Raw genomic sequence first — 54,649 nt, forward strand, 5'->3', positions numbered from 1 at the left:
TAAACCATCGAAATGAGGGGTCCCTTTTAGACGCCGATCACCCCGCTAACGGGGTCCTTTTTGCACGCCGATCCACAATTACAGGACCAGTATCGGCTTGAAACGCCGCACATGATCGACTCGATCGTCGAGAATGAGATCGTCTTGCTCGACCCAGCTATGCGCCGAGAAGGGATGCAACTGCACACCAAAGACTAGCCTCGCATCATGGCCGCGCTGCTGCGCGTGGCGGTAGAGCGCCAGTGCCCGGATCAGGCAATTATCGACTGGGAGATAGTAGCGACGCGACGCTTCATAGGCAGCGCACAGGCGCCGCATGCCGGGCGCGTACGATCCAGGGACAACACGCAGTGGCGTTGCTTCCCTAAGCCGACGCAGGGTAGTCGGCAAACCCTGCCGCCTCAATGTGCGACGCATTGCCGCCAAACGGACAATAATTTCAGGAATCTGGGCCGCCGTGCGTGGGGCGCCATACTCTTCGTCGAATATGCTGCGCCCAGCTTGTACATGCTGGCAGGGTTTGAGTGGCCGGGCGCCTTCACCGTGGCCTATGATCCCAACAGCGCGCAGCGGCGCTATCTCCTGTTCCGTAACGCCCGCGTCGGAGGACTTCAGGAGCTTTTGAAGACTGTCGCGCGCAGGCCCTGTCAGACTGAAATAGCGATCCGCCTCATAATCCATGAAGATGAGGTGATGCTGGATTTCACAGAATGTCAGTCCGGGGCGAAGCGACAAGGCCATGACGGCGCCTTTCCGATAACCGGTGCGCGGGAGCACCGCGCACCGGCAGTGGTGTCAGTCGTCGGAAAGGCCGACCGGGTTCTGCAGCCCGATCTCGTCACCCTGGCCAAGGCCCGGGCCCTTCGTCTCGACGCTGATTGCGCCAAGGTCGATCATATCGTCGTTGCGACGTTCGACAGTGTTTTCCATCACACGTTCCTCTTCGATAGACCGCGATCCATTTCGCGGCACCGACAAGGATGTGCCCAGCGATCGACTATAAGAATTTTATAATCCGATTATAATCGCGACCGACCTTCGATCCCCACGCATAATGGACCTCTGAGCAAATGCTAACAGGGAGAAGGCAGCCTATTTCCGACGCGGGACGCGACCGTGCTGTGAGACATGAGTTGGGATCATGCGCCGCCGTCTTTAGCAAAGCCTGGACATACACGACAGCGACCCGGTCACGCCCGCTCTGCCGGCGGCATTGATCCAAATCTATCCCGACATTTCTGCAATCGCAAATTCTGCCGTCTGTAGGAGGTGCCGCGAGGGTTCGTTTTTCCCCCATTTCTGGGGATTTTCAGCATGAGTGAACCGCGAAACATTGGGTTTGTCTGAAGAACCAATGCGGCGAGGGCTGGAGCATGATCGAAATCCGTCACCTCCATTATGTCATAGCGACGGCGGAGCTTGGGAGTTTTAGCCAAGCGGCCGAGTCGCTGCGCATCAAGCAATCTACGTTGAGCCAACGGATCCGCCATCTCGAGCAGCGGCTTGGCACCGACCTGTTCGAGCGCTCGACCCGCGGCACCCGACTGACACGCGCGGGAGACCATTTCATATCGGGCGCGCGCCGGCTCGTGGCTGATCTCGACAGCCTTCATCGCAACACCATCATCTTTGGACAAGGGCGCCGCGGTGCCCTGAAGCTGGGCTTTTCAGGAGCAGTGCCCAGTAGCGCGGTCCAGTCTCTCATGCTGGAATTCAGCAAACGCCATGCAGACATCCAGCTATCTGCTGCGGTCTGTGACAGACAAGCGCTTGTGCGCGACTTCGAGCGCGGCCAACTCGACGCCATCATCGTTGCAGGCCATCTGGCCCCGCCGGGCGCGGCCTATCACGCTATTGGCAGCAGCCGGCTTTTTGCCGTCATGGTCCGCGACAACCCTCTGGCATTGCGTGCGCCGCTCTTCTGGTCGGATCTGCGCGACCTTACCCTTCTACTTGCGGACAGCGCGCGCGGGGACGATCTGCTCTCCCAAGTTGCGGGACGTCTTACCCTGGCCCAATCGCAGGCTGGTCTGGATCGCGCGGCGATCGTCCGTAGCCCGCTGAATTTGAATGGGCTCTACCAACTGATTGATGCAGGCTGTTTCACAATCGTGCAGGAGGGCGCGTTCGCTCGCTTGCCCCCGCATCTCGTCGCCTTGCCCATCCACGAGCCCCATGGCCATGCGCGCATCGATTTTGGCCTCTGCTGGCGCGAAGACGCTAGCAATCCTGCACTTGCCCCTTTGCTTGGGACCATCATGACGGTTGCCGAGAAGCCTTACCGCTGCGATGCCTTGCAAAGGCGCGGTCCCCTGCCATGAACCGTTCCAACATGGGGCCGATGAGGCGTTCGGGAGAAACCTGCGCTTCCCCCGTTTCAGTGGCCAACGCCGCAGCATAGCGCACTAGGTCGCGATGGACATTGGCAGGCAATTCCAGACTGATCTTGACGGGCTTGTCGTCCGCCAGCGATCCCAGGCGCAGCTTGGCCATCACCGATTGCCCAGAGGGGGAAGGATAAGGTCGCGTGTGATCATCACGCGCAGCGGATGGCCTGGCCGGATAGTCAAGGTTGGAGCTATCGCTACTTGACGCTGTATGATCTGTTGCCCGGCCTGATTGAAGCTGTCCTGCGACCCGCGGCGCAGCGCCCGGATGATGTCATTATCGCTATCGGCCGCCAATTCCGTGCCAAGGCCCAAAAGAGTCGAGATCATGGCAGCGCGCGCAACGCCACCCCAATGATTGTTTACGCTGTCCTGCAAGCCCGAAAAGCCGCTGGTATCGGCAGCAGGTTGACGCTCGAGCATCATCGAACGCCCGTCAGGCATGATGAGGCGCGTCCATGCCATCAAAAGCCGCGACTGACCGGCATCGATTTGCGAATCATAGTCCCCGATCAACCTTGCGCCCTGCGGAATGAGCAGGATGCGCCCCGTCGGGCTGTCATAGACATTCTGCGTGACCTGGGCGCTGATCTGACCGGGCAGGTCGGATCGGATGCCAGTGATCAAGGCGGCGGGTATGATGCTGCCGGCCTGCAGGATGTTAGCGGACGCCACGGGTTCGACGGTCGATGAGGCGAGCGAGCGCGTGTCCATGGTGCCCGTCATGAAAGCACGTTTGGCCGCGCTACCCGATGCCGTCATTGCCGATGGGGCGGCAAGGTCCGGCCCGAACGCTGGCGCGGCGGTCGGCGACCCCGTGGCGACATGCTCCGGCGCGCCGCCCGTCGATTGGGCACTCCCCTGTCCTGTAAACAACTGGCTTGCCTGCGCAGCGTCCCGTTCCTGACGCGCCTTTTGCCGCGCTGCGACGGCCGGATCGATGGCCTGGCGATCGGATGGATAGCCTTGCCGGGAATCTTGGCTGTCGTTGCCGCCCTGTTGTGCAGCAAGGATCGGCCGTCCCAGGTCGCCCGGCAATGGCGGTCCCAATTGCGGGACCTGGCTGTAGTCCTTGGGCACTGATCCCAGCCCGTCGGCCTTTGCCCGGCCCTCGGTCGCGTAGACTTCCTGGCCGACCGGTTTCTCCGGCGGCTGTAGCGCATAGATGAGAGCGCCCCCGATGCTCAGTCCTGCAATCACGCCCATTCCGGCCAATGTCTTGCGCGACAGGCGCATTACCGTTGGCGCATCGCCTCCCAACTTGAACGGCGACACAGACGACGGCGCGGGCGCAGCCGAACTATCCTGCTCGTTACGGTCGCTCATGGTCGGTTCCCCTCCCGCTTGCGATCGATCCGTGTCAGACGCACCCGCTGCGCCGTCTTCTTGTCCCCCATGCGCAACTCGGCTGCGCTGAAGAGTCGGTCGATGATGATGAAACGGTCCTGCACCCGATAATTGACGAGCTCGGCATTGCCGCCACTCCCCAGGATGAAGACTGGCGGCATTTCGCCCTGCGCGACGCTTGCGGGAAACTCGATGAAGACCTGGCTACCGTCGTCGAACGCGCGCAGTGGTCGCCAGCTCGGCTTGTCCCCATCGATCGCGTAGCCGAAATCGAGCGAGGCGATGTTGATGCCCGCGGCAATCGGCGTCTTTACGGCGATAGCGGCGTTGCGCTGCCGCAGCGCTAACAGTTCATCCTGAGGGTAGGACCAGGATACCGACGCCATATAGGTGGTCGGGGTGGCGCGCAGTTCGAGATGATAGGTCCGCCGATCGGTGTTGATCACCAGGTTGGTCAGGAGATCGGGCCGGGTCGGCTTTGCCAGGATGTGGACGCGTTGCGTCTCACCCGTACCGCTGAGCGTATCGCCGATAATCCATCGCACGGTATCACCCGCAGCGACGGGCCCCGCGCCGACAAGCGTTTCTCCAGGCTGAAGGGCGATGTCCGTCACCTGTCCGGGTGCCGTGTAGACCTGATAAAGAGCGCCTTCCGCCCAGGGATATTGCTGCATGGCGTTGATGAAACCATTGCGCGCGGGCTCTATGCGGGCTGCGGCATTGGCAGCGACGATCCGGGTTTTGGGATCGGCAAGCCCCGGGGCGGGAGCTATGGGCGGCACCGGCTTGAGTTGCCCCGGCAACGGCAGCGGCTTTGCGACAGTTACTATCTCGACCTGTTTCTCAGGTTCCGCAATGCGCACTGCAGGCGTCTGCGTTGCCCCATACAGGGCTGGGCGCGTCGCTGCGCAGGCCGTGGTCGTGTTTACGGAAATCAGCAAAGCCGCAATTGCGGCCCCGGAACGATGAACGTGCATCATTGGGAAAGCTCCTTCGACCAGTTGATGGCGTTGACAAACAGGCCGAGCGGGTTCTTGCGCAGGGCATCGGGCGCGGAGGGTGGCTGGATCACGACCGTCACGATGGCCGACCACCGGCTTGTCTCAGCCAGTGCACCATCCTGGTATCGCCGCTCGGCCCAGGAAACGCGAAAGCTGCTGTCCGACGACCGGATCACGCTCGATATATCGACCGCAACCTGCGTCTTGCCGACAAGCGCGAACGGGTCATTCGCCCGCGCATAATCATTGAGGACCATGGCGCCGCGATCCGTGGCGAAGTCATAGGCGCGCAGCCATGCCTGGCGCAGGACGATCGGATCGGCCGGGATGCTGCGAACCTGCTCGACGAAGCGCGCAAGATGGAAGGCGATTTGCGGATCGGTCGGACGGTATCCCGCATCGGCGGGGCCGACGGCCTGTGCTTCGCCGAACTTGTCCACCTGCACGACCCAGGGCACGATCGAGCCGCGCGCCGATTGCCAGATCAAGCCGGCGGCAAGACCACCAGATAGCATCAGCGTGCCGAAAAAGGCGAGACGCCAACTGCGCGCCTGAACGCGCGCCGAGCCGATGCGATCGTCCCAAGCCTGGGCAGCGCGCTGGTAAGGCGTGACCGGCTCCGGGGTCTGGCCGTACCGGATGGATGGTCGTTTGAACATGATCAGTCCCTTCCGCTAAGATCGATCGACGCGCCGCCACCACCGCTGTCGCCGCCGCGCAATGTGTGGGCGGCGGTCGAAACCCCGTGGGCGATCGTCTGCCGCTGGCGCATTGCCGTCGCCCATTTGGGCGGCCCGGACGTAGCTTCAGCGCCACCACTGTTCGTCGATGCGCCCGATTTTCCGGCTTCGAAGCTTTGTTTCATTGCATCTGCAGCGCGGCGGAGTGGGGACGTGGCGGCAGAGCCGGCCGCTCTTCCCAACGCACCGATCCCGCCCGCAACGGCGTCTCCCCCGCTCTTGCCCGCTGCACCGGCGCTATAGGTGGCGCTGGTCGATCCGGCCGCACGGGCAGCGGCGCTCGATGCGCTCGCTACGGCCCCCCCGACAGCGCCGGCCGCGAGCCGTGCGCCTGCGGCCCCGCCGGCCAGGGTGGCGCCGGCTGCAATCGCCGTACCCGCCGCTGCGCCTGCACCAAGCTGCGGACCTCCGGTGACGATGCCATTGGCGATGCCGGGGCCGAATATGCCCAGACCAAGCAACGCCAATGAGGCGAGCGCAATCGACATGGCCTGTTCCGCAGTCGGTGCTGTTCCACCCAGCGCATTGATGAACTGGTCGAACAGTCCTGTGCCGATGCCGGTGATGACGGCGAGAACCAGAATCTTGATGCCGCTCGATACGATATGGCCAAGCACCCGCTCCGCCATGAATGCCGTCCGCCCAAAAAAGGCGAAGGGCAGCAGGACGAACCCGGCCAGCGTCACCAGCTTGAACTCGATCAGCGTGATGAACAGCTGTACGGCAAGGATGAAGAAGGCGAGGATTACGATCATCCAGGCCAGCAGCAGCACGGCAATCTGGACGAAATTGGCGAAAAACGAGGTGAATCCCATCATCTCGGACGCGGAGGTGAGAAGCGGTTCGCCTGCATCAAGCCCAACCGCGGCAACGCTACCCGGCTTCATGAACTCGGTGAGGCCGATGCTGGCGCCGCTGGCCTTGAGGCCGAGCCCGGCAAAGGACTGGAACAGAATCTGCGAGAGCGAGGAGAAGTTGCCGATGATGAAGGCGAAGAAGCCGATATAGAGCGTCTTCTTGACCAGGCGTTGCAGGACATCCTCATCGGCACCCCATGCCCAGAACAGCCCGGCAAGTGTCACGTCGATTGCGATCAGCGTGGTCGAGAGAAACCCGACCTCCCCGCCAAGAAGCCCAAAACCGGAATCGATATAGGCCGTGAAGGTCGCGAGGAACCCGTCGATGACACCGACATCATTCATGTCCGGTACGCTCCTGCCAATCGGATCGGGCGCTGCCGCCATCATCTCTGCCGAAGAAGCGGCGTCGCTCGGCTTCCCAGGCCGCTTCGCAAGTTGGATTCTGTGCCTTGGCGTGCCGACAGCGAATAAGGTCGGCCGCGCGATGCTCGTTCGACCCCGGCATCGGCGGTATCTGTTCAGTGGGCGTGTTTCTCTGCTGGTGCATGACCGTGAGCACTGCAACCGTCAGCATGCCACCGCCGGCGAGGCCTGCCAGTGCCAGGCGTCCGCTCCGCATCCTATTGGCCCGATCGCGCCATGAAGCGCTGGAATCGAACGCGGCCCTCCGCCTCCGCAGTAGCGGCGCGGGCCGCCTCGATGGTCTGTGCGCGGCCCTGCGCCGCGAGCATAGCGGTGATATCGGCCAGTTGCTGGGACTGGAGCGCGACAAGCTGGTTCCCGGCCTGGGCAGCTTGCAACGCACCCGATGCCGACTGGCTGGCTGAAACAAGATCGTCCATTGAGGTTCGGGTGCCGTCGATGTTGCCGACCACCCCGGCCTGGACCTTTAACGCATCCTCGAACGCATCGACGCTGGTGGACCAACGGTCCCGTGCGCCGGCGACCAGATCGGCGTCTGAACTCGACAGCGCTATATCGCCATATTTGGTGGAGAAGGCCTGCTCGATCTGGGTCACGTCATAGGCCAGGCGCTGTGCTTGCCCCAGCAGCCGCTGGGTCTGCTGCACCTGCTGCTGGAGCCCCTGAAGGCTGCTGAACGGCAAACTGGCGAGGTTTTTCGTGTCGTTGAGAAGCGAGGCCGCCTCGTTCTGCAACGACCGGATCTGGTTGTTGATCTGCTGCAAGGCGCGCGCCGCCTGCATCACATTGGAGGCATAGTTGGTGGGGTCATAGACGACCAGTGCCTGTGCCGGTGTCATGGCCAATGCGAGCGCAGCAGCGCACAGGCCAAGCGGGCGAACGATGAAGCGCGATGTCATGAACTTTGCTCCTTTGGCTCTTGCGTGGAAAGCAGGTCGGCCGCCCAGTCGTGGCCGCATGCGCGCAGCCAGGCCGCTGCGAACTGTTCCTCGCCCGGTTGGCTCAGTATGTGGTCGATCTTCAACTGGTCGGACTTGGAAGACGCGGCGGTGAAGGCGAGCGCCACCTCCTTTAGCCCTAAATCCATCAGGCGATTGCCGCGCCGTGACTGGACATAATAATCGCGCTTTGGCGTCGCCCGCGCCAATATCTCGATCTGCCGCGCATTGAGCCCGAACCGGGCATAGATGGCGCTGATCTGCGGTTCGGTCGCCCGCTCATTGGCCAGGAAGATCCGGGTCGGGCAGCTTTCGATGATGGCTGGCGCAATGGCGCTGGTTTCAATGTCGGCCAGGCTCTGCGTCGCAAAGATCACGCTCGCATTCTTCTTGCGCAGCGTCTTGAGCCATTCGCGCAATTGCGCGGCAAAGGTCGGGCTGTCGAGCACCAGCCAGCCCTCGTCGATGATGACGAGGCTTGGCGATCCATCAAGCCTGTTCTCGATCCGGTGGAAAAGATAGGCCAACAACGGAGCGGCTGCGGCGCAGCCCATCAGTCCTTCGGTTTCGAATATCTGAACATGGGCATCGCCCAGTTGCTCTGCCTCGGCATCGAGCAGGCGACCCCAGGCGCCGCCCACGCAATAGGGCTGCAGCGCCTGTTTGAGGGCCTGGGATTGCAGCAGCACCGCAAGACCCGTCAGCGTCCGTTCGTCGGGCCTCGCGCTGGCGAGCGATCGGAGCGCCGCCCACACATGGTCCTTGGCCTGGGGATCAAGCGTAATCCCCTCCGCCTCCAGGATCGAACCGACCCATTGCGCCGCCCAAGCCTGTTCGGCCGGATCATCGATCCTTGCAAGAGGCTGGAGTGATACAGCCGCATTCTCGACGTGAAGCCCGGTCCCCAGATCCTGCCATTCACCGCCCATCGCCAGCGCTGCGGCGCGCATGCTGGCGCCAAAGTCGAAGGCGAAAATCTGTGCGCCCGGATAGCGGCGAAACTGCATCGCCATCAGGGCGAGCAGAACTGATTTGCCCGCGCCTGTCGGCCCCACCACCAGCGTGTGCCCGACATCGCCGACATGCAACGAGAAGCGGAAAGGCGTCGATCCTTCGGTTTTGGCATGGAATAGCGGCGGACCATCGAGATGCGCATCGCCCGGCGGTCCAGACCAGACGGCCGACAGCGGCATCATATGCGCCAAGTTGAGCGTGCTGATCGGCGGCTGCCGGACATTGGCGTAGACATGGCCCGGCAGCGATCCGAGCCAGGCCTCAACAGCGTTAAGCCCTTCGGTCGTGCAGGTGAAATCCCGGCCCTGAACGACTTTCTCGACAAGGCGCAGTTTCTCGGCGGCGATTGCAGGGTTTGTGTCCCACACCGTCACTGTGGCGGTCACATAGGCCTGGCCGATCATGTCCGAGCCCAGTTCCTGCAAGGCCAGATCGGCGTCTGCAGCCTTGTTGGATGCGTCCGTGTCCAGCAGGGCCGAGGCTTCGTTGGTCATCACCTCCTTGAGAATGGCCGCGACCGACTTGCGCTTGGCGAACCATTGTCGCCGGATCTTGCCGAGCAACCGGGTGGCATCGGCCTTGTCGAGCATGATCGCCCGCGTCGACCAGCGATAGGGAAAGGCCAGACGATTGAGTTCGTCGAGCAGGCCAGGATAGGTTGAGGTCGGAAAGCCGGTTACCGTCAGGCTGCGCAGATGGCTGTTGCCGAGGCGGGGTTCGAGGCCACCGACCAGTGGATCGTCCGCCAGGAGCGCATCCAGGTGCATCGGCGTTTCGGGCACGCGCACGTTCTGACGCTTGGTCGAGATCGTCGAGTGAAGATAGGTGAGCGTCGCGCCATCGTCGAGCCAGGCGATTTCCGGCAGGAATCCTTCAAGCAGCTGGACGATCCGGTGTGAGCGGTCGATAAAACCAGCGAGCAGTTCGGCTCCGTTGGACGCCGTTGTCGAACGGCCCTCGTAGAGCCATCGCTCGGCCCGGGCGCTGTCTTCCGCTGGCGGCATCCACAGCAGGGTGGCATAGTAGGCGCTGTCATAATGTGCGCCTTCTTCGTGGAATTGTTCGCGTCGTTCCCGGTCCAGCAGCCGCGAAGCCGGATCGGGAAAGACGTCGTCGGGATAATCGTTCGCTGGCACCCGCTGCGCCTCGGTGAACAAGGCCCAGCCCGAGCCGAGCCGACGCAGCGCGCTATTCAGCCGCGCGGTCGTCGCCACCAGTTCGGCGGGCGTCGCGGAATCGAGGTCCGGTCCCCGGAAACAGGCGGTGCGCTGGAACGAGCCGTCCTTGTTGAGGACGACGCCCGGCGCGACCAGAGCGGCCCAAGGCAGAAAATCGCTCAGGCTGCTCGCGGTCGAGCGATATTCGCGCAGCGACATCATGCCCGAAGCCAGGTCGGATAGCGAACATGCCGCCGGACGACATCGACGAAGTTCGGATCGTGGCGGGCGGCCCAGACACCCAGCACATGACCGATGGCCCAAAGCACAAGACCCGCGATCCACAAACGCAAGCCGAGACCGACGGCGCCTGCCAGCGTCCCGTTGACGATTGCCAGCGCGCGCGGCGCGCCGCCCAGAAGGATCGGCTCGGTGAGGGACCGATGGACCGGCACCTCAAAGCCTGGAACCTGTCCAACCCTATCCATCAGACGAGCGCTCCGCCGCCGAACGAGAAGAAGGAGAGGAAGAAGCTCGTTGCGGCAAACGCGATACTCAGACCGAATACGATCTGGATGAGCTTTCGCGCGCCGCCTGACGTATCGCCAAATGCAAGGGTCAGGCCGGTTACCGTGATGATCATCACGGCGATGATCTTGGCGACCGGCCCTTCGATCGATTCCAGGATGGACTGGAGCGGCGCTTCCCAGGGCATCGACGATCCGGCCGCATAGGCCGGGATCACGGACGCCATAGCGAAGATGCCAGCGAGCGCCAGATGACTGGCACTCCGGCGGATTGGCATGACAGGCTGGATCATCAAACGTCTCCTTGGCTGGTGAGGGAATATTCGCCCTTGGGATTGAGGCCATCGACGCGAACAAGTTCGGCCAGACGGCGGCCATGGCCGTCGCGCACAAGCACCGCGACGATGTCGATCGTCTCGGCGATCAGGGCGCGAGGAACCGTGACGACGGCTTCCTGGATGAGCTGTTCCATTCGCCGCAGTGCGCCCATGCCCGATCCCGCGTGGATGGTGCCGATCCCGCCCGGATGGCCCGTCCCCCACGCTTTGATCAGGTCGAGGGCTTCGGCCCCACGCACCTCACCGATCGGAATGCGGTCGGGCCGCAGGCGCAGGGCGGATCGCACGAGATCGGACAGCGTGGCGACGCCATCCTTGGTCCGCATCGCGATCAGGTTGGGAGATGTGCACTGGAGCTCGCGCGTATCTTCGATGAGGACGATCCTGTCGGTCGTCCTGGCGACCTCGGCCAGAAGCGCGTTGGTGAGCGTCGTCTTGCCGGTCCCTGTGCCACCGGCCACCAGGATGTTCTGGCGCGTGGCAACGGCTTGCGCCAATATGTCGGCTTGGCGCGCAGACATGATATTGGCGGCGACATAATCCGCGAGCGTGAACACAGCGACGGCGGGCTTGCGAATGGCGAATGTCGGCGATTGGACGACGGGCGGAAGAAGCCCCTCGAACCGCTCGCCGGTATCGGGAAGTTCGGCCGACACGCGAGGCGCTCCGTCATGAACCTCCGCGCCGACATGATGCGCGACCAGACGGATGATCCGCTCGCCGTCGGCGGCCGACAGGCAGGCTCCGGTATCGCTGAGGCCTTCGCCCAGCCGGTCAATCCAGATATGCCCGTCGGGATTGAGCATAATCTCGATGACGCACGCATCGTCGAGCCAGCCGATGATCGCCGAACCGAGCGCCGTGCGCAGCATACGCGAGCCGCGTGTCCTGGCTTCTGTACGGAGCGGATATATGCTCATGGATTGACCCTGCCAATCGCCGGACCGTTGGCGGTCCAGCTCAGGGGATGATCAAGAAAGCCACATTGCCTCTATCCGCAACATCGAAATCGCTTCGGCGTAGGCTGGCGCAGAAAGACAGGGAAACGGCGGTTTTACAGGAGCCATTCGATGAGGGGACGGCGCACCGCCCCCTCGACTTGAGGTTACCAATATCGGTGTCGCTGGAAGATTTCGGAAAAGGAGATCAGGCCGTCGAACAGCGCCCGGATCACGAGCGACGTTCGCTTCCGGACGCCATAGCGCTCGCGCGCGAACTTGAGATGCTGGATCACGGTTTCCTTGGAGATGCCCAATATGTCCGCAATCTCGCCGTCGGTATTGCCGCGGGCGGCCCATAGCACGCAGTCGCGTTGACGCTCCGTGATCGCGGAATCACCGGACAGGGTCGTGCGCCCGAGGAGGCGTTGCCCGCATTCGAACGCCAGCCCGCCTATCAGTTGGGCCGTCCAGATCTGATCGCGAGGCAGCGGCTCGTCGGCTCGGGTGACAAATGTACAGGATCCGCTGACTTCACCAGGGATGTGTGAGGGGATGGTAAAACCTTCGCCCAGCCCGTGGGCTTGACCGGCAGCTAGAACGGCCCGGTCGGCAGGCGTTAATGTCAGAAACCGTGGGATAGTTATCCACGCAAAGCCCAGATGCGTCCGGTGGCTGGCCCGGCGAATGGGATCTCTTGGGCCCAGGTCTCTATCGACATAATAGGCTGCCCAACCGGACGGATAATTGTGGATTTGAAGGGGAAGGGCGTGCGGCACTCTCAGATTGATATGCTCGGCCAGAGCAAAATAATCGAACCCCATCTCCCGCGCGATCTTCGCCAGGACTTCGTAGAGTATGTGTATGTTGGACGCCTCGGCTAATGCTGCGGCGAGGGCATCCAAACGTCGATATCGACCCATGATAATAGCATAATCGACCGCAAGGGCGTTCCCAACCCGCAGGTCTCGCGATTCGCCTTCCTCCTTCTGTGCGCTCCCCAGTCGTCCTCACAACGATCAGTGAAACGAGATGAGCGGACAGCTTATGGCATTTTCGCTATGTGACAATTGCGTGACGGTCATGTGGGATTGCCAACTGTGCAACCTGAGGCGTCTGCGTACATATGAACCACAGGCTCGATACACGGGTGGTCGAGGTTGGTCTGCCGCCAGCTAATCTCGGATACCAGCACATCCGTTTCGCGCCATGGCATGAGGTGCCGACACGATCACTGCTTTTCAGCCGCTGGCAAAAGTCCGACTCTTACCTCTTGTAACGCAGCAGCGAACCTTAACGCCCACCTGTTTGAATCAACGCCGAGTGCGAAATGCCAACGACAACCCGGCTACGCCAGACAACGCCAAATACCGCTACAGTTGCAAATTTGGTGGAGACAATGTGGAGACAGCGACCAATTTAAGGAGCTCTGTCTCCAACATTCTGATCGCATCATGCCCCAGAAACCATTGATTTTTCGATGATTTCTGGAGCGGGCGAAGGGATTCGAACCCTCGACCCCAACCTTGGCAAGGTTGTGCTCTACCCCTGAGCTACGCCCGCTCTGGCGGCCGGGGAACTAATCCTTCCGGCGGGTGAGGCGCGGCTCCTAACATCGGTTTTGGTGGTCGGCAAGGGGATAATTGGGAAATGCGCAAACATTCTTCCCAGCCTTGCGAAAGGGCACCTGTCGCCCACATAATGTACCAGGATTTCCGCGCGACCGCGCATGGACAGGAGAATGGCGTTGGCAACCCTTGGGCTGAGTGAAACCGAGAAGCAGGCGGTGGAGGCATTCCGCCGTGACGTGGTGGAGCCCTCCATGGGCGCGCTCGTGCTTGTCGACTTCTGGGCCGAATGGTGCGGCCCCTGCAAACAGCTGTCCCCGGTGATCGAGAAGGTCGCGGCCGATTATGCGGCAAAGGGCGTGAAGCTGGTGAAGATCAACGTGGACGAAAACGGCTTCATCGCCAGCCAGTTCCGCGTGCAGACCATCCCCACCGTCTATGCCGTGTTCCAGGGCCAGCCCGTTGCCGACCTCAGCCAGGCGCGCACCGAGGGCCAGTTGAAGCAGATGCTGGACCAGGTGCTGGCCCGCCTGCCCATCCAGTCGGACGAAAAGGCGCTGGAGCAGGAGATCGCGCCGCTGCTCGCCATGGGGGAAGAGGTGCTGGCCGGGGGCGACGCCGAACGCGCCCTGTCCATCTTCGCCCAGATCGGCGAGATGGCGCCCGAAGAACCCGAAGCCCTTGCCGGGCAGGCGCGCGCGCTGGTGGCGCTGGGGCAGCTGGACGAGGCACAGGCGTTGCTGGACGGCGTGCCCGCCGAAATCGCCGGCGATCAGGCCATCGAGCGCGCCAGGGCGGCGCTGTCGCTTGCCCATACCGCGCAGCCGGTGGCCGACCTGTCGGGGCTGGAAGCACGGCTTGCCGCCGATCCCGACGATCATGAAGCCCGATTTGCGCTGTCGGGCGGGCTGATGGCCAATGGCGATCGTCAGGGTGCCGCCGACGCGCTGCTCGACATCATCGCCCGCGACCGCGACTGGAACGAGGGCGCAGCGCGGCAGCAGTTGCTGAAACTGTTCGAAGTGGTCGGGCTGGAAGATCCGTGGGTGTCGGCGCAGCGCCGTCGCCTCTCGGCCATCCTGTTCGGCTGAGCGCGGACGGGGCGCCGCCATGATATCTCCCACGGCATCACCCTCGGCGTCGCCTGTGACATCGCAGCGCATCTCCATCTTTCCGCTGGCGGGCGCGCTGCTCTTTCCCGGCATGCCCCTGCCGCTGCATATTTTCGAGCCGCGTTACCGCGCACTGATCCGTGACGCGCTGGCGCGGGATCGCCGCATCGGCATGATCCAGCCACGCAACGACGCGCGCGTGCCCGCGCTCTATACGATCGGGTGCCTCGGCCGGATCTCGGAGTTCGAGGCATTGGACGACGGGCGCTTCAACATCGTGCTGACCGGGCTCGCCCGGTTCACCGTCCTGCGCGAGCTGGATGTCACCACCCCCTTCCGCCAGGTCGAGGCGGTGCTGCAGGATGAGGCGCCCGATGCCGACGCGCCGCTCGCCATTGCCGAGCGCGCCGCGCTGGAGCAGGAATCGCGCAGCTTTGCCGAGCGGCAGGGCTATCTGGTGGACTGGAACGCGGTGTCGCGGCTGGACGATGCCGCGCTGGTCAACGGCATTGCGCAGGTCGCCCCTTTCGATACCGCGTCCAAGCAGGTGCTGCTGGAAGCATCCTCCCTGCGCGAGCGGGCGGAACGGACGATCCAGCTGATGCAGTTCTTCGGCCGGACAGACGGCGAAAGTGGCGCGACGCTGCAATGAGCACGCCCGCCATCATCGATCCCGCACTGCTGGCCAGGCTCGTCTGCCCGGTCACGCGCACGCCGCTGCGGCTGGACGCGGACCGGCGGCTGCTGATTTCCGACGCGGCGGGCCTTGGCTTTCCGATTCGGTCCGGCGTCCCGGTGCTGGTTGCGCGCGAGGCCGTGCCGCTGGCGTAATGGCCGCGCTATTTGCCGGCTTCAGGCATCCGATAGGGGGTGAAATCGCCCAGCGCGCAACTGCCATGGTTGATGCCCGTCTGCAGATCGACGACCTGGGCGATGTCGCCCCGGCAATATTGCGAACTGAAGCTGCGGATGACCAGCGTATTGCCAAAGCTCAGCCCCGTGCAGCGCCCGATCACATTGTTGACGTAGACGAGCTTTCGGCCCGCCTCATACAGCAGCACTTCGTCGCTGATGACGCGCAGGTTGGTGGTCGGAAACCGATCGACGCAGCTTTGCTTCTCGCCGGCGACCTTGCCGGCCAGCGCCTTGTCCAGATCGGCGGTCTGGCGATCGGTCAGCTTGGGCGCCTGCGCCGTCTGCGCGGCACAGGCCGCCAGCAGCGCAAGAGGGGTCAGCCGAAGGAAGGATGTGGCACGCATGGCACTCTCCAATCTCTCATCTTTCTCCTGACGGGCCGCAGATCGCCCTGCCGGACCATGAGAATGACGGCAATATAGCATGATTGCCCTCAGGCGGCATCCTTTGCGGCGCGCAGGGCGGCCAGCGCCGCCACCGTCGGCGCCCGCATGAAGAGGTTGGTCGCCTGCTCCAGGGCGATGGTGGTCGGCACCGTCGCCTCGCCCCGGGCGCGGGCCGCATCCACGGCGGCGACGCGGGCGGCGATGGCCGCGTCGTCCGGCGCCATCGCCTGCGCGAATCGGCCGTTGCCCTGGGTATATTCATGCGCGCAATAGACCATGGTGTCGCCGGGCAGCGCGGCAAGGCGCTGCATATTGCCGAACATCTGCGCCGCCGTCCCCTCGAACAGCCGGCCGCATCCCATCGCGAACAGGGTGTCGCCCACGAAGATCACGCCGTCGCCGGGCAGATGATAGGCGATATGCCCCGCCGTATGCGCCGGCACCGCCATCACCACCGCCTCATGGCTGCCGATCCGCACGACGTCCCCTTCGCCCACCAGCCGGTCGAGCGTCGGGATCTTGCCCGCCTCCGCCGCCGGCCCGGTAACGGTGCAGCCGGTCGCGGCCTTGATCTCCCGATTGCCGCCGATATGGTCCCCATGCCAGTGGGTGTTCCAGATCTGGCCTATCGTCCAGCCGCGCGCGGCGGCAGCATCCAGCACGGGCTGCGCCACCGCCGGGTCGATGACCACCGTCTCGCCGCTGGCCGGATCGTGCATCAGCCAGATATAATTGTCGTTCAGCACGGGGATGCGGAGGATTTCGAGCGTGGCGGTCATCTGCGCTGTCCTTACCAGACGCCGGTATTGGGCATCGACACCCATGGTTCGGCCGGTTCCAGATGGCCGTCCTGCAGCAGTTCGATCGAAATATTGTCCGGCGTGCGGATGAAGGCCATGTGGCCGTCGCGCGGCGGGCGGTTGATGGTGATGCCCGCATCCATCAACTGCTGGCAGGTCTCGTAGATATTATCGACCCTGTAGGCGATGTGGCCGAAATTGCGACCACCGTCATACTCCTCCGGGTCCCAATTATGGGTCAGCTCCACCTGCGCATCCTCGTCGCCCGGCGCCGCCAGATAGACCAGGGTGAAACGGCCCTGCGCGCTGTCGAACCGCTTCTGCTCCTCCAGCCCCAGCAGGTTGAAGAACCGGATCGTCTCATCGAGGTCGGTGACGCGAATCATGGTATGGAGATATTTGGGCATGAAAGGCAAAACTCCGTTCGTCGCTCGTCAGCAACGGTTCATCTATGGGATGGCAGGATATGTGCCATGAAAATAGGGCGGGATACGCGCCGCGTGAAGAGCCGGGAGGAAAAGATATGGCGCTGGACAATCGCAACGTCGTGATGCTGGCAAGCGCGGGCCTGCTGGCCCTGGGCATGGTGGCCGGCGGCTATCTGCTGGGCGACGGGCTGACCCGCGCCAAGGCGGCGGACCGCTCCGTCACCGTCCGCGGCCTCGCCGAAAAGGATGTGACGGCGGACCTTGCCACCTGGACCATCGCCTATTCCGCCACCGGCTTCGACCTGCCCAGCGTGCGCGCGGAGATCGACGCGAACACCAAGGCGCTGCAGGCCTATTTCCGCGAACTGGGCTTCAGGCCGGAGGAGCTGCGGCCGACCGGGGCGGGCGTCAACCAGTGGATCAACAACGGCACGCCCAATATCACCATCACCCAGCGCATGGTGCTGCGCACCCGCGACATCGCCAGGGCGCAGAAGGCCGTTGCCGGGCAGTTCGACCTCGTCCGCCGCGGCGTGACGCTGCAGGAAGGCTCCGGCATGGTCTACAGCTTCACACGGCTGAACGACGTCAAGGCGCCGATGGTCGCGGAGGCGACGAAGGATGCGCGCAAATCCGCCGAGCAGTTCGCCAAGGACAGCGGCGCCGGCGTGGGCGGCATCAAGAGCGCGACGCAGGGCTATTTCTCCATCGACGCGCGCGATGGCGACCAGTCCGGCGGCGGGGGCGACACGCCCTACAAGAAGGTGCGCGTGGTCACGACCGTGGATTTCTACCTGGACTGAACGGCGACCCGTGTCCGATCCCAACCACGTTCGTCATGCTGAACGCGTTTCAGCATCCATCGTGCCCCAAGCGCCTTGAGGCACAATGGACCCTGAACCACGTTCAGGACGAAAATGGCAAGAGAGAGCGATCCGAAGCCCCTCCCCCTGCCTTCAGAAGGGCACTTCGTCGTCCAGATCATTGTCGAAGCTGGGGCTGCTGCGGCCCGCGCCACCAGGGGCGCGACCGCTGCCACCGGCAAAATCGTCATAATCGCCGCCGCCAAAGCCGCTGCTGCCGCCGGACCAGTCGCTGCCGCCAGTCCCGCCGGACGATGCCCGACCGCCACCGCCAAAACCGCCACCCTGGCCGCCACCGCCGCCCGGCGCGCCGTCCAGCATGGTCAGCACCGCGCCGGGGCCCTGCAGCACGACTTCGGTCGTGTAGCGGTCGTTCCCCGACTGGTCCTGCCATTTGCGGGTGCGCAGCTGGCCTTCGATATACACCTTGCTGCCCTTGCGCAGGAAGCGTTCGGCAACGCCGGCCAGACCTTCGGAAAAGATCGCGACGCTATGCCATTCGGTGCGCTCCTTGCGCTCGCCCGACATGCGATCCTTCCAGCTTTCCGACGTGGCGATGCGCATGTTGCAGACCTTGCCGCCATTCTGGAAGCTTTTGACCTCCGGGTCGGCTCCCAGATTGCCCACCAGAATGACCTTGTTCACCGAGCCTGCCATGATCCCTCCGAAGCGTGAAAACGGCTCTTATAGACCTGCCGCCGTTGCGGTCCAGAACGTAATCCCCGCCGCGACATAGGCGAGCGCGAAAAGATAGCCGACCATGAACATCGGCCATTTCCAGCCATTGGTTTCGCGGCGGGTGACGGCGATGGTGGAAATGCACTGCGGCGCGAAGACGAACCAGGCCAGGAAAGCCAGCGCCGTGGGCAGCGACCAGCGGCCCTTCAGCCGATCCCCGACGCTACGCTCCAGCACCGCCTCGTCGTCGCTTTCCTCGATCGAATAGACGGTGGCGAGGGCGGAAACCGCCACTTCACGCGCCGCCATCGCCGGGATCAGCGCCAGCGAGATATCGCGGTTGAAGCCCACCGGCTCCATGATGACGTTCAGGCCGCCGGCGATCCGCCCGGCGATGCTGTAGTCGATGGGCGATGTCGTGCTGCCCTGCGGCGGCTTGGGATAGCTCAGCAGCACCCACAGGATCACGGTCGAGGCGAAGATGATGGTGCCCGCGCGCTTCAGGAAGATCACCGCCCGCTGCCACAGGCCGAGCAGGATGTCGCGCACGCGCGGCCATTGATATTTCGGCATTTCCATCAGGAAGCCGCTGCTGGTGCCGCGCGTCACCGTCAGGCGCAGCACCAAAGCCGCGACCATCGCGCCGACAATGCCCAGCACATAGAGGGTGAACAGCACCAGCCCCTGCAGCCCGATGCCCGGCCCGATGGTGCGCGCCGGGATGAAGGCGCCGATGATGACGGCATAGACCGGCAGCCGCGCCGAACAGGTCATCAGCGGCGCGATCAGGATGGTCGTCAGGCGATCCTTGGGGTCCGCGATCGTCCGCGTCGCCATGATGCCCGGCACCGCGCAGGCGAAGGAGGAGAGCAGCGGAATGAAGGCCCGGCCGGACAGGCCGACCCGCGCCATCACCCCGTCCATCAGGAAGGCGGCGCGGACCATATAGCCCGTCGCCTCCAGCATCAGGATGAAGAAGAAGAGGATGAGGATCTGCGGCAGGAAGACCACCACCGATCCCACGCCGTTGATGACGCCATCCACCAGGAAGGATCGCAAGATCCCGTCGGGCAGTGCGGTGGAGACGAAATCGCTCGCCGCCTGCACCCAGCCCTCGATCATCGCGATCGGCGCCTCGGACCAGGCGAACACCGCCTGGAACATCACGAACAGCAGCGCCAGCAGGATGACGAGCCCGAAAAAGGGATGCAGCGCCACCCGGTCCACGGCGGCCGTCAGTCGGCGGGACGCGGTTTCGCGCACGATGGCGGCCCGCGCGATGCGCTGCGCCTCGCGCCGGCGCGCATCGAAATCGGCCAGCGGCACGGACGGGCGCAGCGGCCTAGCCCCGCCCTCCCCCAACAGGCTTTCCAGCGCCTCGCGCAGATGGTCGAGCCCGCGCTTACGCACCGCGACGGTCGGGATCACCGGCACGCCCAGCTCGCGCGACAAGATCGCCGCGTCCAGCTCCAGCCCGTCGCGCGTGGCCAGATCGACCATGTTGAGCGCCACCACCGTCGGCAGGCCCAGCGCGATCAGTTCCAGCGCGAACCGCAGATGATTGTCGAGATTGGAGGCATCGACCACGATCACCAGCGCGTCGGGCAGCCTTTCGCCCTGCTGGCGGCCCAGGATGACGTCGCGCGTCACCTGCTCGTCCGGGCTGGTGGGATCGAGGCTGTAGGTGCCGGGCAGGTCGACCAGCTCCACCGGCCGGCCGTCGGCCAGCGCCAGCCGGCCCGATTTGCGCTCCACCGTGACGCCGGGATAATTGCCCAGCTTCTGCCGCGCGCCGGTCAGCGCGTTGAACAATGCACTCTTACCCGCATTGGGATTGCCGACAAGGGCGACCAGCGGCGTCGCGTTCATGCCGCGATATCCCGGTCCACGGCGTGGCGCGGGCCGAAGGGCTCGGCGCCGATACGCACCGTCACCGCCGCGGCATGATGCCGCCGCATGGCGATGGTCATGCGGCCGATGCGGCAGGCGATCGGCCCCCGCCCCCATATCCCGCCATGGTGCAGCGCCTCGACGCTGGCGCCTTCGCACAGGCCGAATTCACGCAGGCGCTGGGCCTCGGCCGGTGAGAGGCTGGGCCAATCGATGGTATCGACATAGGCAGGCTGGCGAAGGGGAAGTTCGGTAAGGCGCAACACAGGGCACTCGACAACGGGTTTCGAAACCAAAACGCTGCGAGTGATTATCAATATGCATTGACAAGCGCCAGTGCGGATTTACCCTATCGTGCAGAAGCCCTCAAATGGCGGGATAACGCAGCCGCCCGACAAAGCGGGACAGGCTGAAATAGCGGTCGCTGCCGCCCGAAAGCCGGGCCTTGGCCTTTTCAAAGCGCATGACGCCGGCGATTCGCCGGGCCAGGAATGCCCGCGTCTCCGCCTGCCCCTCGCTCTCATCGTCCAGGAAGATCATCAACGTCGCGGCATAGACGCCCGCAAGGATGGTGCGCTTGCTATAGTGATTATAGTCGGTGGCGGTATCGCCGGCCAGCCGCCACATCAGGTCCGCCGCCCGCCAGCCGAGCCGCGTCGCCAGCCGGAAATTGCCCGGCAGGGCGAGGATCGACACGGCGCGGCGCAGCGCCTCCCGGTCGCGCGCCAGCAGATCGAGCCGGGCCTCCACCAGCGCGGCGATCCGGGCGCTGATCTTCATGCCCGCCAGCGCCTCGGGCGGCAGCGCTTGCGCCATGCGGCGATCGACGCTGGCAAACCATGCGTCGATCATGTCGGGCGCGCCGCCGGCAAAAGCGAGGCGCGCGATTTCGGGATCGACCCCGGCATTGCGCGCGGTCACGGCCACGGCGGCCTCGTTCCACCCGTCAAAGGCGGCATTGCTGGGCAGCAGCGGGGCAAGCGCATCGCGCAGCTCGTCCAGCGTCGGATCGGCAGGGAGCGTGGTCATGCCGGACCTTCTAGAGCGTTTCCACATCGAGCGGAAACGCTCTTTTCCCCGCAGCCATATTTTCGCGGCCCCTTTTTCGCGCGCCGGAGCACAGCAACCCGAGCATGGTAAAGCGCGCCTTGCAGGGCTGAATGGGAACGGCCCTAGGCGCGCTGCGGCAGCCGGACAAGCACCAGCGCAATGGCAATGGCGACCGCGCCGACCCCGTCGGTCAGGTTCATCGTCTCGCCGAACACCAGCCAGCCGATCAGCGATCCGACCACCGGCTGCGACAGCAGGGTGAGGCCGACCACCAGCGGGCTGAACCATGGCAGGGCGAAGATCAGCAGGCCCTGGCCCAACACCTGGCTGGATACGGCCAGGATGAGCAGCGGCGTCCAGTTCTGCGGGATGACATTTTCGCCCAGCATCATGGCAAAGACCAGCACCGGCAGCGTGCTCGCCGCCGTCGACACCGCCAGCACCGCCCAACTGCCAAGCACGCCGCGCGAACGCTGCATGACGATGATATAGCCGGTGTACATCAGGCCGGCGAACAGACAGAGCAGGTCGCCCTGCAGATAGCGGGGCGACAGTTCATAGCTGCTGCCCATCAGCAGCGCGATTCCCGCGGCGGCCAGGATGAAGGCGGCGACCTGCAGTCGCGCGGGCCGGTGGCGGAGCACCAGCATGCCCCAGAGCGGCAACAGCAGGCTGGTGGAATTGCCGAACAGCGTCGCATTGGCGACCTTCGTGCGCATGATGCCCAGATGCCAGGCCGCAAGATCGCCGGCAAAGAACAGGCCGCCCAGCACGATCATGCCCCACAAGGCGGGTTTAAGCCCCCGCAGCGCCTGCCCGCGCGAACGCATCAGCAGGAACAGCATGGGTGTCGCCAGGATCAAGCGCCAGAAACCGGAGGCGACGGGCCCCGTATCCGCCAGCCGCACCAGCAGCGGCCCGAAGGCGAGCAGCACATTGGACGCAAGCAGCGCCGGAAATGCCAGAGGGGGGGCCGCGGGCCGCCCGGAGTCCATCGCCACCGACCTGTCATCGGCGGACACATAGGGATCGGCCGATTCGATCGGCGCGGTGGCGGGGCTTGAAAGGGTCACGTCCTGCCCCTAACTGCCCCGGGAGCCATTGTCTCGTTTCAATTTGAAACCTTATATAAGGAGTGCTTATGACGAGCCTGTTCGATCCTCTTTCCCTTGGCACCCTCACCGCGCCGAACCGGGTCTTCATGGCACCGCTGACGCGCGGCCGGGGCACGCGCGATCATCTGCCCACGCCGCTGATGATCGACTATTATCGCCAGCGCGCGGGCGCGGGCCTCATCATCAGCGAGGCCATCGGCATTTCCCGGGAGGGGCTGGGCTGGCCCTTTGCCACGGGCCTGTGGAGCGACGCGCAGATGGAAGGCTGGAAGCCCGTCGTCGATGCGGTGCATGCCGCCGGCGGCCGCATCTACGCGCAGCTGTGGCATATGGGGCGGATCGTCCATCCCAGCTTTCTCGATGGCGCGCGGCCCGTGTCGTCCAGCGCCACCACGGCACCCGGCCTTGCACACACCTATGACGGCACGGTGCCCTATGCCGAGGCGCGGCCGCTGGAGATCGCCGAAATTCCGCGCCTGCTCGACGATTATGAGCTGGCGACGCGCCAGGCATTGGCGGCGGGCTTCGACGGCGTTCAGCTGCACGCGGCGAACGGCTATCTGATCGACCAGTTCCTGCGCGACGGCGCCAATCATCGCGACGATGCCTATGGCGGCCCGGTGGAACATCGCGTGCGCCTGCTCCGCGAAGTCACCGAGCGGCTGATCGCGGTGGCCGGCGCCGGCCGGACGGCGGTGCGGCTGTCGCCCAATGGCGATTCGCAAGGCGTGATCGACAGCCATCCCGAGCCGCTGTTCACCCTCGCCGCGCAGCAGCTCGACGCGCTCGGCATCGCCTTCCTCGAACTGCGCGAGCCGGGGCCGAACGGCACCTTCGGCAGCACGGACTCCCCCCGGCTCTCGCCGCTGATCCGCCAGCACTTCAAGGGACCGCTGGTGCTCAACAGCGATTATGACAAGGCACGCGCAGAGGCCGACATCGCCAGCGGGCTTGCCGATGCGATCAGCTTCGGCCGCCCCTTCCTCGCCAACCCGGATTTCGTCGCCCGGCTGGCCCGGAACGCGCCGCTCAACCAGGGCGACATGGCGACCTTCTATTCGCGGGGGCCGGAAGGCTATATCGACTATCCGGCACTGGCGGACGCTGCCTGACGCCTTTAACCTCTGGCCGTCAGCCGTTCCGCCGACGGCCGGAGAATTCCGGATAATGATGAAGACCCGCCCGGATCATGCTCCGGGCGGGGCGGGATCAGGAAAAGCGCTGGCGAATGTCCAGCATGGCGATGGCGGCCTTGGCGGCCTCGCCACCCTTGTCCTTTTCGGTCATGCGCGCACGGGTGAGCGCCTGCGCCTCGTTCTCCACGGTCAGGATGCCGTTGCCGATGGCGATGCCGTCCATGGCGAGCGCCATCAGGCCGCGCGCGCTTTCGTTCGAGACGACCTCGAAATGATAGGTCTCGCCGCGGATCACCACGCCGATGGCGACGAAACCGTCATAGCGGCCGCTCTCCGCCGCCAGCGCGATGGCGCCGGGGATCTCCAGCGCGCCGGGCACGGTCAGCACGTCATATTTATGCCCGGCATCGTCCAGCGCGGCGGACGCGCCCTCGATCAGCAGGTCGTTGAGATGGTCATAGAAGCGCGCCTCCACGATCAGAAATTTTGCCATGAAATCGCTTATCCTTCCGTAATGCTGCGCTGGCCGACGACCGCCAGGTCATAACCGTCAAGCGCCACCAGGCTGTGATGGCTGTTGGTCAGCAAGATCATGTCATGCACGCCCAGTTCCGCCAGGATCTGCGCGCCCACGCCATAATCGCGCAGTTCGTCCATTTCCTGCTCCGTCACCGGCGTGCCCCGCGTCTGCAGTTCGAACATGCGGGTGAAGGCATTGGGGGAGTGGCGGTTGAGCACCACGATGATGCCCGCGCCCTCCTCTCCGATGATCTCCATCGAACGCGACAGCATGCTGCTGCGCGGGCTCATTTCGCCGAACACATCGGCCAGCGGCGCGATCTGGTGCATGCGCACCAGCGTGGGCTGCTCGGGGTCGATCCGCCCCTTCTGCAGCACGATCTGTTCGGTGCCGGTTGCCTTGTTGAAGAAGGTGAGCGCTTTCCAGTCCCCGCCCCAGCGGCTCTGGAAGCTGACTTCGCCCATCTTCTGGACCAGATGGTCGTTGCGGCGGCGATAGGCGATGAGGTCGCGGATCGTGCCGATCTTCATCCGGTGCTTCTGGGCGAAGGGGATGAGGTCGGCGAGGCGCGCCATGGTGCCATCGTCCTTCATCACCTCGCAGATGACGCCCGAGGGGTTGAGGCCGGCAAGGCGCGCGACATCCACCGCCGCCTCGGTATGGCCGGTGCGCACCAGCACGCCGCCGGGCCGGGCGACCAGCGGAAAGACATGGCCGGGGGTCACGATGTCCGACGCGTCCTTGCTGGCGTCGATCGCGACGGAGATGGTGCGCGCACGATCCGCTGCACTGATCCCGGTCGTCACCCCCTCGCGCGCCTCGATCGAGACGGTGAAGGCGGTTTCATGCCGGGTGCCGTTGTTGCGGCTCATCAGGTTCAGGCCCAGCTGGTCGACCCGCTCCTTGGTGAGCGCCAGGCAGATGAGCCCGCGGCCATGCGTCGCCATGAAATTGATCGCGTCGGGCGTCGCCATCTGGGCGGGGATGACGAGGTCGCCCTCATTTTCCCGGTCCTCGTCATCGACCAGGATGAACATGCGGCCGTTGCGGGCTTCGTTGATGATCTCTTCCGGGCTTGCCAGCGCCGTGCCGCCTTCCCGCTTGAGCAGATAGGTTTCCAGCTTGCTCAGCGTGTCCGCCGTGGGGTTCCAGTCCGTCTCGCCCAGCTTGCGCAGCGAATTGGCGTGCAGCCCGGCGGCGCGCGCCAGGCCGGAGCGGGACAGGCCCCCTTCGGAAACGAGGGCGCGGACGGTGTCGATAAGAGCGGTCGTCATGGTAAGCTGCCTTGAACCAGCGCGGCGCAATCCCGCCGCCGCCCGCTAAATCACACTACAATGTGATAATTGCAAGAGGCAAATCACATTGCCTTGAGTTTTTCGATCCTCGCAAGATAGCGCGCAAGGATGTCGATCTCCAGGTTGAAGCGCCGGCCGACGGGCAGGCTGTCCAGCGTCGTCACCTGCGCGGTATGGGGAATGATGTTGAGGCCGAAATGGCAGCTGCGGTCGGCCCGGTCCTCGACGCTGTTCACCGTCAGCGAAATGCCGTCGACCGTGATCGACCCCTTGGCCGCCAGGCTGGCCGCCAGATCGGCCGGCGCGGAAATCGTCAGGCGCGTCGAATCGCCCTCCGGCGTTGCCGACACCAGCGTGCCGATGCCGTCGACATGGCCGGTGACGATATGGCCGCCCAGTTCGTCGCCCACCTTGAGCGCGCGTTCCAGGTTGAGCCGCCCGCCCGCGACCCACAGGCCCGGCGCGGTACGCGCCACCGTTTCGGCCGACAGGTCGACCGCGAACCAGTCCGCGCCCTTTTCCACGACCGTCAGGCAGGCGCCCGAACAGGCGATGGACGCGCCGATGGCGACGCCCCCCATGTCATAGGAACAGCCGATGACGAGGCGCAGGTCGCCGCGCTGCTCGATCGAGCGCACGGTGCCGATGTCGGTGATAATGCCGGTAAACATGCGCCGTCCTTATCCGGCGCGCAGCCGCGCGTAAACCTCCAGCCCGTCGGGGCCGAAGCGCCGCCGGTCGACCAGCCCCCAGCACCCATGCGCCTCGGCCAGGTCGCCAAGGCCGATATCGTCCACGCCCGCCCGCCCGGCACCGATGATGATCGGCGCGCGATAGAGGACCAGCCGGTCGACCAGATCCTCGCGCAGGAAGGACGCGGCGGCGCGCGCCCCGCCCTCCACCATCACGGTCGCGACACCCGGCAGGTCGGCAATGTCGCGCGGCGCGACTATCGCGCTCCACCCCTTGGGCACCGGGCCGCTGCCCAGCATGACCCGCAATGGCGCGCGATCCTCCAGCCCCGGCAACCGCACGTCGAGTCGCGGCTTGTCGGCGCGAACGGTGCCCGCACCCACCAGGATGGCGTCATGGCGCGCCCGTTCCAGATGGGTGTGGGCGCGCGCGGCGGGGCCGGTGATCCAGCGGCTCGATCCGTCCGCCATGGCGATCCGCCCGTCCAGCGACAGCGCGAGCTTCAGCGTAACGGCAGGCCGACCGACCGTCTGCCGCAGGAAAAAGCCCACCATCGCCTCCCGTGCCTCACCCGCGAGCACGCCGCTTTCCACCGTTATGCCATGTTCGGCGACATGGGCCGCACCCTGGCCGTCGGTGCGCGGATCGGGGTCGCGCGCCGCGATCACGACGCGGGCAAGGCCGGCACGCACCAGCAGGTCGGCGCAGCGGGGGCCGCGCGGCGACAGGTGGAAACAGGGCTCCAGTGTCACATAGGCGGTCGCGCCGCGCGCCAGGTCGGCGGCCTGCGCCAGCGCCTGCGCCTCGGCATGCGGCCGCCCGCCCTTTTGCGTCCAGCCGCGCCCGACGACATGGCCGTCGCGCACGATGAGGCATCCGACAGAGGGGTTGGGAGCGACCAGGCCCTGGCCACGGCGCGACAGCGCAATCGCCGCGGCCATGAAGCGCCGGTCGAGCGCCGCCTGCGCCGCCGCCATGTTCAGGGCGCGGCGCGGGTGGCGGACTCACCGCCCTGGGCGATCTCCGCCTTGGCCAGGCGCGCGTCGAGCATCGCGTTGATCTGCTTCAGCGCCTCCTTGCGCTCCGCCGCGTTGCGCGCCTCTTCCTTGCGCCATTCGATGCCGAACTGGTCGGCGACATGCTGCATTTCCTTCTGCTTCTTCTCGATCAGGGCTTCACGCCGGGCAAGATCGATCTTCTGCTGCATGATGATCGTGGCATCCGACCGGTTGGCATTCCAGTTCTCGAAATAGATGATCTTGTTCTGGCGCGGCATGGTGTTGGTGTTCGCATCCAGCACAAAGGCCCAGACGATCAGCCAGGTGAAGGCGATGGAAACCCCGAGCAGCGGCCATTTATGCGCGCGGCGCTCGGACACATAGGTCCAGAAATCGCCAAAGGCGCTCCTGGGAGAAACGGGACGGGGGAAGATGGCCATCGGCGCGATATAGCCCCGTTGGCCCGACGATGCAAAGTGGGCGCCGATATCCGGGCCGGTATCCGGGAGGATCGGGGGTGCCGATGCGCCGCCGGCGCCGACCGGCACCCCCGCCCCGCTCACGCCTGCAGGCGGAAATGCACCGTCATCGTCTTCACGCTTTCAACCGGAACGCCATCGCGCGTCGCCGGGCGGAATCGCCATGCGCGCAGGGCCTGCCGCTGCGTCGCGGCCCAGAAGGCATCGTCGCTGGCGGACACCCGCTCGATCGACACGACCCGGCCGTCCGTGCCGATGCGGACACGCACCACCACCGTCCCTTCCTGGTCCAGCCTTTGCATCGCGGGCGGATAGGGCGGCTGGAAATTCCCGGCGAAGCGCGAATCGATGCCGGCCTCCGTCAGCACCGGATCGCGGACGGGCGCAACGCCCGGGCCGGTGCCGGCCGAATCTCCCAATGGGGGCAGATCGAATTGCGCGTCGCCATTGCCGAATATTTGAGCGCCGGTGTTCACGAATATCGATTCATCGGGCGCGAACGGCCTGGGATCGGCCATTTGGGGGGTGGGTTTCGCCTGTTCGGGCGGCTTGGCGTCAGGCTGCACCGGCGGCGGCGGTGGCAGCGGATCATTATAGGTCAGCAGCGTGCCGCCGGGCAGGCGCTGGATCACCTCCGCCGGCATCAGCAAGATGGCACCAACCGCAATCCCATGCACGGCAATCGCCCCGATCAACCCGATGGGCGAGCGCCTGTCGGCGCCATAGCCCTGTTGCGGCGTCATCGTCATTCCCATGGCCTGCTCCTCCTCATTGCGGGCCTGCCCGCCAATGCTCCTGCCGGCCGGCCCGCTCCCGTTCAGCGACAGCGGCCGCCATCGCTGACATGAGATGATATAACATTATAGATTCAACGCAAGACGGATGCGCAGCGAAGAGTCCCATGGCCGACACGACCGCAGAATCAGCGGAAAAGCGGGAAAGTCGGCGCAGAGCGAAACTTTGTGCCGCGCTGGTGACGCACGTCACAGTGCGTCATGGCGTCAACGCCCATAGCGGCTGTGCGACCCGGTGGGCTCCCTTCAATATTTCGGCGGAGGGAGCCCGCTCACTGGCCCGGCGGCAGCGATGTCGCCGGGCATTTTTTTGCGCCGGGGAGCATCGCCGCCGTTAATCCCCGGCCCACGCGGCCGTTCTTGGGGCAGAGGCGCATCGGAAGACCCGGACGCGATTCGATCATGTGAGGAAATGGGCCGTGGCGATCATCGGCTGGATTGTCAGCGTCATGACCCTGCTGGGCGGGCTCGCCCTGTGGCAGCAGCCGCTGTTCGCACATGCGGATCGGGTCGCGATGATGCTGTTCGGCATGGCGCTGCTGAGCTTCCCGCCCTTCTGGACGGACGCGCCGCTCGGCCTGTCACGCAAACCGCGTATCGCGGCCTGCTTGGCGCTGCTCCTGTCGCTGCCGCTGGTGCTGCTGCGCCCCTGAGCGCCAACGTCGCCGGGGGCCGCGCGAAAGTCGCGCGGCGCGACTGGCCGATCAGTCGAACAGGCTGGAAACAGAGCTTTCGTCGGCGATGCGCTTGATCGCTTCGCCCAGCAGCGGCGCCATCGGCAGCTGGCGGATGCGGCTGGAGGCGGCCACCGCGTCGGTCGCCTGGATCGAGTCGGTGATGACCAGTTCGGTCAGTTCGGAGGCGTCGACACGGGCCACGGCCCCGCCCGACAGCACCCCATGGGTGACATAGGCGGCAACGCCCTCTGCACCGGCCGCCTTCAGCGCGGCGGCGGCGTTGCACAGCGTGCCGGCCGAATCGACAATATCGTCGATCAGGATGCAGAAGCGCCCGGACACGTCACCGATGATGTTCATCACTTCCGACTCGCCGGCGCGCTCGCGACGCTTGTCGACAATGGCGAGCGGGGCGTTGTCGAGTCGCTTGGCCAGCGCGCGGGCACGCACCACGCCGCCGACGTCGGGCGACACGACCATGATGTTCTTGTCGCCGAAACGCGCCTGGATATCGGCCGACATAACCGGCGCACCGAACAGATTGTCGGTCGGGATATCGAAAAAGCCCTGGATCTGGCCGGCGTGCAGATCGACCGAAAGCACGCGGTTGGCGCCCGCCACGGTGATGAGGTTCGCCACCAGCTTGGCCGAGATCGGCGTGCGCGGGCCAGGCTTGCGATCCTGCCGGGCATAGCCGAAATAGGGGAGAACCGCGGTGATCCGCTTGGCCGACGCGCGTTTCAGCGCATCGATCATGATCAGCAGTTCCATCAGATTGTCGTTCGCCGGGAAGCTGGTGGACTGCATGACGAACACGTCCTCGCCACGCACATTCTCGTGGATCTCCACGAACACTTCCTCGTCGGCGAAGCGGCGCACACTGGCGCTGGTCAGCGGCAGTTCCACATAGTCGGCAATGGCGCGCGCAAGCGGCAGGTTGGAATTGCCAGTCAACAACTTCATGGAACGAACCCTCGCAAGGACATATCGTGACGCTTCGGTGACTTCGAAAGTCGCGGCCCCTTTAGCGGCGACGATGCGAATCGGAAAGGCGCTTTTGCCCGGCCGCGCAAAATGCTCTATCGGCCCGGATCATGACCGCTGCGCTCTCCATCGCCATCGCCCAGACGACCCAGTCCGTGGGCGATCTTTCCGCCAATGCCGACGCCATGCTCGCCTGGCGCGATCAGGCGCGCGACGCCGACCTGATCGTTTTCCCCGAATTGCAGCTGATCGGCTATCCGCCCGAGGATCTGGTGCTGAAGCCCGCCTTTGTCACGCGCGCGGGCGAGGAATTGCTGCGGCTGGCCAGGGCGACGTCCGATGGCGGGCCGGCGATGCTGGTGGGCACCGTGGTCGCGGCGCAGGGCGTGTTGTTCAACGTGCTCGCCCTGCTGGACGGCGGCGAGGTGAAGGCGGTGCGGCAGAAGCGCGAGCTGCCCAATTACGGCACGTTCGACGAAAAGCGCCTGTTCGCGCCCGGCCCGCTGCCCGCGCCGGTGGATTTTCGCGGCGTGAAGCTGGGCCTGCCGATCTGCGAGGATATCTGGTTCCCCTTCGTCACCGCGCATCTGGCGGCGGAGGGCGCCGAAATCCTGATCAGCCCCAATGGCAGCCCCTATGAGATCGGCAAGGACGACAAGCGGCTGCGCGGCGTCGCGGCGGCGCGGGTGCAGGAAACCGGCCTGCCGCTGATCTACCTCAACCGCGTGGGCGGGCAGGACGAACTGGTGTTCGACGGCGCCTCCTTCGTGCTCGATGGCGACATGAGTCTCGTCCACCAGCTCCCCGAATGGGAGGAGAAGCTGGTCGTCACCCGCTGGGAAAAGGCGCAGGGCCGCTGGCATTGCGCGCCGGGCGAGCAGTGCGCTGGCGATCCCTATCCCGCCGACGTCTATAATGCGATGGTGCTGGGGCTGCGCGACTATGTGAACCGTAACCGCTTTCCCGGTGTCGTGCTGGGCCTGTCGGGCGGCATCGATTCGGCGCTGTCCGCCGCCGTCGCCGTCGATGCGCTGGGCGCCGACCGGGTGTGGTGCGTGATGATGCCATCGCGCTTCACCGGCACCGAAAGCCTGGAGGACGCCGCCGAATGCGCCCGCCTGCTGGGCGTGCGGCTGGACAGCATTCCCATCGAGCCGGCGGTGGCGGCGTTCGACGGGATGCTGAGCGACGTGTTCGCCGGCCGCGCCCGCGACCTCACCGAAGAGAATATCCAGTCGCGCATCCGCGGCGTCACCCTGATGGGTATCAGCAACAAATTCGGCCATATGGTGCTGACCACCGGCAACAAGAGCGAGATGTCGGTCGGCTATGCCACCATCTATGGCGACATGGCCGGCGGCTATTCGGTGCTGAAGGATGCGTACAAGACGACGGTGTTCGACCTGTCGCGCTGGCGCAACGCGCATCTCCCCTCGCTCGGCCTTGGCCCGGCCGGCCCGGTGATGCCAGAGCGCGTCATCACCAAGCCGCCCACGGCCGAACTGCGCGAGAACCAGAAGGATGAGGACAGCCTGCCCCCCTATGAGGTGCTGGACCCCATCCTCTATGGACTGGTGGAGGAAGAGCTGTCGGTCGACCAGCTTGTCGCGCGCGGTTTTGCGCATGAGACGGTCGCGCGGATCGAGCGGCTGCTGTATGTCGCGGAATATAAGCGGCGTCAGGCGCCTCCGGGGGTGAAGCTGGGCACCCGCAATTTCGGGCGCGACCGGCGCTATCCGATCACCAACGCCTTTCGCACCACATAAGCAAATCCGTTCGCCCTGAGCCTGCCGAAGGGCCGTCCTTCCCTTCGACAAGTCCAGCCCGAACGGTTCAGGTATAGATCATGACAGTCGTCACCCGCTTCGCCCCCTCGCCCACCGGCACCCTGCATGTCGGCAATATCCGCGCGGCGCTCCACAACTGGCTGTTCGCGCGGCAGAACGGCGGGCGCTTCCTGCTGCGCATGGACGACACCGATCTGGAACGCTCGACCGCCGCCTTCGCCGACGCGATCCGCGCCGATCTCGTCTGGCTGGGCCTGAACCCGGACGCGGAAACCCGCCAGTCGGGTCGCTTCGCCCTCTATGAAGCCCGGTTCGAAGAATTGCGTGCGTCCGGCCATGTCTATCCCGCTTATGAAACGGCGCAGGAGCTGGACCTTCGCCGCAAGATATTGCTCGGGCGCGGCCTGCCGCCGGTCTACGACCGCGCCGCGCTGGCGCTCACCCCCGATCAGATCGCGGCCCATGAAGCGGAGGGCCGCGCGCCGCATTGGCGCTTCAGGCTGGATCATTCCGCGCCCATCGTCTGGGACGACCTGATCCGCGGCCCGCAGCGCTTCGACCCGGCGCTGCTGTCCGATCCCGTCATCCGCCGCGCCGACGGCAGCTGGCTCTATATGCTGCCCTCCGTCATCGACGATATCGACATGGGCGTGACCCATGTGCTGCGCGGCGAGGACCATGTGTCGAACACCGCGACGCAGGTCCAGATGTTCGCGGCGCTGGGCGCGCGCCTGCCCGCCTTCGCGCATATGGCACTGCTGACCGGGGCGGAGGGCAAGCTGTCCAAGCGCCTGGGATCGCTGGGCGTCGAGACATTCCGCGCGGACGGCATCGAGCCCATCGCCCTTGCCGCCCTGCTCGCGCGGATCGGCACCAGCAGCCCGGTGGAGCCGGTGACGGAGATGGCGCCGCTGATCGCGGGCTTCGACTTCGCCCATTTCGGCCGCGCGCCCGCGCGCTTCGACGATGCCGAGCTGGCCACGCTCAACCAGAAGATCGTGCATCTGATGGCCTATGACGCCGTCGCCGACCGCCTGCCCGCCGGCATGGGCGCGGCGGCATGGGACGCGATCCGCCCGAACATCGCCACCGTGGCGCAGGCCGCGGACTGGTGGGCAGTCGTGACCGATGCCCCCGCTCCACCTGCGCTGGCTGACAAGGACCGCGCCTTTGCGGGCGATGCGGCGGCGGTGCTGGAAAGCCTGCCCTTCGACGCGGACGTATGGCGTGCGCTCACCGGCGCGCTCAAGGACCGGACGGGCCGCAAGGGCAAGGCGCTGTTCCTGCCGCTGCGGCTGGCGCTGACCGGGCGCGAGCATGGCCCCGACATGGGCGCGCTGCTGCCGCTGATCGGGCGCGATGCGGCGATTGCGCGGCTGAAGGCTGCGGCGAGACATTGACCGCCGCCCGGCGCTGATCAAGCCGCGACTGGCCAAGCCACGCGCGGCAGGCTAGGCGAAGCGCATGAGCAGCCGAGACGACCTGACCCTTGCCAACCGCCTTGCCGACGCGGCGGGTGAGGCCATCCGCCCCTTTTTCCGCGCCCGCTACGAAAGCGAGCTGAAGGCCGACAAGTCGCCGGTGACGGAGGCCGACCGCGCCGCCGAGGCCGCTATCCGCGCGATCCTGGAAAAGGAGCGCCCCGCGGACGGCATCATCGGCGAGGAATATGGATCGGTGCGCGAGGATGCCGAGCGGGTGTGGATTCTCGATCCCATCGACGGCACGCGTAGCTTCATCGCCGGGCGGCCGATCTTCGGCACGCTGATCGCGCTGACGCAGGCAGGCTGGCCGACCATCGGCATCATCGACCAGCCCATCGCCCGCGAGCGCTGGGTCGGGATGATCGGGCAGCAAACGACGTTCAACGGCCAGCCGATATCCACCCGCGCCTGCCGCGCGCTGGAGGGCGCGGGCATCGCCACCACCAGCCCGCATCTGTTCGCCGATGGCGACGTGCCGCATTATCTGGCGCTGGTCGCCGCCGTTTCGGGCGGATCGCCGCGGCAGGGGCCGGTCTATGGCGGGGACTGCTATAATTACGGGCTGCTGGCCTCCGGCTTCCTCGACATCGTCGTCGAATCGGGCCTGCAATCCTATGATTTCGCCGCGCTGGTGCCGGTGGTCGAAGGCGCCGGCGGCCGCATGTGCGACTGGAATGGCGAGGCGCTGACCGCCGACAGCGACGGCCATGTGCTGGCGCTGGGCGATCCGGCGCGGATGGACGATGTGCTCGAAGCGCTGGCGCAGGCGGATCACGACCACGATCATTAGCGCATGGCGCGACACATGCGGATCACCTGCCTCCGTTCGCCCTGAGCGTGTCGAAGGGCCGTCCTTCTTGCCGAAGAAAAGGACAAGCGTTGGCTAACGCCGCCCTTCGGGTCGACACGCTCAGCCCGAATGGGTTAGGGCGGATCGACATTCAGAAAGGGGCAGGTTGGCTAGAGCCAGGACCATCGTCATCCTGAACGTGTTTCAGGATCCATCGCGCCTCCTGAAGCCATCACGCGTGTGGAGGAATGGATGCTGAAACACGTTCAGCATGACGAATTGAAATAAGCATAGTTCAATCATTCAAGAGAGTTGAATGTCGATCTGTCCTAGTTAAACGCGCGATGCTCTATGTGTGAATCGCTCCGCCGACGTCGCGCCCGCCTGTCCCCTTTACTGGCCCTTCACCGGCCCACCGATCGACCAGACATGGCCGAAGGGATCGGTGAGCTGGCCGTAGCGGTCGCCCCAGAACTGGTTTTCCAGCGGGAAGCGCACGCTCGCCCCCGCCGCCAGCGCGCGGTCCCACCAGGCATCGGCATCATCGACATGCAGGTGCAGCGTCGTGCCCACGGGCGCCTGCGCTGGCTTGCCGTCGTTCATTTCGGCGAAATGATCGTTCAGCATCAGCGATCCGCCATTGATCGAAAGATGCGCGTGCATCAACCGGCCGTCGGGCGCGGCATGGCGCATCAGTTCCTGCGCGCCGAACGCCTTTTCATAGAAGGCGATGGCATCCGCCGCCTTCCCCTCGCCGATGGTGATATGGGCGGTCACGCCGCCTGCGGGGCTCTGCCGATCGGGCATCTCATCCTCCTGCCAAGAATCGCTGCCCGACCATAGACCTGCCGCGCCCCGGGGTTAAGCGCCTTCCCGCCCGAATCGCTTGCTTTTGCGGCATATCCCGCCTAAGGGCCGCCGTTCGCGATATTTCGGAAGGACTGCCCGGCTATCTAGGGCTGCCGTGGCTGTTCGTAATCGTCGCGCTGACATGAAGGAGACGAAAATGCCCAAGCTCAAGACCAAGAGCGGTGTGAAGAAGCGCTTCAAGTTCACCGCTTCCGGCAAGGTCAAGCATGGTGTCGCCGGCAAGCGCCACCGCCTGATCAGCCACAATGCCAAGTATATTCGCCAGAACCGTGGCACTTCCGTGCTGTCCGATGCCGACGTCGCACACGTCCGCCTCTGGGCACCCTACGGCCTGAAGTAAGGAGTAGAGGACAATGGCACGCGTCAAACGGGGTGTTACCACCCGCGCCAAGCACAAGCGGATTCTGGAACAGGCGAAGGGCTATTATGGCCGTCGCAAGAATACCATCCGCATCGCCCGCCAGGCCGTCGAAAAGGCCGGCCAGTATGCGTATCGCGACCGCAAGGTCAAGAAGCGCAGCTTCCGCGCCCTGTGGATTCAGCGCATCAACGCTGCCGTCCGCATGGAAGGCCTGACCTATGGCCAGTTCATGCACGGCCTGAAGCTCGCCGGCGTCGATCTGGACCGGAAGGTCCTGGCCGACATCGCGATGCACGAAGGCGCGGCATTCAGCGCCATCATCGCCCAGGCGAAGGCGGCGCTGCCCGCGGCTGCATAACGCAACCGACTGGACAGAACACCGAAAGGGCGCCGGGGCACATGCTTCCGGCGCCCTTTTCTTTCATCCACGCGGCGCGTTTTCCTCGCATCGAGGCGCGCGCAAACGGCAAGGCAAGGACAAAAGGCACATGCAGATCGGGACATGGTGGCTCTATGCCATGGCGGTCTTCCTGGTTTCGGGCACGCCCGGCCCCAATATGCTGCATGTGATGACGCGCAGCATCCAGGCGGGCGCGCGCCGGTCGACCTTTGCGATGGCGGGCTGCCTTTCCGCCGTGCTGCTGTGCCTGCTCGCTTCGGCGGGCGGCCTCGGCGCGCTGCTGAAGGCCGAACCGCGCCTGTTCGACATATTGCGCTATGGCGGCGTCGCCTATCTGCTCTGGCTGGGGATCAAGGCATGGCGCGCGCCGGTGACGGACGCCGGTGCCGAAGACGCCCCCCGGCCCGTCCAGTCGGCGGCCTCGCTCTATCGCGGCGGGCTGCTGATCGGGCTGTCCAACCCCAAGCTCATCATCTTCGCCGCGGCGCTCTTTCCGCAGTTCATCGACGCGAAGGCGCCCTTTGCGCCGCAGCTGGCGATATTGGTGCTGACCTTCGCGGTCATCGAATGCGGCTGGTATGGCGTCTATGCGCTGGGCGGCCGCTCGCTCGCCCGCTGGCTGGAACCGGCCAACCGCCAGCGCCTGTTCAACCGCGCGACCGGCGTGCTGTTCATGGGATTTGGCGGGGCGCTGCTGGGATCGCGCGTCTAAGCATGAGTCGTCATTCCCGCGAAAGCGGGAATCCATCTCAGGACATCGCCGATGCGAGACGAGTTCGCGCCAACGATCTACATTCTCGCCAGCCACAGAAACGGCACGCTCTATGTCGGTGTGACCTCAAACCTGATGCACAGGCTCCACCAGCACCGTTCGGGCTTGATTGAAGGCTTCACCAGCGACTACGGGGTCAAACGACTGGTCTGGTTCGAAACCGGCGGATCGATGGAAGAGGCGATCCATCGCGAGAAGCAGATCAAGGCATGGAACCGGCAATGGAAGATCAATCTGATCGAACGGAGCAATCCCGATTGGCGTGACCTTGCATTGGATCTGGGATTTGAACCTTTGCCGAGCCGGCGCATCGATTGATCGCCACGGGATTTTATGGGTCGGGAGATGGATTCCCGCCTTCGCGGGAATGACGGGATATGACAGAAATTACCGCACTGAAAGCCGGCCTGATCGCCGATATCGACGCCGCCGACACGCTGGACGCCGTGGAGGCGCTGCGCGTGGGGGCGCTGGGCAAGCAGGGCGTGATCACCGCGCTCCTGAAGACGCTGGGCGCGATGAGCCCGGAGGAGCGGCTGCTCAAGGGCCCGCCGATCCAGGACCTGCGCGAGGGCGTGACCGCCGCGATCGCCGCGAAAAAGGCCGCGCTGGAACAGGCGGCGCTCGACGCGCGCCTCGCCTCCGAGCGGATCGACATGACCCTGCCGGCGGACCTTGGCCCCATCGGCTCCGTCCATCCCGTGTCTCAGGTGATGGACGAGCTGGCGGAAATCTTCGCCGACCTCGGATTCTCCGTCGCTACCGGGCCGGAGATCGAGGACGACTGGCATAATTTCACCGCCCTCAACATCCCCGAGACGCATCCCGCCCGCGCGATGCACGACACCTTCTACTTCCCGGACAAGGACGGCGAAGGCCGCTCCATGCTGCTGCGCACCCACACCTCGCCGGTGCAGATCCGCGCGATGACCGACGCGCCGCCGCCCATCCGCATCATCGCGCCCGGCCGCGTCTACCGTTCGGACAGCGACGCCACGCACACGCCGATGTTCCACCAGATCGAGGGGCTGGTGATCGACAAGGGCATCACGCTTGGCCACCTCAAATGGACGCTGGAGACCTTCCTCAAGGCCTATTTCGAGCGGGAGGACATCGTCCTGCGCCTGCGCCCCAGCTATTTCCCCTTCACCGAGCCTTCGGTGGAAGTCGATGTCGGCTATACGCTGGTCAATGGCCAGCGCGTGATCGGCGGCAGCGGCGACGATGCCAATGGCGGCTGGCTGGAAGTGCTGGGCAGCGGCATGGTCCACCCCAAGGTGATCGAGGCCTGCGGGCTCGATCCGAATGAATGGCAGGGCTTTGCCTTCGGCACCGGTGTCGACCGGCTGGCGATGCTCAAATATGGGATGAACGACTTGCGCGCTTTCTTCGACGGCGACCTGCGCTGGCTGAAACATTATGGCTTCTCCGCGCTCGACGTACCCACGCTGTCGGGAGGAGTGGGCGCATGAAGTTCACCCTGAGCTGGCTCAAGAGCCATCTGGACACGCAGGCGGACCTGCCCGCGATCCTGAAGGCCCTGACCGACATCGGCCTTGAGGTCGAGGGGGTCGAGAATCCGGCCGAGAAGCTGGGCGCATTCCGTATCGCGAAGGTGCTGAGCGCTGCCCCGCATCCGCAGGCGGACAAGCTGCAGGTGCTCTCGGTCGATGCCGGCGACGGGCCGTTGCAGGTCGTGTGCGGCGCGCCCAATGCCCGTGAGGGCCTTGTGGGCGTGTTCGGCATGCCCGGCGCGGTCGTACCCGCCAACGGCATGGTGCTGAAGGTCGCGGCGATCCGCGGCGTCGAATCGAACGGCATGATGTGCTCGACCCGCGAGCTGGAGCTGGGCGATGACCATGACGGGATCATCGAGCTGCCCGCCGACGCGCCGGTCGGCCGCGTCTATGCCGACTGGGCCGGGCTGGACGATCCGGTGGTCGACGTTTCCATCACCCCCAACCGGCAGGACTGCATGGGCGTGCGCGGCATCGCGCGCGATCTGGCGGCGGCGGGCATCGGCACGCTGCGGCCGCTCCCCATCCCCGCGATCGCGGGCAACGGCGCCGGCCCGGATGTCCGCACCGACGACACCGAGGGCTGCCCCGCTTTCTATGCCCGCACGGTGAAGGGCGTGAAGAACGGCCCCTCGCCCGACTGGCTGCAACAGCGGCTGAAGGCCGTGGGCCAGCGCCCGATCAGCACGCTGGTCGACATCACCAATTATGTCATGATCGACCTCGGCCGGCCGTTGCACGTCTATGACATGGCGACGCTCTCCGGCCCGCTGGTCGCGCGCGAGGCGAAGGCCGGCGAAGAGGTGCTGGCGCTCAACGGCAAGAGCTACACCCTTGCCGAGGGCATGACGGTGATCGCCGACGATGTGTCGGTACATGACATTGGCGGCATCATGGGCGGCGAGCATTCGGGCGCGCAGGATGGCACCAGCGACGTGCTGATCGAATGCGCCTATTTCACGCCGGAGCGGATTGCCGTGACCGGACAGGCGCTAAGCCTCAGCAGCGATGCGCGCACGCGGTTCGAGCGCGGGGTCGATCCGGCCTTCCTCGACGCCGGCCTCTCCATCGCAACCGAGATGGTGGTGCGCCTGTGCGGCGGCACGCCCAGCGACCCGACCCATGCCGGCACCCCGCCGGCGGCCGCGCGCACGATCAGCTACGATCCGGCACGCACATTGTCGCTCGCCGGTGTCGCGGTGGCCGAGGGCGATCAGCAGCGCATCCTCGAAAGCCTGGGCTTCACCGTCGCCATCGAGAGCGGCGCGACCGAAATTCAGGACGGCGTGCCCGTGCCGGTCGACGCCCGCTGGCGCGTGACCGTGCCGACATGGCGGCGTGACGTCGAGGGGCCGGCGCATCTGGTCTCCGAAGTCGTGCGCATCCATGGCCTCGCCCATGTGCCCTCGACCCCGCTGCCGCGCACGCCCGGCGTCGCGCGGCCCACGGCGACGCCCGAGCAGCTGGTCGAGCGCCGCGTGCGCCGCACGGCGGCGGCGCGCGGGCTGGCCGAGGCGATCAACTGGTCCTTCCTCTCGCAGAAGGAAGCCGATGCCGTGGGCGGCGGCGACTGGACGCTGGCGAACCCGATCTCGGAGGACATGAAGGTCATGCGGCCCTCGCTGCTGCCCGGCCTGCTCTCCGCCACCCGCCGCAATGCGGACCGGGGCGCGAGCGCGATCCGCCTGTTCGAAATCGGCCGCCGCTATTTCCGCGGCGCTCATGGCGCGAGCACGGAACGGGCGACCGTTGGCTTCGTGATGGCCGGCGAAAAGGCACCGCGCGGCTGGCAGTCCGGCAAGGCGCAGGCTTTCGCGACGCATGATGCGAAGGCCGAAGTGCTGGCGCTGCTGGCCGCCGCCGGCGCGCCCGTCGCCAATCTGCAGAGCTTCGGCGAGGCGTCCGGCGCCTATCATCCCGGCCAGTCGGGCACGCTGCGGCTTGGGCCGAAGGTGGTGCTGGCCGAATATGGCGTGCTGCACCCAAGCCTTGCCAAACAGTTCGGGCTGTCCGGCACGGTCGTCGCCGCAGAGCTTTTCCTCGACGCCATTCCGGGCAAGCGCAAGAACGGCTTCATGCGCGCGCCCTATGCGCCGCCCGCGCTGCAGGCGGTGAAGCGCGACTTCGCCTTCCTGGTGCCGCATGCGCTGGAAGCCGACACGCTGGTCCGCGCCGCCAGAAATGCGGACAAGAAGGCCATTGTGGACGCACGCCTGTTCGATGTGTTCGCTGGCCCCGGCGTGGACGAGGGCATGAAATCCCTCGCCATCGAAGTGACGCTGCAGCCGGGCGAAAAGAGCTTCTCCCAGGAGGAGCTGGACGCGATCAGCGCGGCAGTGGTGAAGGCGGCAGAGAAGCTGGGCGGAGTGTTGCGGGGGTGATCCCCAAGCTGCCAGGCTGCTGACGACCATTTGTTGACGAAGGATTAGCTGTGCCTGTTTCCGGATAGCGGACATCGCGTCTGCGCGATATGTGCGGTCAAAAGCAACACTGACACTGAAATTTTCACCACAGGATATCAGGGATGAATGTTCGATGCTTGGCTTTACTGATAGCTCTTTTTGTTCCCCTTGGCGCCTTGAATGCTCAACACCCGATGATCTTGGCGAAACTTAATGAATGGAACGACGCCGCGCCTGTCCCCGGTAACGAGATTTTGAAGGCTGAGATCCGAGGAAAAGCAGGAGAAATCTACGGCGGGAGCGTCGCTTGCAATAATTCAGACATTGCGATCGATGCGATCGAACCTGCGACTGCTGATCGATATGCTTTCAACGCTATCATGCGAAGAACGTTGAGGAACGCTTGGTTCGTGACCGCGCGATTGTCGGGTTGTGATCTGGCACCTGTCCGTTACATGATCATCCAGAACACTGACAACAGCTTAGAGATAACTCGCGTGAATCGCGGAGTGTCCTATACATGGGACTCACTAATAGGCGATACGCTCCCGCTCGCTCAACTTGCCGCAACCGCTGCTCTTGAGCGAGCGGGTGTTACGTGCAGTTCTAACGAAAAGACGACTTTGGGAGTCATCCGAATTGCGGCTAAGGAGCCCGGCCTCGGTAATAGTATCTTTGGGATTCGCTACTCTGGCAGTTGGGCTGAAGTGTGGCCGATAGAAACCTGCAAGCGAACCGTTGAGGTCTCAATCAAATTCACGGCTGATGGAGATGGTGGGGCGTTCACCCACATTCCCGGAGATAAAACACGGGTTCTGCCTTAGCGAAACGGCTTGACGGACCATCTAGCCGGTTCAGATGAACGGAGTGGGTTTTCTTTTGCAATCCTGATGTCGGCTATTCGGGTTTAAAAGTCAAAACCTGCCAGTCTGCTTTCCACCCAATTTCGTCATTCCCGCGCAGGCGGGAACCCATCTCCTGACCTCGCATCCAGCATCTGCGCAGGGGAGATGGATTCCCGCCTCCGCGGGAATGACAGGAAAGACTTGGCCATCCGCATCCAACCCAGCCCCCTCAACCCGGCATCCTGCACCCCTTCGCCGTGCCATAGCCGCGCAGGAAGCCGCGCCTGGCCATGCCGGTGCTGATCGCCGCTTCCAGCCGCCGTTGCGCGGGGGCGGCCCCGCTGACTTCGCGGACCAGGCCACGGAAGGGGATGAGCGTGTTGACGATGGTCTTGCCGCCCGCTTCCAGAATCTTGCCGGTGCGGTTCTCGTTCTCCTCCGTGCCGGTGCCGAAATCCGGCCCCAACGCCTCGGTCAGTTCCGCGACGTCCGCATTGATCGCCTTGCAGCCGCGCGATTTGGGCAGCGCATAGGGCGCCTCGACCGCGCGCTGCAGCACGTCGGGGATGGTCGTCTTGGCAATGCCGACATCCTTGGCCGGCTGGACGGCGATGTCGCCCGCCTTCTGCAGCGTGTCGTCCTTCTGCGCTGCCTGTTCCTGCGCCATGGCGGCACTGGACATCAGCAAGAACGGCACGATCATGGCCCTGACGATCATCATTCCTGTCTCCCTGAAGCACCATATCGTGCAGACATGTAACGAACGCAGGCTGACAGAGTTTCCACGACAGCGACAGTCCGGCGGGAGACAATGGCGGCACGAGCCGTTATGCCTGCACCATCCGACCAGCAAGGGATAGCGAACTTGGCCGAAGACCTGATCTCCATCGCCTCCCCCACGCTTGCCGTCGCCATCCATCCGCTGGGCGCGGAACTCTGGTCGATCGCCGACGCGCAGGGGCGGCAGCTGATGACCGATGCCGATCCGCGATGGTGGACGGGGCATGCGCCGCTATTATTCCCCTTTGTCGGCCGGTCGCGCGGCGACGTCTATCGCTTCGACGGGCGGGATTATCCGATGCCGCAGCATGGCTTTGCCCGGCGCAAGCCCTTTGCGGTGGTCGATCGAGGCGCATCCTCCGTGCTGTTCCGGCTGGAGGCGGATGAGGAGACGCTGGCCGCCTACCCCTTCGCCTTCACGCTCGACATGGCCTTCGCGCTGGACGACGCGACGCTTTACATGACGGCGACCGTCGCCAACCCGGGCGATACAGCGATGCCGTTCAGCTTCGGCTATCATCCGGCCTTCGCCTGGCCGCTGCCCTATGGCGGGGCGGTAGAGGCGCATTGCATCCTCTTCGAACATCCCGAGCCCGCGCCGATCCGCAAGGTCGGCGAGGAGCCCGGCCTGATCGCGCCGGAAAGCGTGCCCTCGCCGGTGAAAGGCGATCTGCTCACGCCAAGCCATGCGATGTTCGAAGGGGATGCGCTGATCTGGGACGAACTCACCAGCCGCAGCCTGCTGTGGGGCGTGCCGGGGCGCCCGCATCTCGCCATCGACTTTCCCGATACGCCCTGGCTGGGCCTGTGGCAGAAGCCGGGCGCGCATTATCTGTGCGTGGAACCCTGGGCGGGGATGGCCGATCCGGTCGGCTTTACCGGCAACGTGTGGGAGAAGCCGGGCATCATGGCATTGCCGCCGGGCGAAAGCCGCAGCTTCCGCATGAATGTGACGCTGGTGGAGGGGTAGGTAAAGCCTCTACCTTTTTCCGTCATTCCCGCGTAGGCGGGAAACCATCTCTGCCTCCCACCTCCTGCACGACGCTCGGGAGATGGGTCCCCGCCCACGCGGGGATGACGCCATATCTAGAAATGAAACACGCATGACCATTCCATCCCGCCGCACCTTCGCGATCATTTCCCACCCGGACGCGGGCAAGACCACGCTCACCGAAAAACTGCTGCTGGAAGGCGGCGCCATCCATCTGGCCGGTGAGGTGAAGGCGCGCGGGGCGAACCGCCGTGCCCGCTCCGACTGGATGAAGATCGAGCAGCAGCGCGGCATTTCCGTGACGTCCTCGGTGATGACGTTCGAGCGGACGCGCGACGGCGAGACCATCACCTTCAACCTGCTCGACACGCCGGGGCATGAGGATTTTTCCGAGGATACCTATCGCACGCTGACGGCGGTCGATTCCGCCGTGATGGTGATCGACGCGGCCAAGGGCATCGAGCCGCAGACGCGCAAGCTGTTCGAGGTGTGCCGGCTGCGCAACGTGCCGATCATCACCTTCATCAACAAGGTGGACCGCGAGGGCCGCGACGCCTTCTCGCTGATCGACGAGGTGGCGGATGCGCTGGCGCTGGACGTGTGCCCGATGAGCTGGCCGGTCGGCATGGGCGGCCAGTTCGAGGGCATCTACGATTTCGCCACCAACCGCCTGCGCCAGCCGACCGGGCCCAGCAAGGCCTATGAGGGGCAGGAAACCTATTTCACCGGGCTGGATGACCCCAAGCTCGCGGAGGTGCTGTCCGCCGATGGCCTCAAGAAGCTGCGCGAGGAAGCGGAGCTGGCGCAGGGCGGCTATACCCATTTCGATCTGGCCGCCTATCGCCATGGCGACCTGACCCCGGTCTATTTCGGATCGGCGCTGAAACTCTTCGGCGTGACCGAGCTGATCGACGCACTCGCCGCCCATGCGCCGCCGCCCCGCCCCCAGCCGGCCGAACCCGCGCCGGTGGCGCCCGAGGACAGCGAAGTCACCGGCTTCATCTTCAAGGTGCAGGCGAACATGGACCCGCAGCATCGCGACCGCATCGCCTTCATGCGGCTGTGTTCGGGCAGGTTCAAACGCGGCATGAAGCTGACGCCTTCGGGCAGCGGCAAGCCGATCGCCGTCCACTCCCCCATCCTGTTCTTCGCGCAGGACCGCGAGATCGCGGACGAGGCGTTCCCCGGCGACATCATCGGCATCCCCAACCATGGCACCTTGCGCGTGGGCGATACGCTGTCGGAACGGGCGGACGTGCGCTTTACCGGCCTGCCCAATTTCGCGCCGGAAATCCTGCGCCGCGTGGCGCTGAAGGACCCGACCAAGACCAAGCAGCTGCGCAAGGCGCTGGACGACCTGTCCGAAGAGGGTGTCATCCAGGTGTTCTACCCGGAGATCGGCAGCCAGTGGGTGGTCGGCGTGGTCGGCCAGCTGCAGCTGGAGGTGCTGGTTTCACGGCTGGAGGCGGAATATAAGGTCGCCGCCGGGCTGGAACCCGCGCCCTATGATACCGCGCGCTGGATCAGCGGGCCGGACGCCGCGATCAAGGATCTGGTATCCTTCAACGGCACCAGCATGGCGCGCGACCGGGATGGCAACCTCGTCTTCATGGCGAAGAGCGCGTGGGATGTGGGCTATCAGCAGGAACGCAACCCGGACGTGAAGTTCAGCGCCACGAAGGAGCGCTGATCGGTTCTATAATCCCCGCCGTCCGAAGCCGCCGCCCTGCTGGCGACGCTGCGGCGGCATCGGCGCGGGAATGATGGCGGTCGTGGGCGCCGCGGGCGCGGGGCGGGCCGGGGTCACGATGGTTTCGGCATAGGCCGGCGGCCCGTCCTGCGGCATCGCCGTGCCATGCGCCTGAAACCCCTGGCCCGTATTGACGAACACCTGCTGGATGATCTGCTGCGGCGGAGGCGGCCCGTCCAGCGCCGAGGGCTTCTGTGTTTCACGGCTGTCGCGATAGCCCTGCTCGATCAGCTTGTTCATGTAGAGCTGGTTGTAGAAAAAGGCGAAAACGATGTTCGAAAGCCCCCAGGTGAACACCCCGGCCAGGAACATGATGAAGCCCCAGAACATGTCGCCGCGAAAGATCGCCGGGAAACAGCCGAAGAAGAATGTCGTCCATGAAAAACCGGTGGGAACAGCCTTTGTCTGGCCGGTATAACTATTGGTCATGAAGATCATTATCGGCCGCCTTTCCGCTTTTTCGCGTGAAAGGGTAATGGCAGGCTGATAATTTTCGCTTAATTCGCCATGCCGGGCATTCAGCCCACCCAGTCGCGGCGCAGATGCTTCGCCGCCAGCGCCATGAACAGGGCGGCGAGCAGATAGAGGCAGAGCACCGCAGCGACGGCGTAACGCAGCGCCTCCGTGCCATATGTCGGCGTCAAGGCGTCCGACAGCGCGCCCACGGTCCAGGAGCCAAGGCCCAGCCCAACCAGATTGTTGATGAGCAGGAAGCTGGCCGAGGCCGTCGCGCGCATCGGCGCGGGGACGAGGTGCTGCACCGCCGTCAGCACCGGGGCGAGCCAGACATAGACCAGCGCCTGCGGCAGCAGGAAGAGCAGGAAGGCCGCCGTCACCGATCCCGACAGCACGCCCGCCACGAACAGCGGCATGCCCAGCGCATAGCAGATCGCCGGCACGCGGGCATAGGCGGCGCGATCCCCCGCGCCCATGCGGTCGCCCAGCCATCCGCCCAGCAGCACCCCGGCCACCCCGCCGATCAGCAGCAATGCGCCAAGGAATTGCCCCGCCCCGACAAGATCGAGGCCGAAGCTGCGCATCATCAGGCTGGGCAGCCAGAAGGCGACGCCATAGCCGCACATGGAACTGCTCGCCGCGCCCAGCGCAAGGAGCCAGAAGGCAGGCTTCTTCGCAAGGATGCCGAAAGCCGCGCTGATCGGCACGGCGGGGCCGGCGACCTTTTCCCGCACCGGCTCGCGCACCACCAGGCGGAAGACCGGCGCGAGGATCAGGCCGGCGATACCCACGGCGATGAAGGCGCTGCGCCATTCGACGGTGGACGCGATATAGCCGCCCAGCAGCACGCCCCCCGCCGACCCCAGCGGAATGCCCAGCGAATAGACGGACAGCGCCCGCGCGCGCTCATTCTGGGGAAAATAATCGGTGATGAGCGCATAGGAGGGCGCGACGCCCCCCGCCTCCCCAATACCGACGCCCAGGCGGAAGAGGAACATCTGCCCGAAACTGCCGGCAAGGCCGCACAGCGCCGTGAACCCGCTCCAGATCGCCAGCGACACGGTGATCACCCAGCTGCGGCTGGTACGGTCCGCGAGCATGGCGAGGGGAATAGCCAAGGTGGAGTAAAGCAGCGCGAAGGCGATGCCACCCAATGCGCCCAGCTGCGTATCCGTCAGCCCCAGCTCCGCCTTTATCGGGCCGGCGAGGATGCCGAGGATCTGCCGGTCGAGGAAGTTGAAGGTGTAGACCAGCAACAACATGCCCAGCACGGTGATGCGGTAGGCGCGGGTGGGGGCGGTGGAAGGCGTAACGGTCATGGTCTTCGTCTTATCCCGTTCGGGCTGCGCTTGTCGAAGCCCCGTTCTTTCCTGAAGGGGACAAAGAACGGTTGTGCCGGCCCTTGGGGTCGACAGACGCCGAGCCCGCCCCGGATGTGATCCGGGAGCCTGCCCCGGACTCGATCCGGGCGCAAACGGGGGAAGCATCGCATGATGCCTCCCCCTGCCCCGCCCGCAGGGTCAGAACTTCACCGTGCCGGTCACGAACACCTGACGCGGATTGCCGTAGAAGGCGGTCAGCGTGCCCTCGCGACCCAGAGTCGGCGTGATCGCGCCCGTCGTCGGGTTGATCGCGACGAAGTTGTAGCCCGAGGTGATATAGTGCTTGTCGGCGATATTCTTCGCATGCACGCCCAGCGACCAGCGATCGCTGGGTGCCGTCCACACGATGCTGGCATCCCACAGCGCATAGCCCGGCTGGTCCAGATAGGGATTGGGCGTTTCGAACTGATGGGTCAGGCTGCGGTAGCTGAGCGTGGTGGACGCATCCACCTTGCCGCCCATCGCCGGCAGGGCGAGTGCCAGCGTGCCGGCGGCCGTCCATTTCGGCGTGTTCTGGATGGCGCGCTGATTGGCGACATCCTTGCCGGTGGCGTCGATGAAGCGCAGATATTTGCCGTCCAGATAGCCCAGCGTGCCGGTGAAGGTCACGGCCGATCCGGCGCCGGCGAAACCGCGGGCGATGGTGCCCAGCATCTCGAATTCGATGCCCTTCATCCGCGCCTTGCCGGCATTGGTGGTGATGCCGGCAAAGGTTTCGAAGATGCCGTCATTATTCGCGTCGACACCGACGGAACCGGGCACCTGCACATCCTTGTAATCGGCATAGAAGCCGGTCAGCGCGATGTTCAGGCGGCGGTCGAGCATCGATCCCTTCCAGCCGATTTCGTAGCTGTTCACCTTTTCCGGGTCGAATGAAAGGAAATCGAAGATCTCCTGATAGCTGCGCACGCCATCATGGTTGGTATCGGGCGCCGAGGTGCCGCTGCCGCGCGGGTCGAAGCCGCCGCCCTTGAAGCCCTTCGAATAGGAAGCATAGACCATGTGGTCCGGCGTCGGCTTGAAGCTGATCGAGGCGCGGGGCGTGAATTCCTTGAACGTCCTGGCGCCCAGGAAATCCGTCGCGGTGGAGATGGGAATGGCGGTGCCGCCGAAGACCGGGGAGCTGCCGCCGATCTTGTTCTGCTTGAGGATGCGGCTCCTGCGCCGGTCATTGGTGAAGCGGCCGCCCACAGACACAGCGATCTGGTCGGTCACGTCATAGGTGAAATCGCCGAACACCGACCATGTGTTGGTGCGCACGTCGCCCAGGGTATAGCTGTTGAGGCCGGGCAGGCCGAGCAGCGGGCCGGTGGTGCCCAGGATCACGTCGAACTCGGTCGCCGCCTTCGCCGCCAGATAATAGAAGCCGACCAGGCCCTGCAGCCTGTCGCCCTCATACAGCGCCTGGAATTCCTGGCTGACCTGTTCGTTGCGATAGACGGCCGGCACGTCGACATCGACGGAGGGCAGGGAATCGAAGTCGATCGGCGTGAAGCTGGTATCCTTGCGCCACGCGCTGATGCTCTTGATGCTGAACGTGTCGGTCAGCTCCGCCGTCGCGTTCATCGCCAGACCATAAGCCTTCACATCCTGCTTCGGGCGGGACAGGCCGGATTGCGTGTCGTAGACGTCGCTCAGCACCGGCGTGCCCGACAATGCGCCGGGGATCAGGCGATGACCATTGCGCGGATCGGACTTGTCGCGGGTATAGTCGCCCGAGACGCGGATGAAGACCGGCGCGCCATAGCCGCCGAATTCCAGGCTGGCGCGGCCGGCCCAGACATCCTTATTGTAATTCTCGATCCCCGGCTGGACCAGATTCTTGCCAAAGCCACCGCGCGAGAGCCGGGCGACCGATCCGCCCACCCGGAACAGGTCGGTGATCGGCGCGCTCACCGTCAGCACGCCGTCGGCCTGATCGTAGCTGCCATAGGTGCCACGCGCGGCGAGCGAGAAGTCCTGCGGCAGGCGCTTCGTCACATATTTGACCGCGCCGCCGATGGTGTTGCGGCCATAAAGCGTGCCCTGCGGCCCGCGCAGCACCTCGATCCGCTCCACATCGTAGATGTCGAGCACCGATGCCTGCGGGCGGTTGAGATAGACATCGTCCAGATAGATGCCGATGCCCGCCTCGAACCCCGGCACGGGGTCTTGCTGGCCGACACCCCGGATGAAGGCGGTGAGCGTGGAATTGGTGCCGCGCGAATTTTCCAGGGTCACATTGGGCGCGCTGTTGGACACGTCGGTGATGTCGATGGCGCCGGTCCTGGCCAGCGTGTCGCCGGAAATGGCGGTGACGGCAATCGGCACGTCCAGCAGCCGCTCTTCACGCCGGCGGGCGGTGACGATGATCGCACCGTCGTCCACGGCCTCGGCCCCTGCCTGCGCCCCTGCCTCCTGGGCATGGAGCGGAACGGCGGAAAGGCCGCCAAGGGCAGCCGAAGCAAGAGCCAGCGCGCGAATGGAATGACGAAACGCCATGATGTCCTCTCCTGAAAATTGCACCCGTTGGATCGGGTTGCGTGATCTTGCGATTCTGGATAATGAAAGTTGAACCAGCTTTCAACTTGAAAAATAGCTGGACGGAAAATGACGACGCGATCGCGACAAAAGGGCAACGCCCGGCTAATCGGCCGGGCACAGCCGCAGAGAGGAACCGGATGACCATGGAGGCCCCCCCTGACGCCAAGGCGCCGCGCACCGCGCGCGGCGAACGCACGCGCCGCGCGCTGCTGGACGCGGCGGCCATCGAATTTGGCGAAAAGGGATTTCACGACGGATCGATCAGCGGCATCACCCGCCGGGCGGGCTGCGCGCTGGGCAGTTTCTACACCTATTTCGACAGCAAGGACGATATCTTCCGCGCGCTGGTGAAGGATATGTCGGCGCAGGTGCGCGACCATGTCGGCCCGCGCATCGCCGGCGCGCCCGATGGCATTGCGGCGGAAAAACAGGGGTTATTGAGCTTCCTGGAGTTCGCCCGCGAGCACAAGGAAATCTATCGCATCATCGACGAGGCGGAATTTGTCGACCAAGCCGCCTTCCGCCACCATTATGAAAGCACCGCCGACCGCATCGGCGCCCGGCTGCGCGCGGCGGCGGGGCGTGGCGAGATCCGCGGCGATACCGACGAGATCCACGCCTGGGCGATCATGGGGATCAACGTATTCCTCGGCCTGCGCTATGGCGTGTGGGACGAAAGCCGCGATATCGGGGAGGTCGCCACCATCGCCAACGACATGCTGGCCAACGGGATTGCGGCGAAAGGCTGAACGAACGATCGGCCCTGACCCATGCGTTTACGCTCCCGGCCCCCCGGATCGGGTCCGGGATGACGATAGAAGGCACAGTTCCCCCGATATCGCGTTCCCCCGATATCGCTATTTCCGCAGCAGGAACACCGCATGTTCGGCGAACAGATTGGCGTTCGCATGGGTGGTTTCCCGGTCCCCCTTCAGGAACCACTGGCCATCGGTCGACCAGCCGCGTTCCTTCACCAGCGCGCGGAAATCGTCGATGGTGAGGTGGTGGATGTTGAGCGTGTCATACCATGTGTCGGGCAACAGCCGCGTCACCGGCATCCGCCCGCCGAACAGCAGGGACATGCGCCCACGCCAATGCGCGAAATTGGGGAAGCTGACGAAGGCCTGCGCGCCGATGCGCAGCAATTCCTCCACCACCAGGTCGGGGCGGCGGGTGGTCTGCAACGTCTGGCTGAGGATCGCATAGTCGAAGCTGCGGTCGGGATAATAGCGCAAATCCGTATCCGCATCGCCCTGCACCACCGACAATCCGCGCCCGACCGCCGAGGCGACGTTCACCGGATCGATCTCCAGCCCGCGCGCATCCGCGTCCTTGACGTCGCGCAGCGCCGCCATCAGCGCGCCGTCGCCGCAGCCCACGTCCAGCACCCGGGCATGCGGCTTCACCATCCGCGCGATCAGCGCGAGGTCGGGGCGCAACTGCTCGCGGCTCATGCCCCCGCCCTTTCCCGCGATGCATCGGGATCGAACCGCTGCATGATCGTCTCGTTGACGCGGTGCCAGCCATGGCGCTCGTACAGCGTATGCGCGTCCAGCGTGTTGAGGTTCCAGCGACGCAGGCTCTGCAGGCCGGGATGCCCGTCGAAATAGGCGAGCATGGCGGAAGCCAGGCCGTGGCCCTGATGCGCTTCCAGCACATAGACATCGGCCAGATGCGCGAAGGTCGCATGATCGGTGATGACGCGCGCGAAAGCGACCTGCGCGCCATCGCGGTAGATGCCGACGCAATGCGACCCGGCAATCGCCCGCTCCACCAGCGACAGCGCGATGCCGGGGCACCAGTAGCTGCGCGTCAGATAGGCGTGGATCGCCGCCGGTTGCAGCCGGGCGGGATCGTCGGACAGCGCATAGCCATCGGGCAACGCCACCTCGCTCATGCCCGCCCCGCCCGCAGGAAACCGTCGACCACCCGGTTCAGCTCCGGCGCTTCCAGCAGGAAGGCATCATGGCCGAAGGGGCTGGAAAGCTCCATGAAGCTCGCCTGCGCGCCCGCTGCGTTCAGCGCATGGACGATCACCCGCGATTCCGCCGTCGGATACAGCCAGTCGGTATCGAAGCTGACGAGGCAGAAGCGCGCGCGCGTCCTGGCGAAGGCCGATGCCAGGCTGCCCTCATGATCGTCGGCGATGTCATAATAGTCCATGGCGCGGGTGATGTAGAGATAGCTGTTGGCGTCGAACCGCTCGACAAAGCTGATCCCCTGATGCCGCAAATAGCTTTCCACCTGGAAATCGGCGTCGAAGCCGAAGGTCTTGGCGGTGCGGCTCTGCAGGCGGCGGCCGAATTTCTCGGTCAGGCCCGCTTCGGACAGGTAGGTGATGTGCGCCGCCATCCGCGCCACGGCGAGGCCGGCGGCGGGCACTTCATTGTCGGCATAATAGTCGCCCCCGCGCCAGTGGGGATCGGCCATGATCGCCTGCCGCCCGACCTCGTGGAACGCGATATTCTGCGCGCTGTGCCGGGCGGTGGAGGCGATGACGATCACCGATTCCACCCGGTCGGGGAACAGCGTGGGCCAGGTGAGCGCCTGCATGCCGCCCATCGATCCGCCGACGACGGCGAACAGCCGCTCGATCCCCAGATGGTCGATCAGCAGCGCCTGCGCGCGCACCATGTCGGCGATGGTGATGACCGGAAAGCGCATCGCCCAGGGCAGGTCCGTCGCGGGATCGATGCTGGCCGGGCCGCTTGAACCCAAGCAACTGCCGATGACGTTGGAGCAGATGATGAAATATTGCTGGGGGTCAATCGGCCTGCCCGGTCCCACCATGCGCGTCCACCAGCCACCCTTGCCTGTAATGGGGTGTTCCGATGCCACATATTGATCGCCGGTCAGCGCATGGCAGATGAGGATCGCGTTGGAACGATCCGCGTTCAACGTGCCATAGGTTTCATAGGCGATATCGACCGGCCCCAGCGCGCCGCCGCCGGTCAGCGCCAGCGGTCCGGGCAGGCGCACCTGCCGGCGAAGGCCAAAACGGCTGTCATCGGTCTGCTGCAGTGTCGCCATGGTGCAGCGGGGCTAGGGCTGGCACTGGCGGCTGTCAACAAGAGGCGTGGGTGGAACGGCCTCACGGGTCTGGGCGGGGTTGAAAAGCCGGACAGGACGATAGGGGGTTGGGGACTCCCGTTTCTGATCGTCACCCCCGCGAAGGCGGGGGCCTATCTCCTGCGCTTGCGGCAGAACACAAGGACGCAATGATGGAAAGTCCGGGAGATGGGCCCCGCCTTCGCGGGGGTGACGGTGAAGGATATGGCTCACACCCACTGGCCCTACCCCGTCGCCATGCTATGGAACGCTGCATGCCCAGCACCGATCGCATCCCCGTCCTTGCCCTTGGTCCACTTCATCCGCGCCTGGCCGAAGGGCTGGAAGCCCGCTTCGCCGTGCATGCCGCGCCCGCGGACATCGCGCCCGACGCGCTGACGCCGGCGATGCGCATGGCGCGCGCCATCGTCACCAGTGGCGGCGTGGGTGCATCGGCAGCGATCATGGACGCGCTGCCGGCGCTGGAGATCGTCGGCCTGTTCGCCGTGGGCTATGACAAGGTGGACATCGCCCATGCCCGCGAAAAAGGCATCCGCGTCAGCAACACGCCCGATGTGCTGACCGACGATGTCGCCGACCTTGCCGTCGGCCTCGTCTATGCCACGGTGCGCAACATCGCCGCCAATGACCGCTATGTACGCGCGGGTAGATGGGATGGCGGCGCCGTGCCGCCATTTTGCGGCCGGGTGACGGGCGCGCGGATCGGCATATTGGGGCTGGGCCGCATCGGCCGCGCCGTCGCCGACCGGCTGGCCCCGGCAGCGGGCGAGATCCTCTATCACAACCGCCGCCCGGCCGCCGACACGCCCTGGCGCCATGTGCCCGACATCCTGGACTTCGCCCGCGCCTGTGACGTCATGATCGTCGCGACGTCGGGCGGCCCGGAGGCAAGGCATCTGGTCGACGCGGCGGTGATCGACGCGCTGGGGCCGCAGGGCACGCTCATCAACATCAGCCGCGGCAGCGTGGTGGATGAGGAGGCGCTGGTGGCCGCGCTGGTCGAAGGGCGGCTGGGCGGCGCGGGGCTGGACGTGTTCGCGCACGAGCCACATGTGCCCCACGCCCTGCGCGCGCTCGACAATGTCGTGCTGCAGCCGCATCAGGCGAGCGCCACCCGGGCAACGCGCGCCGCCATGGCCGACCTGGTGCTCGCCAATCTGGACGCGCATTTCGCCGGCCAGCCGCTGCCGACGCCGGTCGTGTGACCTCTTTGCCTTTGCGCCATATCCCGCTAAAGCCCGCGCCATGACAAAGCCTGCTCCCAAGGACTGGATATTGGGCATTTCGCCCTATGTGCCCGGCAAGTCGGCCGCCGATGACGGCCGCCCGCTCATCAAGCTCTCCGCCAATGAAAATGCGCTGGGCACCAGCCCCAGGGCGCGCGCGGCGCTGATGGCGGCGACGGCGGACCTTGCGACCTATCCCGATCCGGGCGCCGCGATCCTGCGTGAGGCGATCGCCGCCGAATATGGGCTGGACCCCGCACGCATCATCTACGGCACCGGCTCCGACGAACTGCTGCACATCGCGGCCAGCGCCTATGCCGGGCCGGGCGATGAAGTGCTCTACGTGCGCTACGGCTTTTCGGTGTACGACATCGCTGCGCGGCGCGTGGGCGCGACCCCGGTGGTGGCGCCCGACACGGACTATGCGACCGATGTCGACGCGCTGCTCGCCTGCGTCACGGAAAAGACGAAGGTCGTCTTCCTCGCCAACCCCAATAATCCCACCGGCACGATGACATCGCGCGCGGAGATCGCGCGGCTGCACGCCGGCCTGCGCCCCGACATCCTGTTCGTGCTGGACCAGGCCTATGCGGAATATCTGGAGGCGGACGAGGATGACGGCGGCATGGCGCTGGCGAAGACCGCGCCCAATGTCTTCGCCACCCGCACCTTCTCCAAGATTTTCGGCCTTGCCGCCGAACGGATCGGCTGGGGCTATGCCAGCGCCGAGGTGATCGACGCGCTGCACCGCATCCGCGCGCCCTTCAACGTCACCACGGCAGGGCAAGCGGCGGCGGCGGCGGCCATCGCCGACCATGAATGGATCGACGCCAGCCGCGCGCACAACATCACATGGCGCGCATGGCTGGCCGAGCAGGTCGAAGCGCTCGGCAACCATGGCCTGCGCGTCGTGCCCAGCAAGGCGAATTTCCTGCTGATCCTGTTCGAAGGCGCGCTGACCGCGCAGCAGGCGATGCTGGGGCTGCAGGCGGAAGGCTATGCGACCCGCTGGCTGCCCGGACAGGGCCTGCCCAACGCGCTACGCATCACCATCGGCACGCAGGAGCAGATGCAGGCCGTCGCCGCAAAGCTGCGGGCGATGGCAGAGGCCGGTTGATGCTGCCCTTCGCGCGTGTCTCCATCATCGGTCTCGGCCTGATCGGCTCGTCCATCGCACGCGGCATGCGGGCCTA

At 65.3% G+C, this 54,649-nt stretch carries 60 protein-coding genes and 1 tRNA gene (1 of these 61 cut by a window edge); 23 read left to right on the forward strand and 38 right to left on the reverse strand.

What is annotated here, in order from left to right:
* Positions 1-78: 78 nt before the first annotated feature.
* On the reverse strand, positions 79-741 hold the full coding sequence (locus WFP78_RS10925; RefSeq protein WP_336961797.1) for a lasso peptide biosynthesis B2 protein: 663 nt from the start codon (positions 739-741) through the stop codon (positions 79-81).
* Positions 742-795: 54 nt separating this feature from the next.
* Positions 796-930 carry a benenodin family lasso peptide gene (locus WFP78_RS10930; RefSeq protein WP_156358333.1) on the reverse strand — a complete coding sequence of 45 codons (135 nt, stop codon included), beginning with the start codon at positions 928-930 and terminating at the stop codon, positions 796-798.
* A gap of 443 nt (positions 931-1,373) precedes the next feature.
* Between WFP78_RS10930 and WFP78_RS10935 the strand changes: the two genes are divergently transcribed.
* On the forward strand, positions 1,374-2,321 hold the full coding sequence (locus WFP78_RS10935; RefSeq protein ID WP_336961803.1) for a LysR family transcriptional regulator: 948 nt from the start codon (positions 1,374-1,376) through the stop codon (positions 2,319-2,321).
* Here the strand turns inward: WFP78_RS10935 and WFP78_RS10940 are convergent.
* From WFP78_RS10940 to WFP78_RS11000, 13 genes are all read right to left on the reverse strand, one after another.
* Complete coding sequence (locus WFP78_RS10940) at positions 2,257-2,493, reverse strand: DUF2274 domain-containing protein (protein WP_336961805.1); 237 nt, start codon at positions 2,491-2,493, stop codon at positions 2,257-2,259. The genes WFP78_RS10935 and WFP78_RS10940 overlap by 65 nt on opposite strands.
* Complete coding sequence (locus WFP78_RS10945) at positions 2,493-3,101, reverse strand: TraB/TrbI/VirB10 family type IV secretion system protein (protein WP_336961807.1); 609 nt, start codon at positions 3,099-3,101, stop codon at positions 2,493-2,495. The genes WFP78_RS10940 and WFP78_RS10945 overlap by 1 nt, the downstream gene beginning before the upstream one ends.
* A gap of 608 nt (positions 3,102-3,709) precedes the next feature.
* Complete coding sequence (gene trbG, locus WFP78_RS10950; protein ID WP_419722951.1) at positions 3,710-4,714, reverse strand: P-type conjugative transfer protein TrbG; 1,005 nt, start codon at positions 4,712-4,714, stop codon at positions 3,710-3,712.
* Entirely contained in the window at positions 4,711-5,394 is a 684-nt protein-coding gene (gene trbF / locus WFP78_RS10955) for a conjugal transfer protein TrbF (protein ID WP_336961812.1), read from the reverse strand. Before trbF ends, trbG begins: the two co-directional genes overlap by 4 nt.
* A 2-nt stretch (positions 5,395-5,396) precedes the next feature.
* On the reverse strand, positions 5,397-6,677 hold the full coding sequence (gene trbL, locus WFP78_RS10960; RefSeq protein ID WP_336961815.1) for a P-type conjugative transfer protein TrbL: 1,281 nt from the start codon (positions 6,675-6,677) through the stop codon (positions 5,397-5,399).
* Positions 6,670-6,909: a putative entry exclusion protein TrbK-alt gene (gene trbK-alt, locus WFP78_RS10965; RefSeq protein WP_336961818.1), complete on the reverse strand. Its 240-nt coding sequence runs from the start codon at positions 6,907-6,909 to the stop codon at positions 6,670-6,672. The genes trbL and trbK-alt overlap by 8 nt, the downstream gene beginning before the upstream one ends.
* A 46-nt stretch (positions 6,910-6,955) precedes the next feature.
* Positions 6,956-7,657: a P-type conjugative transfer protein TrbJ gene (gene trbJ / locus WFP78_RS10970; protein WP_336961821.1), complete on the reverse strand. Its 702-nt coding sequence runs from the start codon at positions 7,655-7,657 to the stop codon at positions 6,956-6,958.
* Positions 7,654-10,089, reverse strand: coding sequence for a conjugal transfer protein TrbE (trbE, locus tag WFP78_RS10975; protein WP_336961823.1), 2,436 nt, complete (start codon positions 10,087-10,089; stop codon positions 7,654-7,656). The genes trbJ and trbE overlap by 4 nt, the downstream gene beginning before the upstream one ends.
* Positions 10,086-10,355 carry a VirB3 family type IV secretion system protein gene (locus WFP78_RS10980; protein WP_336961825.1) on the reverse strand — a complete coding sequence of 90 codons (270 nt, stop codon included), beginning with the start codon at positions 10,353-10,355 and terminating at the stop codon, positions 10,086-10,088. The genes trbE and WFP78_RS10980 overlap by 4 nt, the downstream gene beginning before the upstream one ends.
* Positions 10,355-10,672 (reverse strand): TrbC/VirB2 family type IV secretion system protein, encoded by a 318-nt coding sequence (locus WFP78_RS10985; protein ID WP_419722956.1) that lies wholly within the window; start codon positions 10,670-10,672, stop codon positions 10,355-10,357. Before WFP78_RS10985 ends, WFP78_RS10980 begins: the two co-directional genes overlap by 1 nt.
* 14 nt (positions 10,673-10,686) lie before the next feature.
* Positions 10,687-11,652, reverse strand: coding sequence for a P-type conjugative transfer ATPase TrbB (gene trbB / locus WFP78_RS10990; protein WP_336961827.1), 966 nt, complete (start codon positions 11,650-11,652; stop codon positions 10,687-10,689).
* Positions 11,653-11,837: 185 nt separating this feature from the next.
* Complete coding sequence (locus WFP78_RS10995) at positions 11,838-12,593, reverse strand: helix-turn-helix transcriptional regulator (protein WP_336961828.1); 756 nt, start codon at positions 12,591-12,593, stop codon at positions 11,838-11,840.
* 565 nt (positions 12,594-13,158) lie between these two features.
* Positions 13,159-13,233 (reverse strand) — tRNA-Gly (locus tag WFP78_RS11000).
* 184 nt (positions 13,234-13,417) lie between these two features.
* Here WFP78_RS11000 and WFP78_RS11005 point away from each other — a divergent pair.
* The 3 genes from WFP78_RS11005 to WFP78_RS11015 are packed head-to-tail and all read left to right on the forward strand — an operon-like array spanning position 13,418 to position 15,181.
* Positions 13,418-14,329 (forward strand): tetratricopeptide repeat protein, encoded by a 912-nt coding sequence (locus WFP78_RS11005; RefSeq protein WP_336962328.1) that lies wholly within the window; start codon positions 13,418-13,420, stop codon positions 14,327-14,329.
* 55 nt (positions 14,330-14,384) lie between these two features.
* Entirely contained in the window at positions 14,385-15,002 is a 618-nt protein-coding gene (locus WFP78_RS11010; protein WP_336961831.1) for an LON peptidase substrate-binding domain-containing protein, read from the forward strand.
* Entirely contained in the window at positions 14,999-15,181 is a 183-nt protein-coding gene (locus tag WFP78_RS11015; protein WP_336961834.1) for a Trm112 family protein, read from the forward strand. The genes WFP78_RS11010 and WFP78_RS11015 overlap by 4 nt, the downstream gene beginning before the upstream one ends.
* 8 nt (positions 15,182-15,189) lie before the next feature.
* Here the strand turns inward: WFP78_RS11015 and WFP78_RS11020 are convergent, their stop codons facing one another.
* From WFP78_RS11020 to WFP78_RS11030, 3 genes are all read right to left on the reverse strand, one after another.
* The gene (locus tag WFP78_RS11020; RefSeq protein WP_336961837.1) at positions 15,190-15,609 is read right to left on the reverse strand and encodes a DUF6491 family protein; all 420 of its coding nucleotides are present in this window, start codon (positions 15,607-15,609) and stop codon (positions 15,190-15,192) included.
* An 89-nt stretch (positions 15,610-15,698) separates the two neighbouring features.
* Positions 15,699-16,430, reverse strand: a complete 732-nt coding sequence (gene gloB / locus WFP78_RS11025) for a hydroxyacylglutathione hydrolase (protein ID WP_336961840.1) — start codon at positions 16,428-16,430, stop codon at positions 15,699-15,701.
* 11 nt (positions 16,431-16,441) lie between these two features.
* Positions 16,442-16,858, reverse strand: a complete 417-nt coding sequence (locus WFP78_RS11030; protein WP_336961844.1) for a VOC family protein — start codon at positions 16,856-16,858, stop codon at positions 16,442-16,444.
* 116 nt (positions 16,859-16,974) lie between these two features.
* Here WFP78_RS11030 and WFP78_RS11035 point away from each other — a divergent pair, with 116 nt between their 5' ends.
* The gene (locus WFP78_RS11035) at positions 16,975-17,682 is read left to right on the forward strand and encodes an SIMPL domain-containing protein (RefSeq protein ID WP_336961847.1); all 708 of its coding nucleotides are present in this window, start codon (positions 16,975-16,977) and stop codon (positions 17,680-17,682) included.
* A 153-nt stretch (positions 17,683-17,835) separates the two neighbouring features.
* On the opposite strand, the gene ssb is transcribed toward WFP78_RS11035, so the two are convergent.
* From ssb to WFP78_RS11060, 5 genes are all read right to left on the reverse strand, one after another.
* On the reverse strand, positions 17,836-18,399 hold the full coding sequence (gene ssb / locus WFP78_RS11040) for a single-stranded DNA-binding protein (protein WP_336961850.1): 564 nt from the start codon (positions 18,397-18,399) through the stop codon (positions 17,836-17,838).
* Between the two features lie 27 nt (positions 18,400-18,426).
* Positions 18,427-20,289 (reverse strand): ferrous iron transporter B, encoded by a 1,863-nt coding sequence (gene feoB / locus WFP78_RS11045; protein WP_336961852.1) that lies wholly within the window; start codon positions 20,287-20,289, stop codon positions 18,427-18,429.
* Positions 20,286-20,573 carry a FeoA family protein gene (locus WFP78_RS11050; RefSeq protein ID WP_336962331.1) on the reverse strand — a complete coding sequence of 96 codons (288 nt, stop codon included), beginning with the start codon at positions 20,571-20,573 and terminating at the stop codon, positions 20,286-20,288. Before WFP78_RS11050 ends, feoB begins: the two co-directional genes overlap by 4 nt.
* A gap of 103 nt (positions 20,574-20,676) precedes the next feature.
* Entirely contained in the window at positions 20,677-21,339 is a 663-nt protein-coding gene (locus WFP78_RS11055) for a COQ9 family protein (protein ID WP_336961855.1), read from the reverse strand.
* A gap of 143 nt (positions 21,340-21,482) precedes the next feature.
* Complete coding sequence (locus tag WFP78_RS11060) at positions 21,483-22,355, reverse strand: DMT family transporter (protein ID WP_419722957.1); 873 nt, start codon at positions 22,353-22,355, stop codon at positions 21,483-21,485.
* Between the two features lie 146 nt (positions 22,356-22,501).
* Between WFP78_RS11060 and WFP78_RS11065 the strand changes: the two genes are divergently transcribed.
* Positions 22,502-23,587, forward strand: coding sequence for an alkene reductase (locus tag WFP78_RS11065; protein WP_336961859.1), 1,086 nt, complete (start codon positions 22,502-22,504; stop codon positions 23,585-23,587).
* A 97-nt stretch (positions 23,588-23,684) separates the two neighbouring features.
* Here the strand turns inward: WFP78_RS11065 and ribH are convergent, their stop codons facing one another.
* The 6 genes from ribH to WFP78_RS11095 all read right to left on the reverse strand — a co-directional run bounded on the left by ribH (position 23,685) and on the right by WFP78_RS11095 (position 28,351).
* Positions 23,685-24,104 (reverse strand): 6,7-dimethyl-8-ribityllumazine synthase, encoded by a 420-nt coding sequence (gene ribH / locus WFP78_RS11070; protein ID WP_336961862.1) that lies wholly within the window; start codon positions 24,102-24,104, stop codon positions 23,685-23,687.
* An 8-nt stretch (positions 24,105-24,112) separates the two neighbouring features.
* The gene (ribB, locus tag WFP78_RS11075; protein ID WP_336961865.1) at positions 24,113-25,405 is read right to left on the reverse strand and encodes a 3,4-dihydroxy-2-butanone-4-phosphate synthase; all 1,293 of its coding nucleotides are present in this window, start codon (positions 25,403-25,405) and stop codon (positions 24,113-24,115) included.
* An 83-nt stretch (positions 25,406-25,488) separates the two neighbouring features.
* Positions 25,489-26,097, reverse strand: a complete 609-nt coding sequence (locus WFP78_RS11080) for a riboflavin synthase (RefSeq protein ID WP_336961868.1) — start codon at positions 26,095-26,097, stop codon at positions 25,489-25,491.
* Positions 26,098-26,106: 9 nt separating this feature from the next.
* Positions 26,107-27,060 carry a bifunctional diaminohydroxyphosphoribosylaminopyrimidine deaminase/5-amino-6-(5-phosphoribosylamino)uracil reductase RibD gene (ribD, locus tag WFP78_RS11085; RefSeq protein WP_336962334.1) on the reverse strand — a complete coding sequence of 318 codons (954 nt, stop codon included), beginning with the start codon at positions 27,058-27,060 and terminating at the stop codon, positions 26,107-26,109.
* A gap of 38 nt (positions 27,061-27,098) precedes the next feature.
* Entirely contained in the window at positions 27,099-27,557 is a 459-nt protein-coding gene (locus WFP78_RS11090; RefSeq protein WP_336962337.1) for a hypothetical protein, read from the reverse strand.
* Between the two features lie 119 nt (positions 27,558-27,676).
* Positions 27,677-28,351: an energy transducer TonB gene (locus WFP78_RS11095; RefSeq protein ID WP_336961871.1), complete on the reverse strand. Its 675-nt coding sequence runs from the start codon at positions 28,349-28,351 to the stop codon at positions 27,677-27,679.
* Positions 28,352-28,809: 458 nt separating this feature from the next.
* Between WFP78_RS11095 and WFP78_RS11100 the strand changes: the two genes are divergently transcribed.
* Positions 28,810-29,043, forward strand: coding sequence for a hypothetical protein (locus WFP78_RS11100; protein WP_336961873.1), 234 nt, complete (start codon positions 28,810-28,812; stop codon positions 29,041-29,043).
* A 51-nt stretch (positions 29,044-29,094) separates the two neighbouring features.
* Here WFP78_RS11100 and WFP78_RS11105 read toward each other — a convergent pair whose 3' ends face one another.
* Positions 29,095-30,030: a ribose-phosphate pyrophosphokinase gene (locus WFP78_RS11105; protein ID WP_336961875.1), complete on the reverse strand. Its 936-nt coding sequence runs from the start codon at positions 30,028-30,030 to the stop codon at positions 29,095-29,097.
* 131 nt (positions 30,031-30,161) lie between these two features.
* On the opposite strand from WFP78_RS11105, the gene WFP78_RS11110 reads away from it, so the two are divergent.
* From WFP78_RS11110 to hisN, 3 genes are all read left to right on the forward strand, one after another.
* Entirely contained in the window at positions 30,162-31,817 is a 1,656-nt protein-coding gene (locus tag WFP78_RS11110) for an NAD+ synthase (RefSeq protein WP_336961878.1), read from the forward strand.
* Positions 31,818-31,897: 80 nt separating this feature from the next.
* Positions 31,898-33,238 carry a glutamate--tRNA ligase gene (gltX, locus tag WFP78_RS11115; protein WP_336961881.1) on the forward strand — a complete coding sequence of 447 codons (1,341 nt, stop codon included), beginning with the start codon at positions 31,898-31,900 and terminating at the stop codon, positions 33,236-33,238.
* A 64-nt stretch (positions 33,239-33,302) separates the two neighbouring features.
* A complete protein-coding gene (hisN, locus tag WFP78_RS11120) occupies positions 33,303-34,112 on the forward strand; it encodes a histidinol-phosphatase (protein ID WP_336961883.1) in 810 nt (269 codons plus the stop codon).
* Positions 34,113-34,505: 393 nt separating this feature from the next.
* Here the strand turns inward: hisN and WFP78_RS11125 are convergent, their stop codons facing one another.
* Positions 34,506-34,919, reverse strand: coding sequence for a VOC family protein (locus tag WFP78_RS11125; RefSeq protein ID WP_336961886.1), 414 nt, complete (start codon positions 34,917-34,919; stop codon positions 34,506-34,508).
* A gap of 199 nt (positions 34,920-35,118) precedes the next feature.
* Between WFP78_RS11125 and rpmI the strand changes: the two genes are divergently transcribed.
* From rpmI to WFP78_RS11160, 7 genes are all read left to right on the forward strand, one after another.
* Positions 35,119-35,322, forward strand: coding sequence for a 50S ribosomal protein L35 (gene rpmI / locus WFP78_RS11130; protein WP_004208916.1), 204 nt, complete (start codon positions 35,119-35,121; stop codon positions 35,320-35,322).
* Positions 35,323-35,335: 13 nt separating this feature from the next.
* Positions 35,336-35,701 carry a 50S ribosomal protein L20 gene (rplT, locus tag WFP78_RS11135; RefSeq protein WP_104951758.1) on the forward strand — a complete coding sequence of 122 codons (366 nt, stop codon included), beginning with the start codon at positions 35,336-35,338 and terminating at the stop codon, positions 35,699-35,701.
* A gap of 130 nt (positions 35,702-35,831) precedes the next feature.
* Positions 35,832-36,455 (forward strand): LysE family translocator, encoded by a 624-nt coding sequence (locus tag WFP78_RS11140; RefSeq protein ID WP_336961898.1) that lies wholly within the window; start codon positions 35,832-35,834, stop codon positions 36,453-36,455.
* Between the two features lie 51 nt (positions 36,456-36,506).
* Positions 36,507-36,833 (forward strand): GIY-YIG nuclease family protein, encoded by a 327-nt coding sequence (locus WFP78_RS11145; RefSeq protein ID WP_336961901.1) that lies wholly within the window; start codon positions 36,507-36,509, stop codon positions 36,831-36,833.
* 59 nt (positions 36,834-36,892) lie between these two features.
* Positions 36,893-37,987, forward strand: coding sequence for a phenylalanine--tRNA ligase subunit alpha (pheS, locus tag WFP78_RS11150; protein WP_336961904.1), 1,095 nt, complete (start codon positions 36,893-36,895; stop codon positions 37,985-37,987).
* A complete protein-coding gene (gene pheT / locus WFP78_RS11155; RefSeq protein ID WP_336961906.1) occupies positions 37,984-40,413 on the forward strand; it encodes a phenylalanine--tRNA ligase subunit beta in 2,430 nt (809 codons plus the stop codon). The genes pheS and pheT overlap by 4 nt, the downstream gene beginning before the upstream one ends.
* A gap of 158 nt (positions 40,414-40,571) precedes the next feature.
* Positions 40,572-41,258 carry a hypothetical protein gene (locus tag WFP78_RS11160; RefSeq protein WP_336961909.1) on the forward strand — a complete coding sequence of 229 codons (687 nt, stop codon included), beginning with the start codon at positions 40,572-40,574 and terminating at the stop codon, positions 41,256-41,258.
* Positions 41,259-41,508: 250 nt separating this feature from the next.
* Here the strand turns inward: WFP78_RS11160 and WFP78_RS11165 are convergent, their stop codons facing one another.
* Positions 41,509-42,000: a hypothetical protein gene (locus WFP78_RS11165; protein ID WP_336961912.1), complete on the reverse strand. Its 492-nt coding sequence runs from the start codon at positions 41,998-42,000 to the stop codon at positions 41,509-41,511.
* A gap of 144 nt (positions 42,001-42,144) precedes the next feature.
* Here WFP78_RS11165 and WFP78_RS11170 point away from each other — a divergent pair, with 144 nt between their 5' ends.
* Together WFP78_RS11170 and WFP78_RS11175 are read left to right on the forward strand one after the other, a co-directional pair.
* Complete coding sequence (locus WFP78_RS11170; RefSeq protein ID WP_336961915.1) at positions 42,145-43,029, forward strand: aldose 1-epimerase family protein; 885 nt, start codon at positions 42,145-42,147, stop codon at positions 43,027-43,029.
* Between the two features lie 133 nt (positions 43,030-43,162).
* A complete protein-coding gene (locus WFP78_RS11175; RefSeq protein ID WP_336961917.1) occupies positions 43,163-44,740 on the forward strand; it encodes a peptide chain release factor 3 in 1,578 nt (525 codons plus the stop codon).
* Between the two features lie 6 nt (positions 44,741-44,746).
* On the opposite strand, the gene WFP78_RS11180 is transcribed toward WFP78_RS11175, so the two are convergent.
* The 3 genes from WFP78_RS11180 to WFP78_RS11190 form a co-directional block, all read right to left on the reverse strand.
* On the reverse strand, positions 44,747-45,229 hold the full coding sequence (locus tag WFP78_RS11180; protein WP_336961920.1) for a hypothetical protein: 483 nt from the start codon (positions 45,227-45,229) through the stop codon (positions 44,747-44,749).
* Between the two features lie 89 nt (positions 45,230-45,318).
* Positions 45,319-46,575: a spinster family MFS transporter gene (locus WFP78_RS11185; protein ID WP_336961922.1), complete on the reverse strand. Its 1,257-nt coding sequence runs from the start codon at positions 46,573-46,575 to the stop codon at positions 45,319-45,321.
* Between the two features lie 201 nt (positions 46,576-46,776).
* A complete protein-coding gene (locus tag WFP78_RS11190) occupies positions 46,777-49,119 on the reverse strand; it encodes a TonB-dependent receptor (RefSeq protein ID WP_336961925.1) in 2,343 nt (780 codons plus the stop codon).
* A gap of 179 nt (positions 49,120-49,298) precedes the next feature.
* Between WFP78_RS11190 and WFP78_RS11195 the strand changes: the two genes are divergently transcribed.
* Complete coding sequence (locus WFP78_RS11195; protein WP_336961928.1) at positions 49,299-49,910, forward strand: TetR/AcrR family transcriptional regulator; 612 nt, start codon at positions 49,299-49,301, stop codon at positions 49,908-49,910.
* 108 nt (positions 49,911-50,018) lie between these two features.
* Here WFP78_RS11195 and metW read toward each other — a convergent pair whose 3' ends face one another.
* The 3 genes from metW to metX are packed head-to-tail and all read right to left on the reverse strand — an operon-like array spanning position 50,019 to position 52,191.
* Positions 50,019-50,615 (reverse strand): methionine biosynthesis protein MetW, encoded by a 597-nt coding sequence (gene metW / locus WFP78_RS11200; RefSeq protein ID WP_336961931.1) that lies wholly within the window; start codon positions 50,613-50,615, stop codon positions 50,019-50,021.
* Entirely contained in the window at positions 50,612-51,058 is a 447-nt protein-coding gene (locus tag WFP78_RS11205; protein WP_336961934.1) for a GNAT family N-acetyltransferase, read from the reverse strand. Before WFP78_RS11205 ends, metW begins: the two co-directional genes overlap by 4 nt.
* Positions 51,055-52,191 (reverse strand): homoserine O-acetyltransferase MetX, encoded by a 1,137-nt coding sequence (gene metX, locus WFP78_RS11210; RefSeq protein WP_336961937.1) that lies wholly within the window; start codon positions 52,189-52,191, stop codon positions 51,055-51,057. Before metX ends, WFP78_RS11205 begins: the two co-directional genes overlap by 4 nt.
* A gap of 293 nt (positions 52,192-52,484) precedes the next feature.
* On the opposite strand from metX, the gene WFP78_RS11215 reads away from it, so the two are divergent.
* The 3 genes in view from WFP78_RS11215 to WFP78_RS11225 are tightly spaced (at most 40 nt apart) and all read left to right on the forward strand, a layout consistent with a single transcriptional unit that may run on beyond the window.
* Positions 52,485-53,435: a 2-hydroxyacid dehydrogenase gene (locus WFP78_RS11215; protein ID WP_336961940.1), complete on the forward strand. Its 951-nt coding sequence runs from the start codon at positions 52,485-52,487 to the stop codon at positions 53,433-53,435.
* 40 nt (positions 53,436-53,475) lie between these two features.
* Positions 53,476-54,573, forward strand: a complete 1,098-nt coding sequence (gene hisC, locus WFP78_RS11220; RefSeq protein ID WP_336961943.1) for a histidinol-phosphate transaminase — start codon at positions 53,476-53,478, stop codon at positions 54,571-54,573.
* On the forward strand, positions 54,573-54,649 hold the beginning of the coding sequence (locus WFP78_RS11225) for a prephenate/arogenate dehydrogenase family protein (RefSeq protein ID WP_336962339.1). It continues 832 nt past the right edge of the window; the window shows 77 of its 909 coding nt (coding positions 1-77); its start codon is at positions 54,573-54,575; its stop codon lies beyond the right edge, outside the window. The genes hisC and WFP78_RS11225 overlap by 1 nt, the downstream gene beginning before the upstream one ends.

Source organism: Sphingobium aquiterrae, from assembly GCF_037154135.1.
Taxonomy (GTDB): domain Bacteria; phylum Pseudomonadota; class Alphaproteobacteria; order Sphingomonadales; family Sphingomonadaceae; genus Sphingobium; species Sphingobium aquiterrae.

Bases quoted from the DNA above. Each gene is read 5' to 3' on its own strand.
- trbG (WP_419722951.1), bottom strand. From the start codon at position 4,714: ATGATGCACGTTCATCGTTCCGGGGCCGCAATTGCGGCTTTGCTGATT.
- metW (WP_336961931.1), bottom strand. From the start codon at position 50,615: ATGAGCCGCGAGCAGTTGCGCCCCGACCTCGCGCTGATCGCGCGGATG.
- WFP78_RS11090 (WP_336962337.1), bottom strand. From the start codon at position 27,557: ATGGCCATCTTCCCCCGTCCCGTTTCTCCCAGGAGCGCCTTTGGCGAT.
- WFP78_RS11065 (WP_336961859.1), top strand. From the start codon at position 22,502: ATGACGAGCCTGTTCGATCCTCTTTCCCTTGGCACCCTCACCGCGCCG.
- trbK-alt (WP_336961818.1), bottom strand. From the start codon at position 6,909: ATGCTGACGGTTGCAGTGCTCACGGTCATGCACCAGCAGAGAAACACG.
- WFP78_RS10945 (WP_336961807.1), bottom strand. From the start codon at position 3,101: ATGGACACGCGCTCGCTCGCCTCATCGACCGTCGAACCCGTGGCGTCC.
- WFP78_RS11015 (WP_336961834.1), top strand. From the start codon at position 14,999: ATGAGCACGCCCGCCATCATCGATCCCGCACTGCTGGCCAGGCTCGTC.
- WFP78_RS11195 (WP_336961928.1), top strand. From the start codon at position 49,299: ATGACCATGGAGGCCCCCCCTGACGCCAAGGCGCCGCGCACCGCGCGC.
- WFP78_RS11215 (WP_336961940.1), top strand. From the start codon at position 52,485: ATGCCCAGCACCGATCGCATCCCCGTCCTTGCCCTTGGTCCACTTCAT.
- trbF (WP_336961812.1), bottom strand. From the start codon at position 5,394: ATGTTCAAACGACCATCCATCCGGTACGGCCAGACCCCGGAGCCGGTC.
- WFP78_RS11035 (WP_336961847.1), top strand. From the start codon at position 16,975: ATGGCGCTGGACAATCGCAACGTCGTGATGCTGGCAAGCGCGGGCCTG.
- ribD (WP_336962334.1), bottom strand. From the start codon at position 27,060: ATGGCCGCGGCGATTGCGCTGTCGCGCCGTGGCCAGGGCCTGGTCGCT.
- ssb (WP_336961850.1), bottom strand. From the start codon at position 18,399: ATGGCAGGCTCGGTGAACAAGGTCATTCTGGTGGGCAATCTGGGAGCC.
- hisC (WP_336961943.1), top strand. From the start codon at position 53,476: ATGACAAAGCCTGCTCCCAAGGACTGGATATTGGGCATTTCGCCCTAT.
- WFP78_RS11060 (WP_419722957.1), bottom strand. From the start codon at position 22,355: ATGGACTCCGGGCGGCCCGCGGCCCCCCCTCTGGCATTTCCGGCGCTG.
- WFP78_RS10935 (WP_336961803.1), top strand. From the start codon at position 1,374: ATGATCGAAATCCGTCACCTCCATTATGTCATAGCGACGGCGGAGCTT.
- gloB (WP_336961840.1), bottom strand. From the start codon at position 16,430: ATGACCGCCACGCTCGAAATCCTCCGCATCCCCGTGCTGAACGACAAT.
- WFP78_RS11095 (WP_336961871.1), bottom strand. From the start codon at position 28,351: ATGGGAATGACGATGACGCCGCAACAGGGCTATGGCGCCGACAGGCGC.
- WFP78_RS11140 (WP_336961898.1), top strand. From the start codon at position 35,832: ATGCAGATCGGGACATGGTGGCTCTATGCCATGGCGGTCTTCCTGGTT.
- WFP78_RS10925 (WP_336961797.1), bottom strand. From the start codon at position 741: ATGGCCTTGTCGCTTCGCCCCGGACTGACATTCTGTGAAATCCAGCAT.
- WFP78_RS10985 (WP_419722956.1), bottom strand. From the start codon at position 10,672: ATGCCAATCCGCCGGAGTGCCAGTCATCTGGCGCTCGCTGGCATCTTC.
- WFP78_RS11145 (WP_336961901.1), top strand. From the start codon at position 36,507: ATGCGAGACGAGTTCGCGCCAACGATCTACATTCTCGCCAGCCACAGA.
- WFP78_RS11020 (WP_336961837.1), bottom strand. From the start codon at position 15,609: ATGCGTGCCACATCCTTCCTTCGGCTGACCCCTCTTGCGCTGCTGGCG.
- WFP78_RS10980 (WP_336961825.1), bottom strand. From the start codon at position 10,355: ATGGATAGGGTTGGACAGGTTCCAGGCTTTGAGGTGCCGGTCCATCGG.
- pheT (WP_336961906.1), top strand. From the start codon at position 37,984: ATGAAGTTCACCCTGAGCTGGCTCAAGAGCCATCTGGACACGCAGGCG.
- WFP78_RS11080 (WP_336961868.1), bottom strand. From the start codon at position 26,097: ATGTTTACCGGCATTATCACCGACATCGGCACCGTGCGCTCGATCGAG.
- WFP78_RS11055 (WP_336961855.1), bottom strand. From the start codon at position 21,339: ATGACCACGCTCCCTGCCGATCCGACGCTGGACGAGCTGCGCGATGCG.
- trbE (WP_336961823.1), bottom strand. From the start codon at position 10,089: ATGATGTCGCTGCGCGAATATCGCTCGACCGCGAGCAGCCTGAGCGAT.
- WFP78_RS11125 (WP_336961886.1), bottom strand. From the start codon at position 34,919: ATGCCCGATCGGCAGAGCCCCGCAGGCGGCGTGACCGCCCATATCACC.
- WFP78_RS11180 (WP_336961920.1), bottom strand. From the start codon at position 45,229: ATGACCAATAGTTATACCGGCCAGACAAAGGCTGTTCCCACCGGTTTT.
- hisN (WP_336961883.1), top strand. From the start codon at position 33,303: ATGAGCAGCCGAGACGACCTGACCCTTGCCAACCGCCTTGCCGACGCG.
- ribB (WP_336961865.1), bottom strand. From the start codon at position 25,405: ATGACGACCGCTCTTATCGACACCGTCCGCGCCCTCGTTTCCGAAGGG.
- WFP78_RS11165 (WP_336961912.1), bottom strand. From the start codon at position 42,000: ATGATGATCGTCAGGGCCATGATCGTGCCGTTCTTGCTGATGTCCAGT.
- WFP78_RS11205 (WP_336961934.1), bottom strand. From the start codon at position 51,058: ATGAGCGAGGTGGCGTTGCCCGATGGCTATGCGCTGTCCGACGATCCC.
- WFP78_RS10995 (WP_336961828.1), bottom strand. From the start codon at position 12,593: ATGGGTCGATATCGACGTTTGGATGCCCTCGCCGCAGCATTAGCCGAG.
- gltX (WP_336961881.1), top strand. From the start codon at position 31,898: ATGACAGTCGTCACCCGCTTCGCCCCCTCGCCCACCGGCACCCTGCAT.
- trbL (WP_336961815.1), bottom strand. From the start codon at position 6,677: ATGAATGATGTCGGTGTCATCGACGGGTTCCTCGCGACCTTCACGGCC.
- rpmI (WP_004208916.1), top strand. From the start codon at position 35,119: ATGCCCAAGCTCAAGACCAAGAGCGGTGTGAAGAAGCGCTTCAAGTTC.
- WFP78_RS11110 (WP_336961878.1), top strand. From the start codon at position 30,162: ATGACCGCTGCGCTCTCCATCGCCATCGCCCAGACGACCCAGTCCGTG.
- WFP78_RS10930 (WP_156358333.1), bottom strand. From the start codon at position 930: ATGGAAAACACTGTCGAACGTCGCAACGACGATATGATCGACCTTGGC.
- WFP78_RS11175 (WP_336961917.1), top strand. From the start codon at position 43,163: ATGACCATTCCATCCCGCCGCACCTTCGCGATCATTTCCCACCCGGAC.
- WFP78_RS11185 (WP_336961922.1), bottom strand. From the start codon at position 46,575: ATGACCGTTACGCCTTCCACCGCCCCCACCCGCGCCTACCGCATCACC.
- pheS (WP_336961904.1), top strand. From the start codon at position 36,893: ATGACAGAAATTACCGCACTGAAAGCCGGCCTGATCGCCGATATCGAC.
- WFP78_RS10940 (WP_336961805.1), bottom strand. From the start codon at position 2,493: ATGGCCAAGCTGCGCCTGGGATCGCTGGCGGACGACAAGCCCGTCAAG.
- trbJ (WP_336961821.1), bottom strand. From the start codon at position 7,657: ATGACATCGCGCTTCATCGTTCGCCCGCTTGGCCTGTGCGCTGCTGCG.
- WFP78_RS11030 (WP_336961844.1), bottom strand. From the start codon at position 16,858: ATGCCCAAATATCTCCATACCATGATTCGCGTCACCGACCTCGATGAG.
- metX (WP_336961937.1), bottom strand. From the start codon at position 52,191: ATGGCGACACTGCAGCAGACCGATGACAGCCGTTTTGGCCTTCGCCGG.
- WFP78_RS11105 (WP_336961875.1), bottom strand. From the start codon at position 30,030: ATGAAGTTGTTGACTGGCAATTCCAACCTGCCGCTTGCGCGCGCCATT.
- trbB (WP_336961827.1), bottom strand. From the start codon at position 11,652: ATGAGCATATATCCGCTCCGTACAGAAGCCAGGACACGCGGCTCGCGT.
- ribH (WP_336961862.1), bottom strand. From the start codon at position 24,104: ATGGCAAAATTTCTGATCGTGGAGGCGCGCTTCTATGACCATCTCAAC.
- feoB (WP_336961852.1), bottom strand. From the start codon at position 20,289: ATGAACGCGACGCCGCTGGTCGCCCTTGTCGGCAATCCCAATGCGGGT.
- rplT (WP_104951758.1), top strand. From the start codon at position 35,336: ATGGCACGCGTCAAACGGGGTGTTACCACCCGCGCCAAGCACAAGCGG.
- WFP78_RS11190 (WP_336961925.1), bottom strand. From the start codon at position 49,119: ATGGCGTTTCGTCATTCCATTCGCGCGCTGGCTCTTGCTTCGGCTGCC.